This window comes from uncultured Paraglaciecola sp., assembly GCF_913058035.1.
Taxonomy (GTDB): domain Bacteria; phylum Pseudomonadota; class Gammaproteobacteria; order Enterobacterales; family Alteromonadaceae; genus Paraglaciecola.
This window is the reverse complement of sequence record NZ_CAJXPA010000013.1, coordinates 1-45,698: the sequence shown is the minus strand read 5'-3', so window position 1 is coordinate 45,698 and position 45,698 is coordinate 1. Positions and strand designations below refer to the sequence as shown.

The 45,698-nt window shown below is 38.7% G+C and carries 40 protein-coding genes and 1 pseudogene; 12 read left to right on the top strand and 29 right to left on the bottom strand.

Annotation, left to right across the window (positions count from 1 at the left end):
• A pseudogene (locus QZ562_RS03450) lies at positions 1-325 on the bottom strand (serine endoprotease DegQ); the annotation flags it as partial.
• Positions 326-389: 64 nt separating this feature from the next.
• Positions 390-824 carry a DUF1043 family protein gene (locus tag QZ562_RS03445; protein ID WP_293756937.1) on the bottom strand — a complete coding sequence of 145 codons (435 nt, stop codon included), beginning with the start codon at positions 822-824 and terminating at the stop codon, positions 390-392.
• Positions 825-1,008: 184 nt separating this feature from the next.
• On the opposite strand from QZ562_RS03445, the gene zapE reads away from it, so the two are divergent.
• Both zapE and QZ562_RS03435 read left to right on the top strand, forming a co-directional pair.
• Complete coding sequence (gene zapE, locus QZ562_RS03440; RefSeq protein WP_293756935.1) at positions 1,009-2,115, top strand: cell division protein ZapE; 1,107 nt, start codon at positions 1,009-1,011, stop codon at positions 2,113-2,115.
• 111 nt (positions 2,116-2,226) lie between these two features.
• Positions 2,227-2,952, top strand: coding sequence for a YebC/PmpR family DNA-binding transcriptional regulator (locus tag QZ562_RS03435; RefSeq protein ID WP_293756933.1), 726 nt, complete (start codon positions 2,227-2,229; stop codon positions 2,950-2,952).
• A 375-nt stretch (positions 2,953-3,327) separates the two neighbouring features.
• Here the strand turns inward: QZ562_RS03435 and QZ562_RS03430 are convergent, their stop codons facing one another.
• The 4 genes from QZ562_RS03430 to QZ562_RS03415 form a co-directional block, all read right to left on the bottom strand.
• Complete coding sequence (locus QZ562_RS03430; protein WP_293756931.1) at positions 3,328-4,341, bottom strand: 5'-methylthioadenosine/S-adenosylhomocysteine nucleosidase; 1,014 nt, start codon at positions 4,339-4,341, stop codon at positions 3,328-3,330.
• Between the two features lie 182 nt (positions 4,342-4,523).
• Positions 4,524-5,078: a GTP cyclohydrolase I FolE gene (gene folE / locus QZ562_RS03425; protein WP_293756929.1), complete on the bottom strand. Its 555-nt coding sequence runs from the start codon at positions 5,076-5,078 to the stop codon at positions 4,524-4,526.
• A gap of 354 nt (positions 5,079-5,432) precedes the next feature.
• Positions 5,433-5,861, bottom strand: a complete 429-nt coding sequence (locus QZ562_RS03420) for a CopD family protein (RefSeq protein WP_293756927.1) — start codon at positions 5,859-5,861, stop codon at positions 5,433-5,435.
• Between the two features lie 8 nt (positions 5,862-5,869).
• Positions 5,870-7,567 (bottom strand): chloride channel protein, encoded by a 1,698-nt coding sequence (locus QZ562_RS03415; RefSeq protein WP_293756939.1) that lies wholly within the window; start codon positions 7,565-7,567, stop codon positions 5,870-5,872.
• A gap of 185 nt (positions 7,568-7,752) precedes the next feature.
• Here QZ562_RS03415 and QZ562_RS03410 point away from each other — a divergent pair, with 185 nt between their 5' ends.
• Positions 7,753-8,457, top strand: coding sequence for a DUF6776 family protein (locus QZ562_RS03410; RefSeq protein ID WP_293756925.1), 705 nt, complete (start codon positions 7,753-7,755; stop codon positions 8,455-8,457).
• A 111-nt stretch (positions 8,458-8,568) separates the two neighbouring features.
• On the top strand, positions 8,569-8,913 hold the full coding sequence (gene erpA, locus QZ562_RS03405) for an iron-sulfur cluster insertion protein ErpA (protein WP_293756923.1): 345 nt from the start codon (positions 8,569-8,571) through the stop codon (positions 8,911-8,913).
• A gap of 69 nt (positions 8,914-8,982) precedes the next feature.
• On the opposite strand, the gene QZ562_RS03400 is transcribed toward erpA, so the two are convergent.
• The 8 genes from QZ562_RS03400 to rpe all read right to left on the bottom strand — a co-directional run bounded on the left by QZ562_RS03400 (position 8,983) and on the right by rpe (position 17,423).
• Positions 8,983-9,801: a DUF1338 domain-containing protein gene (locus QZ562_RS03400; RefSeq protein WP_293756921.1), complete on the bottom strand. Its 819-nt coding sequence runs from the start codon at positions 9,799-9,801 to the stop codon at positions 8,983-8,985.
• Between the two features lie 24 nt (positions 9,802-9,825).
• Positions 9,826-11,298 carry a succinylglutamate-semialdehyde dehydrogenase gene (gene astD, locus QZ562_RS03395; RefSeq protein WP_293756919.1) on the bottom strand — a complete coding sequence of 491 codons (1,473 nt, stop codon included), beginning with the start codon at positions 11,296-11,298 and terminating at the stop codon, positions 9,826-9,828.
• Positions 11,299-11,300: 2 nt separating this feature from the next.
• Complete coding sequence (gene astA, locus QZ562_RS03390) at positions 11,301-12,329, bottom strand: arginine N-succinyltransferase (RefSeq protein WP_293756917.1); 1,029 nt, start codon at positions 12,327-12,329, stop codon at positions 11,301-11,303.
• Positions 12,330-12,335: 6 nt separating this feature from the next.
• Positions 12,336-13,541: an aspartate aminotransferase family protein gene (locus tag QZ562_RS03385; RefSeq protein WP_293756915.1), complete on the bottom strand. Its 1,206-nt coding sequence runs from the start codon at positions 13,539-13,541 to the stop codon at positions 12,336-12,338.
• Between the two features lie 266 nt (positions 13,542-13,807).
• Positions 13,808-14,971: an HDOD domain-containing protein gene (locus QZ562_RS03380; RefSeq protein WP_293756913.1), complete on the bottom strand. Its 1,164-nt coding sequence runs from the start codon at positions 14,969-14,971 to the stop codon at positions 13,808-13,810.
• A 103-nt stretch (positions 14,972-15,074) separates the two neighbouring features.
• Entirely contained in the window at positions 15,075-15,686 is a 612-nt protein-coding gene (locus QZ562_RS03375) for an aminodeoxychorismate/anthranilate synthase component II (RefSeq protein ID WP_293756911.1), read from the bottom strand.
• A gap of 24 nt (positions 15,687-15,710) precedes the next feature.
• Complete coding sequence (gene trpS / locus QZ562_RS03370) at positions 15,711-16,715, bottom strand: tryptophan--tRNA ligase (RefSeq protein WP_293756909.1); 1,005 nt, start codon at positions 16,713-16,715, stop codon at positions 15,711-15,713.
• Positions 16,716-16,751: 36 nt separating this feature from the next.
• Positions 16,752-17,423, bottom strand: coding sequence for a ribulose-phosphate 3-epimerase (rpe, locus tag QZ562_RS03365; RefSeq protein ID WP_293756907.1), 672 nt, complete (start codon positions 17,421-17,423; stop codon positions 16,752-16,754).
• 339 nt (positions 17,424-17,762) lie between these two features.
• Between rpe and QZ562_RS03360 the strand changes: the two genes are divergently transcribed.
• Positions 17,763-18,404, top strand: a complete 642-nt coding sequence (locus QZ562_RS03360) for a TorF family putative porin (protein ID WP_293756905.1) — start codon at positions 17,763-17,765, stop codon at positions 18,402-18,404.
• Positions 18,405-18,562: 158 nt separating this feature from the next.
• Positions 18,563-18,889, top strand: coding sequence for a hypothetical protein (locus QZ562_RS03355; protein ID WP_293756903.1), 327 nt, complete (start codon positions 18,563-18,565; stop codon positions 18,887-18,889).
• A gap of 22 nt (positions 18,890-18,911) precedes the next feature.
• Here the strand turns inward: QZ562_RS03355 and QZ562_RS03350 are convergent, their stop codons facing one another.
• From QZ562_RS03350 to pilM, 9 genes are all read right to left on the bottom strand, one after another.
• Positions 18,912-19,757 (bottom strand): Dam family site-specific DNA-(adenine-N6)-methyltransferase, encoded by an 846-nt coding sequence (locus tag QZ562_RS03350; RefSeq protein WP_293756900.1) that lies wholly within the window; start codon positions 19,755-19,757, stop codon positions 18,912-18,914.
• A gap of 61 nt (positions 19,758-19,818) precedes the next feature.
• Positions 19,819-21,273, bottom strand: a complete 1,455-nt coding sequence (locus QZ562_RS03345; protein WP_293756897.1) for a DamX protein — start codon at positions 21,271-21,273, stop codon at positions 19,819-19,821.
• Between the two features lie 73 nt (positions 21,274-21,346).
• Positions 21,347-22,414 (bottom strand): 3-dehydroquinate synthase, encoded by a 1,068-nt coding sequence (aroB, locus tag QZ562_RS03340; RefSeq protein ID WP_293756895.1) that lies wholly within the window; start codon positions 22,412-22,414, stop codon positions 21,347-21,349.
• A 39-nt stretch (positions 22,415-22,453) separates the two neighbouring features.
• Entirely contained in the window at positions 22,454-22,969 is a 516-nt protein-coding gene (gene aroK, locus QZ562_RS03335; RefSeq protein ID WP_293756892.1) for a shikimate kinase AroK, read from the bottom strand.
• A gap of 226 nt (positions 22,970-23,195) precedes the next feature.
• Complete coding sequence (locus QZ562_RS03330) at positions 23,196-24,971, bottom strand: type IV pilus secretin PilQ family protein (RefSeq protein WP_293756889.1); 1,776 nt, start codon at positions 24,969-24,971, stop codon at positions 23,196-23,198.
• Positions 24,964-25,503, bottom strand: a complete 540-nt coding sequence (locus QZ562_RS03325) for a pilus assembly protein PilP (RefSeq protein WP_293756887.1) — start codon at positions 25,501-25,503, stop codon at positions 24,964-24,966. The genes QZ562_RS03330 and QZ562_RS03325 overlap by 8 nt, the downstream gene beginning before the upstream one ends.
• Positions 25,500-26,117, bottom strand: coding sequence for a type 4a pilus biogenesis protein PilO (locus QZ562_RS03320; RefSeq protein ID WP_293756884.1), 618 nt, complete (start codon positions 26,115-26,117; stop codon positions 25,500-25,502). Before QZ562_RS03320 ends, QZ562_RS03325 begins: the two co-directional genes overlap by 4 nt.
• Positions 26,114-26,698 carry a PilN domain-containing protein gene (locus QZ562_RS03315; protein WP_293756881.1) on the bottom strand — a complete coding sequence of 195 codons (585 nt, stop codon included), beginning with the start codon at positions 26,696-26,698 and terminating at the stop codon, positions 26,114-26,116. The genes QZ562_RS03320 and QZ562_RS03315 overlap by 4 nt, the downstream gene beginning before the upstream one ends.
• Positions 26,686-27,750 (bottom strand): type IV pilus assembly protein PilM, encoded by a 1,065-nt coding sequence (pilM, locus tag QZ562_RS03310; protein ID WP_293756877.1) that lies wholly within the window; start codon positions 27,748-27,750, stop codon positions 26,686-26,688. Before pilM ends, QZ562_RS03315 begins: the two co-directional genes overlap by 13 nt.
• Positions 27,751-27,887: 137 nt before the next feature.
• Here pilM and QZ562_RS03305 point away from each other — a divergent pair, with 137 nt between their 5' ends.
• From QZ562_RS03305 to QZ562_RS03290, 4 genes are all read left to right on the top strand, one after another.
• Entirely contained in the window at positions 27,888-30,521 is a 2,634-nt protein-coding gene (locus QZ562_RS03305; protein ID WP_293756874.1) for a penicillin-binding protein 1A, read from the top strand.
• Between the two features lie 138 nt (positions 30,522-30,659).
• The gene (locus tag QZ562_RS03300) at positions 30,660-32,354 is read left to right on the top strand and encodes an NAD-dependent malic enzyme (protein ID WP_293756871.1); all 1,695 of its coding nucleotides are present in this window, start codon (positions 30,660-30,662) and stop codon (positions 32,352-32,354) included.
• Between the two features lie 335 nt (positions 32,355-32,689).
• The gene (gene add, locus QZ562_RS03295) at positions 32,690-33,700 is read left to right on the top strand and encodes an adenosine deaminase (protein ID WP_293756869.1); all 1,011 of its coding nucleotides are present in this window, start codon (positions 32,690-32,692) and stop codon (positions 33,698-33,700) included.
• A gap of 792 nt (positions 33,701-34,492) precedes the next feature.
• Positions 34,493-35,110, top strand: a complete 618-nt coding sequence (locus QZ562_RS03290; protein WP_293756867.1) for a LysE family translocator — start codon at positions 34,493-34,495, stop codon at positions 35,108-35,110.
• A 389-nt stretch (positions 35,111-35,499) separates the two neighbouring features.
• On the opposite strand, the gene QZ562_RS03285 is transcribed toward QZ562_RS03290, so the two are convergent.
• A complete protein-coding gene (locus QZ562_RS03285) occupies positions 35,500-35,988 on the bottom strand; it encodes a hypothetical protein (protein ID WP_293756865.1) in 489 nt (162 codons plus the stop codon).
• A gap of 450 nt (positions 35,989-36,438) precedes the next feature.
• Here QZ562_RS03285 and QZ562_RS03280 point away from each other — a divergent pair, with 450 nt between their 5' ends.
• The gene (locus QZ562_RS03280) at positions 36,439-37,671 is read left to right on the top strand and encodes a Xaa-Pro peptidase family protein (protein ID WP_293756863.1); all 1,233 of its coding nucleotides are present in this window, start codon (positions 36,439-36,441) and stop codon (positions 37,669-37,671) included.
• A gap of 272 nt (positions 37,672-37,943) precedes the next feature.
• Here QZ562_RS03280 and QZ562_RS03275 read toward each other — a convergent pair whose 3' ends face one another.
• The 5 genes from QZ562_RS03275 to QZ562_RS03255 are packed head-to-tail and all read right to left on the bottom strand — an operon-like array spanning position 37,944 to position 40,607.
• Complete coding sequence (locus QZ562_RS03275; protein ID WP_293756861.1) at positions 37,944-38,375, bottom strand: hypothetical protein; 432 nt, start codon at positions 38,373-38,375, stop codon at positions 37,944-37,946.
• On the bottom strand, positions 38,365-39,192 hold the full coding sequence (locus tag QZ562_RS03270) for a type II secretion system protein (RefSeq protein WP_293756859.1): 828 nt from the start codon (positions 39,190-39,192) through the stop codon (positions 38,365-38,367). The genes QZ562_RS03275 and QZ562_RS03270 overlap by 11 nt, the downstream gene beginning before the upstream one ends.
• Positions 39,185-39,625 carry a hypothetical protein gene (locus QZ562_RS03265; RefSeq protein WP_293756857.1) on the bottom strand — a complete coding sequence of 147 codons (441 nt, stop codon included), beginning with the start codon at positions 39,623-39,625 and terminating at the stop codon, positions 39,185-39,187. Before QZ562_RS03265 ends, QZ562_RS03270 begins: the two co-directional genes overlap by 8 nt.
• Positions 39,622-40,143: a prepilin-type N-terminal cleavage/methylation domain-containing protein gene (locus tag QZ562_RS03260; protein WP_293756855.1), complete on the bottom strand. Its 522-nt coding sequence runs from the start codon at positions 40,141-40,143 to the stop codon at positions 39,622-39,624. Before QZ562_RS03260 ends, QZ562_RS03265 begins: the two co-directional genes overlap by 4 nt.
• Positions 40,143-40,607: a hypothetical protein gene (locus QZ562_RS03255; RefSeq protein ID WP_293756853.1), complete on the bottom strand. Its 465-nt coding sequence runs from the start codon at positions 40,605-40,607 to the stop codon at positions 40,143-40,145. The genes QZ562_RS03260 and QZ562_RS03255 overlap by 1 nt, the downstream gene beginning before the upstream one ends.
• A 705-nt stretch (positions 40,608-41,312) precedes the next feature.
• On the opposite strand from QZ562_RS03255, the gene QZ562_RS03250 reads away from it, so the two are divergent.
• Entirely contained in the window at positions 41,313-45,626 is a 4,314-nt protein-coding gene (locus tag QZ562_RS03250; protein WP_293756851.1) for a DEAD/DEAH box helicase, read from the top strand.
• Positions 45,627-45,698: the final 72 nt, after the last annotated feature.

Genomic DNA, 45,698 nt, shown 5'->3' with positions numbered 1-45,698 from the left:
GATTATTTGTTACCACGTAGCCTTGTTCGGCATCGATGATGACACCGGAACCTAACCCTTTAAAAGGTCTTTCTTGTAATTGCTCGTCTGAACCACCAAAAAAATGTTTAAACATTTCGGGCACACGTTGCCGAGAAACCTGGGTACCTTCAACGGATATGCTGACAATTGCAGGCGTGGCTTGGTCTAACATGGGGGCGAGACTGGGTATCTCATTTTTATCAGTTGAAAAAAATGGTAATGCACCGTGAGACACTAAATTGACCGACATGCTCGCAGCAATTATACAAAAAGACCCAACAAAACGTTTTACTACTTTATTCATCGATTATCATCTCCAACATCTAAATTAAACAGTATAAGGAGTGTCATTGGCACGAAAAAGTTCCTTATTTGGTTTCTTTAACCGGTGATTTTTCAGTGCCTGAAAACAACCCTGAGCTTTGTGAAGAAAAATCTAGAGGTTGTGTACCTGAACTAGTTTTTTCACGGGTTGGTTTTGTGCTTTTATTTCGTAAATAAGCTGTAGTATGCTCCCCAAAGTAGTTCATAGAAGCTTCTGGTCCAGCCTGTTGGCTGATAAGTAATTGCTCAAAATCTTCAATCCGCTGTTTTAATGAAGCTGATTGGGTGATCAAGTTGTCAGCAATTTGTCTAGTTTCTTGTACATGATTTACAGCTTGCTGGTTCATTAATTCTTGAATAGTTTGCTTACTTGCCGCCTTATCCAATGTGCTGCGTTCTTTACGATTGGAAAATTTGGTAACAAAAAAACCGATAATCCCACCAACAAGCAATAACAATAGTCCTAATAACCAATCCATAATCATCTCCATTTTTCTACTTATTTCAGCTCACATGACTATCTACTATTTAATGAATTGTAGATTAATGTCCATGAGCAGTTACATAATATTTGTTATTATACGCTCAGCATTTTTAATGCGGTCATTTTATTTGTATTCAAGTGTTAAAAACACTCAATAGCGAAAGGAAAAAAACCAAAGAATGATTGAGTTCACGCCATGGCAAAAATATCAGGAAGATCTCCAAGATCCTTTATTCCAATATGATACTTCACAAGAAAATGCAGTAAAAGAACTGCAACGTTTATACGATGAGCTCATTCATCCTGAAAAAAAACGTACTTGGCGAGTGAAGTTACAGAGCAAGTTTGGCAAAGGTATGAGTAAACCTTCAATTCAAGGTTTATATTTTTGGGGAGGTGTAGGACGCGGCAAGACCTATTTGGTTGATACATTTTATGAATGTCTGCCTTTTAAAAGGAAGATGCGCATTCACTTTCATCGTTTTATGCACAGAGTTCATCAAGAGATGAAAACATTAGAAGGTCAGGTGGATCCATTAAAAATAATTGGAAAGACATTCGCCAAAGAAACTAAAGTGATATGTTTTGATGAGTTTTTTGTCTCTGACATAACAGATGCTATGATTTTAGGTACGTTGATGGAAGAGCTTTTTAGCCATGGTATCGTGTTAGTCGCTACCTCGAATATAGTGCCGAACAACTTATATCGAAATGGTCTGCAGCGAGCAAGATTTCTGCCAGCGATTGAATTGATTAACCAAAATACACGTATTGTGAACGTGGATAGTGGGATAGATTATCGACTGCGTACTTTAGAACAGGCAGAAATTTTTCATTATCCATTAGATAAACAAGCTAACCAAAATTTACATAAATATTTTAAACAGTTGGCCCCTGAACTCGGAACTATTGATCAAGAGATTGAAATCGCAGGTCGTACCATTCCGACAATGCATTTTGCCGACGGTGTTGTTATGTTTGATTTTCGAGCCGTTTGTGATGGCCCTCGTAGCCAAACAGATTATATGGAAATAAGCCGCCTGTATCACACCGTATTAATTGCTAACGTAAAACAAATGGGACAAACAACAGACGATATTGCCAGGCGTTTTATCGCTATGGTGGATGAGTTTTATGAGCGTAATGTTAAATTAATTATGTCAGCTGAGGTGTCTATGGAGACACTTTACTCAACAGGCCAACTTAATTTTGAATTTAGACGCTGCTTAAGTAGACTTAATGAGATGCAGTCTCATGCTTATCTTGCATCGCAGCATGTTCCTTAGTAAAAGGATAAGTTGTCGAATGGGTTTTGTTATCTGAATTGAATATCTGTAAAATACTGATATTAATCTAATCGGGCTGTGACTCGACATTATTAGAAAGAGAATAAATAAATGGGTAGAAAATTTGAAGTGCGTAAAATCTCTATGGCTAAGACTGCTGGAGCGAAAACAAAAGTCTATTCCAAGTACGGCAAAGAAATTTATGTTTGTGCTAAAAATGGTGGAATAGATCCTCAGGCAAATTTATCTCTTCGCCGATTAATTGAAAAAGCTAAAAAAGATCAAGTGCCTAGCCATGTTATTGATAAAGCTATGGATAAAGCAGCAGGTGGAGCGGGTGAAGATTATGTCCCTGCTCGTTATGAAGGTTTTGGTCCTGGAGGGTGTATGGTGATTGTTGATTGTTTAACTGACAACAACAATCGAACTATTACTGATGTGCGAAATTGTTTTACTAAAACCGGTGCAAAATTAGGTGTTGAAGGTTCAGTAGGTCATGTGTTTGATCATCAAGCAGTATTTGCCTTCAAAGGTGACGATGAAGATGCAGTACTTGAAACGTTGATGGAAGCGGATGTAGATGTCACAGAAGTAGAATGCGAAGAAGGAGTTGTCACTGTTTATGCGCCTCACACAGAATATAACAATGCACGCACTGCGCTTACCGATGACAGTCCTAATATTGAATTTGAAGCAGAAGAAATAACTTTTATCCCACAAACAGAGTCTGTCGTTAGCGGCGATGATGTTGCCACTTTTGACAAATTTATGGATATGTTAGAAGACTGCGATGATGTGCAACACGTTTATCATAATGCAGTGGTGAATAGAGTCTGACTTTTGAACGGATGTGCCTTCAAATGTATACCCAAAGCCTTCATTTTTGAAGGCTTTGGGTATGAAGAACTGCGATCGAATGAGGTGAAATATTGAACTGAATAAATAAGCGGGTCAGGCTCAATAAATATTAATCATGTCTAAATGAATTTTACAGCCAATCTTGATTCAATAGTGATTCTTTATTTTATCTGCTTTCTTTGACATACTTTTATATTATGTGAACCAGTTTTATAGGTGAAATCTATTAATCAGTCTAAACGTGTTTTGTAGTCAATCTGACTTAGGTTTTTAGGAATATAAACTATTTTTTATCCACCTTAAATTAGAAATTTTATGCTATGTGTGGCAATTATTCTATTGAAGCTGAAACAATTAATCTTCTAATTTAACAATCTGATCAAGTAAACTAATCATTAACTTTGTTCCTGTACCAGATGCAATACCATCAAATACATTTTCAACATTCTTGCCATGTTGCCCGCCCGCTAAATCACTGATCGAACGGATAATCACCCAATCTACATCGTTAACAAAACATATTTGCCCTACAGCAGCAGATTCCATTTCAGTTACTTGGGCGTTGTACACTCGTTGTAACCAATTACGATACTCAGCGTTATCAAGAAACACTGAGCCTGTTACACCATTACCACCAATTTTGATTTGAATCGGTTTACCTGAAGGCATATTAATTGGACTCACCGCTTTCACTGCTTTTTTGGCTAGCTCAATTAATTCTGGTGTGACTGTGAAATAAGGCATATTTCTTGGCTTATCCCAACCCTGTTTAATTATCTCCATTTCTTCTGGATGAATATAACCGAAGTTTTCATAAGCAGGGGCGTGAGGATCTTGTTCGCGCCTTTCTTTGTATCTTTCAAGTGCATTTTCATAATAATCAGGTAAAACAAAACTACCATCTTTTTCTGGATCAGGATTCACATAAACGGATTCATCATGAAAGTACCAACGCTCTGGTACAGAAATATCACCAGGTTGAAAATCAGGATTGACGGCCCCCGCAATACCCATCATCACAACTCGGTCAATGGGAAAATAGTCCAACGCCATCTGCATAGTCATCGCTGCATTAGGTACACTTATACCAGTAGTAAATATCACCACAGGCTCTCCTTTGTAAGAACCCAGTTGATATTTGACTCCTTTGATAGTCAGAGTTTGATCGATTTGAGCATCAGGAAGTTGACCAAATGCTTGATTAATGGCTTTGATTTCTGGGGCATAAGCAGCAACAATCGCAGTCCACTTATTTTTATCTGAAAATGCTTTTGGCCCATAAGCGCTAATATCTTTTGCAAATGAGCTGTTTGCATTTAATAAGAAGCTAGAAATAACAAGAAAATAGATGCTGGTTTTATTTAACATAATAACATTACTCATATATAAAATGTATTTTGCACTATAGAAGTGCAAAATAATTGCGAAAAATGGCCAGTTCGGAATTATTTACCGGAGTTGCACCAACTTAGTGAGACTTTTTATCTCAGGCATCCAGTTATGGGAAATTTATGCCATTAGTTGTATTAGTACACTTACTCGCTAAATAATTATTTACCTATTAAGCGTAGAAACTCGTTTCTGGTTGCATCAGACGTGCGCATAGAGCCCAGCATTACTGAGGTGATCATCGATGCGTTTTGCTTTTGAACACCACGCATCATCATGCACATGTGTTTACCCTCCATTATAACGCCTACACCTGAAGCTCCCGTTACTTTTTGCACTGCATCGGCAATTTGTTTAGTTAAGCCTTCTTGGATTTGTAAACGTCTTGCATACATATCTACAATTCGGGCAAACTTTGATAGTCCCAATACTTTACCATTAGGTAGGTATGCAATATGACAACGACCTATAAAGGGTAAAATGTGATGTTCGCACAACGAATAGAACTCAATGTCCTGGATTATGACCATTTCATCAGTATCTGCTTTGAAAATAGCTCCGTTTACAACACCATCTAAATCTTTTTGATAACCATCAGTTAAAAATTGCATGGCTTTGGCCGCGCGTTTTGGTGTATCGACCAGTCCACCACGACTCACGTCTTCCCCTATGATTGAAAGAATATCTGTGTAGTGACCGGCTAATTTATCTGACATGTATTTTGACTCTTCGAAAAATAGTATGAATTGAATATGAGCATATGAAATTGAGGTAACTCATTATTAATTGTTAATGATAACATTTTCTTAGGATAGGATTAAATACTGCCATCATATTTATGTATGTTGAATAAATAACTGATTTGAAGTTTTTTGTTTTTTATTGTAGCGATAGTCGAATGTCTAGTATGTGGTAACTTAGGGAAGTCTTAGCTTCCTAATAGGCTTGAGCGTAATTTTTAGAGCTTGGTTATTGTTTAAATACTGAATGAGCCTGTTCTGCTAGTAGTTAAGCTTTGTTGGTTGACATCCATGTCGATTTTCTTGAGTTTTATTGAGCATAGTGCCTGCTCAAAAATATTTTACAGTCGCTAAGACAATAATAGCTAAAACAAGAAGAACGGGCGCTTCATTTAAGAAACGGTAGAAGCGTGATGAGTGAGTATTCTGATCTCTAGCAAATTTGCCTACTAGTATAAATAAGTAAAAGTGGTAGACATACAAAATCATGACTAAGGTGAGTTTAATATGCAGCCATTTGGAAGCAACAAACCATTCCATTCCATATAAGCCTATCAACCACACACCGAAAACTAAGGTTAATAAGGCAAAAGGTGTAACAAAGTACCATAACCGCCTCTCCATGATCTTAAACTGATCTTTAACTGCTTGGACATCTGTTTGGGCGTGATAAACCATTATCCTAGGCAAATAAAATAAGCCTGACATCCAAGCAACCATAAAAAAAACATGTAATGCTTTTATCCAAAGTAAGGTCATTGTGTTTCCTAGTAGCTTGCTTTATGCAGGTGATACCTGAGTGTTTTCCAAGTAATAACACCTACGATTTCTTCTGCTGTGGTCGAAAATACATACACAGCACCGTGTCTGTTGACTTCAAGTAAGCTGTACACTTCAGCTAGAGTAGCTTGAAAATTGATCCCTTGCATTGGAATAAAGGTTAAACACATTGCGCCATCGTCTTTTTGTTTTTCATATTCAACTAAGGAATATTCAGAGGCCCCATTTATATCAAGTGAATACCGGACTACAGCAATATCTTGCTCTCTATTTGTGGTACTTATCAATTGTTCGTTATTGTAAAAAAACTCACTATGTTGATTAAGTAGCCTGAATTCTTTGTTCATTACGGCTAGCACGCCAGTTTTTTGCAGTGATTCCATTACAGATGAAATAGTATAGGGTAATTTTTGATAATCTAATTGCTGTGTGAAAATAGAACTGTTGCCTAAAAACTGTGTGGAAGTCACATAAGCAGGCACAATCACTAGAATAGTGGGTAGGATCATCTCCGGGCTATAGGATAATTCCATAACGGCTGATAAGGCCGCTAGTGGTGCATGAATAACTGCGGTCATCAGCCCGGCCATTCCTAACAGCGAAAAACTGCCATTTAAATCACTGACATCGTCTAAAAAGAAACCCAGTGGAAAAGCAAGTACCACACCACTTAGCATCCCAATAACGAATACTGGTCCTATTATACCACCAGGTATACCGAGGCCAATAGCAACAATAGTCAATAAAAATTTTGCTGCTACCACTCCGATAAGTAGCTGGATATTTCCATCTTGTGCGATTAAAACGTGTGCAGAATGAAAGTGTGCACCTAGTGCATCTGGTAATAAATATCCTACTGCGCCGGTAATTAGTCCTGCAATCAATAATCGACGTGCCATATTGATATGGCTAAAACTGCGGATCACCAACATTAAAGTCTTATTAAATAAAGTGGCTAAACACCCGAGTAGGATACCAAATATAATTAAGTATATGTATATCCAGCGGCTAAAATCATGGAATTGAATAAAAGACAGTTCTTGCGTTTCACCAAAAACAATACGTGTCAATACTGTGCCACAAGCAGCAGCAAGCATAACAGGAATAAAAATATGAATTTTGTATTCTCGTAGTACTACTTCCATAACAAAAATTACGGCTGCAAAAGGTGTATTGAATGAAGCAGAAATACCGGCTGCAATACCACATCCAGACAATATACGAATACTATTGTGTGGAAATTTCAACCATTGGCCAAAGAAACTGCTGCCGAATGCCCCTAAGTGCACGGATGGACCTTCTCTGCCTACCGAAAAACCACACACTAGTGCTAAAGTGCCACCAAAAAATTGGTTAATGGCTGTCCTAAACGGAATGTGTCCATAATAATGTTTGATTCTATGGATGACAAAAGGAATGCCCATACGATAATGTTTAAATCCTGTCAGATAAGCGATTAACGCTATCGCTAATGCACCTGCGCAAGGAAGAATAAAACGCTTATAGGGTTCTAGAGCGCCGAATTCATTTATCTTTGGTAAGAATAATCCTTGTAGCCATTCAGCACTTAAGCGAAATAAAATAATTAAGGAAGCAGCACAAATTCCACCCACAATGCCAATGATACACAGCTGAATAGATGTGCGTGGTGTGGCAAGTTCTTGTCTAAAAGCGTTGAGGTTCACAATTAAAAATGGACTGATAACTGGCAATTGCTTCAGTTTATCACAAGCTATTGTATCTTATAGAGTTAATCTTTTTAGAGTATTCAAAAGGCTGAATATTTGATAAATCATACAATTATTTTAAATAACTAAATGATAATATATAACTTTATTGAGAACATTTTGTAGCTTTTAAAGGGCATAAATTGATTATTTCTGATCTAAAAAATAAATTTGGTGCATTTCAGTCTTATATCATTCTAATTGCGATGATTACTGCCATTTTGTATCTAGGCTTTTTTTTGGGTAATTCACATTTCACCCAACAAAAAATGACAATATCAACCCATGAAGAAAGTATTCAAAATCTTAAGTTAGAAAATGAGCAATTGACTAAAAATTTAAATATCTTAGGGGTTGAACTTGAGATTGCAAAACTGACTCAACAGCAACATTTTGTTGAAACTGGCAAAAGTATTGATGTTGAAAAGGGCTTACGTACCCAGCTCGCCTTTTATCAACAAGTGATGGCACCAGAATTGGATGAACAAGGCTTTCTGATTGAGGGTTTTAATCTAAAACCTGCATTGAGTGAGCATTCTTTTCGATTTGAACTTGTTTTGATGCAACAAAATAAGACCAAGAATACTCTTAGAGGGAATTTAAAGGTTAACTTAATAGGTAGTGAAAAAGGTAAAGCTAAGCAATACTCGATCAATGATTTGTTATCTGATCAAGAACAAAAAAGTCTAACCTTTGGTTTTAAATATTTTCAAGTGATTGAGGGTGAAATCAGATTGCCAGAAGATTTTCAGCCAGAAAAAGTATCTGTGCATGCCACTATTTTTCAGTTTAAACGTAAAAAAGGTGAGTTAACCACTGTATTTGATTGGGTGATTAACCATAACTAAGGCAAGTATGACTGAGTCAGCATTAATTAGTCTTAGTGAATACTTGACCATATTAGTCAGGTACTAGATAATCGGTTTCGTTAAAGTTATTACATTTTTACGAGGCAAGTTATGACAGTGCAAATTGCATTACCTATTGAATTTTCTGATGCCGCAGCTAGAAAAGTTAAGACTTTGGTGGATGAAGAAGAAAATCCAAATTTAAAACTACGGGTTTATGTAACCGGTGGTGGCTGTTCTGGTTTCCAATATGGATTTACCTTTGATGAAAAGGTTAATGAAGGCGACGCTACTATAGACAAAAACGAAGTGACGTTGGTAGTCGATCCTATGAGCCTGCAATATTTAGTCGGTGGCGTAGTGGATTATACAGAAGGATTGGAGGGTTCTCGCTTTTTAGTGACTAATCCTAATGCAACCACCACATGCGGTTGTGGTGCTTCATTTACTGTCTAGTTTCGACTTTTATATCATTAACAAAAAAGCCAGCTTCAACAGCTGGCTTTTTTTTGTGAGTATTAAAATTTAATTATGAGTGCTTTCAAATATTTTATTTGCAGAAGCAGCTACAAAACCTTGGTATAGATTTCCAGACCCCATTGGGTATCGTTGTGCAAATTCATAAAAACAGCTAGGTATTGTTTTCTTTCCATTGGTGAATTTAACTTCTATTTTGTCTGCCATAGTCGATGACTGAGCCAATAGTACCTCTGGACCACCCTTAATTTCACCGCCTGAAGAATTTAAAACAAATCCTGACTCTTTGAGTAAGGTATTCATTTGTTCCAGTGAGTTAAAGTGCTGCATGTGATTTAAACTAACTGTGAAGTGATTGGCTCTAAACCCCCAAACTGACATCCAAGCAGCATATTCAGAATGTGCGACTAACGTGTCATATTCCTGGGTATTGATTTGCCAATGTGTTCCTGAATACAAAAAATTGTCTTTTAAAGACTGGTCATCAGCGATGTTATCAACCATTTTTAAGATAATTTTTTGTACATCAACAGGCATTTCTTCAATAAGTAGTTCACTAATGAACACTTTGGGGTGCATATCGCTGGCATGCTCAAAGTGTTTGGCGCGCAGCTTTTTTTCAGTAAAGTCATATTGACCTTGTTCTGTGTAGCCTAACGCTAGAAAGTGTGACGCAAGTTTATCTAAGTTAATTTTTTCTATATTAAAGGTGCGCAATGCAATATGGTCATTGACCAACTTGGTACTTTTATCTGAATGCCCAGACTCAAACTCTTCTAACAAATCGTGTACTTTTTTTGCAGAAGGCGTAATGGCCAAATAGTCTTGCCATAAATGGCTAAACAAGCTATCTATTTTGTTATGCATAGCACTTATACCCTCGTTTTATCATTAAATACTTAATCCTGGGCTCAATGTATCAGGTAATGTCATTTTTTCTAGTTCTACAGAAGCAACAGGGTAAGCACAGTAGTCAGCTGCATAGTAAGCACTTGCTCTGTGATTACCACTATCACCAATTCCACCAAAAGGTGCTGCACCACTGGCGCCAGTAATTGGCCTATTCCAGTTGACTATACCAGCACGAATACGCTGATAAAAGTGTTGGTAATCTGCTGGGTTATCAGCTAATAGACCAGCAGATAAACCGAAACTTGTATTGTTGGCTTCATCTATGGCTTGATCAAAATCAATATAACGAATGACTTTAAGTAAAGGACCAAAATGTTCTTCATCTGGCATATCATTTAGGATGTCAGTTACGTCAATAATACCAGGACTAACAAATCCAGACTCAGTATCTAGGTGTTTAAGCTCGACTAATGGCTTCGCACCCAGTGTGACTAGCTGTTGTTGTGCTTTGACCATCAAAGACGCTGCATGTTGAGAAACCATTGCGCCCATAAAAGGTTGTGCCTCAGCATCGTACATACCAACTTGAATATTATTAGTTGCTTCAATCAATTTGTTAATAATAATATCACCAGCCTCACCTTGTTGAATAAACAAACGGCGGGCGCAAGTGCAGCGTTGACCAGAAGTGACAAATGCAGACTGAATAATATCGTGCACCACTGCTTTGGTATCTGCTGCATCTTTGACTATTAGTGGATTATTCCCCCCCATTTCTAAAGCTAAGATTTTGCCGGGGTGACCAGCAAACTGTTCGTGCAACAATCTTCCAGTACGCGAGCTGCCGGTAAAAAATAAGCCATCTAATCCACTATGAGAAGCAAGTGCTTTACCTGTTTCAACTTCACCTTGAACCATGTTTAATACACCAGCAGGTAAGCCTGCTTGCTGCCATAACTCTAAAGTTTTTTCTGCTACGACCGGCGTAAGATCACTTGGCTTAAATACAATAGTATTTCCGGCTAGTAGCGCAGGAACGATATGTCCGTTTGGTAAGTGTCCAGGAAAGTTGTATGGTCCAAATACTGCCACTACACCATGGGGTTTGTGTCGAATAAATGCTTTGCCTAATGGCATGGGGTTCTCAACTGTCCCCGTTCTTTCATGGTAAGCTTTCTCAGATAAGGTGATTTTACCTATCATAGCGCCCACTTCAGTTGTCGTTTCCCACAAAGGTTTACCAGTTTCTTGTGCGATAGTTAAAGCAAGTGCTTGTTTATTTTGCTCAAGTAACGCTGCAAATTTTTTCACATAAGCCAATCTTTCGTTAAACGTTAGATTACTCCAAGCAACAAAAGCCAAACGGGCGGCGTTGACAGCTGAACTAACTTGTTCTTGAGAGGCTGATTTAGCCTGCCAAATAATACTTTTTTTTGCAGGATCTATTGATTGTATGTCGTGTCCAAGACCCGCAAGCCAGTCGCCTGCAATAAAATGTGTTTGTTTATTCATAGTTATGTCCTGAAATGAGTTGGAGCAAAGCGAATGTTGTCGCCATCGCTCACTCCGAGTGCATCGGCGGCTTGTTGGCCGATAGTCGCGTGCTCAGTATCGATGACGAGTGTTGTGCACACTCCACGAAAGTCGTGTACTTTAGTATTGATGACAAAAAAAGTTGGCTGATCGTCATCTATCTTAGAAGTCACTTTAATCTGCTTTTTTACACTAGCTTGCGCACTACGAATATGTTTTAAATTTGCCTCAACGGTAGGACCCGCATCGAAAATATCCACGTAACCTCTGCAACTAAAGCCTTCTTTTTCGAGGAGTTGCAATGCTGGTCTGGTTTTATCGTGTACCTGACCAATCACTGCCTGGGCTTGTTTGCTTAACAAGCTTACATAAATTGGATATTTTGGCATAAGCTCAGCAATGAACTGCTTTTGACCAATTCCGGTGAGATAGTCAGCCGTAGGGAAATCCATAGAAAAGAAATGTTCTTCTAACCATTGCCAAAAAGGTGATTGACCTTTTTCGTCGTTGATGCCGCGCATTTCAGCGATAATAGTTTCAGCAAAACGCTGCCTATGTTCCATCATAAACAGAAAACGAAATTTGGATAATAACCTTCCGTTTGATCCTTCTCTGGCACCTTGTCGCAAAAATAATGTGCATATCTCAGATACACCCGTGTAATCGTTGCACAAGGTGAGTATATCGACATTGTTGTAAATTTTTAATTCACGAGATGCATGCACCACTTTACTTAAATGATAATGATAAAATGCGTCATCTAGACCAACGCCAGCTACAATACCACTAGTACCGACAACGTCTTGTGTTTCTTGGTCTTGCATTACAAACAGATAGCTCTCATCTGCAGGTTCAGCTACATCTTTTGCGAAGGCTTGTATTGACTTCTCAATTTTACTTTTAAGTAAAACTTCGTTTACTGGTAACGAAGTGAAACCGACCCCAGACTCCTGGGCAATTTCATACAGCGACAAATAATCGTCACGCTGGATTGGTCGAATGATTTTCATATTTGATTACCCGTTGACAACTTTAGCCACTGCTCGTTCAAAACGGGCAAGACCTTCGTGAATATCATCATCAGGAATAATCAAAGACGGAGCAAAACGAACAACATTAGCACCTGCGATTAAACACATAAGATGCTCTTGTGCAGCAGCAACTAAAAATTCACGAGCACGGCCAGCGAAGTCTTCATTTAATGCAGCTCCTAGCAATAGGCCCTTACCGCGGATTTCTGCAAAACAATGGTATTGTTCATTAATTTTTTCTAACCCTTTACGAAAAAGCTGTTCTTTATGCTTAACACCATTCAATACTTCTGGCGTATTAACTATATCCAAAACTTTTTCGGCTACCGCACAGCCCAGTGGATTACCACCATAAGTGCTGCCATGCGTACCAACTTTTAAATGTTCTGCAATTTTAGTCGTTGTTATCATGGCGCCAATTGGGAAGCCGCCACCTAATGCCTTCGCTGTTGTGAGTATATCTGGAACTACGCCAAGCCCCATGTAAGCATAGAGCTCTCCTGTGCGACCGACACCAGATTGTACTTCATCAAAAATAAGTATTGCGTTGTGCTTATCACACAAAGCACGTACACCTTTGACAAATTCAATAGTAGGACTGATTATGCCGCCTTCACCTTGTAGTGGTTCCATCATTACTGCACAGGTGTTATCAGATATTAAGGCTTCGAAACTGGCTAAATCATTATAATCTGCATGTTCGATAGCACCTGGCTTAGGACCAAAACCATCAGAATAAGCTGTTTGTCCACCCACTGTGACGGTAAAAAACGTACGGCCATGAAAGCCTTGCTTGAAAGATATTATCTGGTCTTTCTGCTCGCTATAATGGTCAAGGGCAAAACGACGAGCTAATTTTAATGCAGCTTCGTTGGCTTCAGCACCAGAATTAGCAAAATAAACCTTTTCACCGAATGTGGCATCGGTTAGCTTTTTAGCTAAGCGAAGAGCTGGCTCATTGGTTAATACATTGCTCAAATGCCAAAGTTTTTCGCCTTGTTCTGTTAGGGCAGATACAAGCTCGGGATGACAATGGCCTAGTACGTTAACCGCAATTCCTCCAGCAAAATCGATGTATTCGGTACCTGCTTGATCCCACAATCGAGAGCCTAATCCTTTTACTGGAATTATTGCTGCTGGATTGTAGTTAGGAACCATTACTTCATTGAACAAGTCGCGAGTTACATTCATAATATTGCCTTACTAGTGTCATATTCTGGTTTAAAAAGAGGACTATTATGTCAGAAGGTTTAACACTTGTCTTCATACATGTTGCAGGCAAAGCTACGTTTTTAAAGGGGTTCACTTAGTTTTGCATGAATAGTGAATAACTATCTAGCTGGTAACGAACTAGTTTTTAGCGTTAGTGTCATGTAAGCCAATACTATGAGCTTGTATTCAGAACTTTTTCTATTTTCTACTGTTTTTGAGGTGTTGCATGAATATGCTTAAAAAAATTAATCGTTAATCATTCTTAGGTCAAGTGAGCGTATATCTGTTGCTTTAAGTAACTCTAAAGCTCCTGCAGGCATACCTAATGTACGTATAAATGCCTTAGACTGCTCTACATCGATTAACTTGTACCTTTTTAGTATGCGGTATTGGGCATAAGCTTTGCCTTGCTTTAATACTAAGGCCAGCGGGGATATGTCTGCGGCGGGCTTATTATTGGCCACTTCAAACATTGCATTGGCAATAAAAACCCTCTTCATAGCCATCTTATCAATCAATCTAGCACTGACACCTAATGCGTATTTATCAATCAAGTGGTTGAGAAATGGACCTGATGGTGTAATTCTGGTTAGAGCAGCATGTTCTTCATGCTTTTGTGAATCTTGAGTTTCCACCAAAGCTTCTCGCAACACGGTCTCGAAAAGCCTAAAGTACAATTTTGACACCACCACTTTGCCCATCGCTTGTATCATGCCCAGACAAAATGCGTGATTTTGATTGACGCCTACCAAAGACGCTATTTGTTTGCAGGAAATAGCGACTGCTAAAGCGTCTTCCCAAATCCTTAACTTTATCATTGGGTAAGGTTCGGTGATTTGAGGCAACGAACGTTTGAAAGCTAGGGATGTAAGCACAATAATTAAATTTTCTATGCCAAAAAAATTAAGACCGACTCGCATCGTCTCAACCAATACAACCTTGCCTTTGTTGTCAACACGTTGATACTTAGATTGATTAACAAACTTCATTAAATCACTGAAAAGCCAAGGTAACTCACTGGCAACTGGTTCAATTTTAGAAATAGTGGCTACTTTTAGGCCTACTAAATCAAGTAAATTAGGAAGGGATGAGTCTATTCCCATGATTTTTTTGTACAAGTAATCTGTATCTTTAAGACTCTCCTCAAGTCGTTTTTCGACTTCAGTATCAACCTGTTTGGTTATGGTGTTAAGAAAACTCAGGTCAGATTTACTATTTAAGTCTTTTTCTCGGATTGCTTGTTTTTCAACGTGCAGTAATGATCTTGCTGTTTTGCTTTGTTCAATTTCGATAACGCTCAGTACAGGCTTGCCTTCATTAAACGCGCTTTCTTGTGCTGTTTTTATATCTAAAAATAGTGCTTCATAGCGCTGTTTAATTAGGCCTTCTACGTCTTTGTGCGTATTCATTAATTATTATATTCTTATGTAATTGCTTTTTTGAAAGTAGTTATCTAAGTAAGATAACAATTAATTTAATATAACTATATTTTTTCAACACGACAGGGTGTTTCTAGCTGTTTAGAAAATTATTAAGTATGAGATGACCAAACTCAGTTAATAAGGATTCTGGGTGAAACTGAACGCCGTAAATGGGTAATGTTTTATGTTCAATAGCCATTACCTCAGTTTTATTTGACCTATTTTGGCATAAATCGTTATTTTTGACATTAACACCGTTGCTACACCAAGCTGTTATTTTAAAGTCATCGGGGATACTCATATTATCTATCACTAATGAATGATAACGAGTGGCAGCGAACGGTATAGGAACATTTTTAAACAAAGCGGAGTGAGAATGGAAAATTTGTGAGGTTTTCCCATGTCTTATTTGTTGGGCCTTAACAATCTTTGCTCCAAATACTTGACCTATAGCTTGGTGACCTAGACAAACACCTAATATCGGTATTAGGCCAGCGAATACTTTAATTGCTTCAAGTGTTACCCCCGAACTATCAGGTGTGCAGGGGCCAGGTGAAAAAACCAAATAATCGGGGCAAAAAGTACGTATTCGCACACAATCAATTTCATCATTGCGCACCACAACAACTTCCTGACCAAGCTCTTCAAAATAATGAGCCAAGTTGTGGGTAAATGAATCATAGTTATCTATTAATAAAAGCATCGTTGCGCTTAACCAATGAAAAATTTAAGGGCGTTTAACAAAGCCTACCGCTTCATATGCTTTTGCAAGTGTTACTGAAGCGCGTTGACTGGCTTTTTCTGAGCCTTCATGCATTATTCTGTTCAGCTCGGTTTGGTCATCTCTGAGGGCATGATACTTAACCTGAATGGGCTCAATTAATGCCACTATTGCATCGGCTACATCTGATTTTAAATGACCGTACATTTTATCATCATAACTAGGAACGAGTTTTTCGATCGCGGTTCCCGTTGCACATGACAGTAAGCTCAATAAATTGGATACGCCTGGCTTCTCTGCTGTATCAAAGTAAATACGAGCTTGGTCGTCTGAATCTGTCACTGCGCGCTTAATTTTCTTAGATATTTTTTTGGGATCTTCCAATAGGCCTATAAAATTGTTGACGTTGTCGTCTGACTTAGACATCTTTTTTGTTGGATCTTGCAAACTCATTACCCGGGCACCAAATTCAGGAATATAAGGATCGGGTATGCTAAATATCTCGCCATATACGTTGTTGAAACGTGTTGCAATATCTCGAGCTAGTTCTAAATGCTGCTTTTGGTCTTCACCTACAGGTACTTGGTTAGCTTGATATAATAAAATATCAGCGGCCATTAATACTGGATAAGAATATAAACCTGCATTAATGTTAGATACATTTTTTGCTGACTTATCTTTAAACTGGGTCATGCGATTAAGTTCACCCATTTGGGTGTAACAGTTCATTAACCAAGCTAATTGAGCGTGTTCAGGTACATGAGACTGCATAAAAACTGTGCTTTTAGCTGGGTCAATCCCACAAGCAATGTATAATGCCAATCCATCCAAACAAGCTTGATGCAAAATCTTTGGATTTTGTCTTACAGTGATCGCATGTAAATCAACCAACATGTATAAACAGTCATGATCATCTTGCATATTGACCCACTGACGAAGTGCGCCCATATAATTGCCAATGGTGAGTTGACCCGAAGGTTGGCAACCGCTAAGTACAATTGGTTTTGTCATGTTGATTTGTTCTACTTATATAATGTTAAAAAAGAATTAATTGGCTAAGGCAAGCTCAGAACGCATCTGCTGGATCACATTGTGATAGTTTGCTTGGCCGAATATAGCGGAGCCAGCAACAAACATGTCAGCACCTGCTTCAGCGATGGCGCGAATGTTATCGACTTTTACGCCGCCGTCAATTTCTAATCGAATATCTAAACCAGATTGGTCAATTAATGCACGAATGATTTTTAATTTATCTAAACTTTGTGGAATAAAAGATTGACCACCAAAACCTGGGTTAACAGACATTAGTAAAATATGATGCAATTTATGCATTACGTGGTCGAGATGTTGTAAAGGAGTAGCAGGATTAAACACCAGACCAGGCTTGCAACCAGAATCAATGATGAGCTGTAAACTTCTATCTACATGAAGTGTTGCTTCGGGGTGAAAGCTAATATAGCTTGCGCCAGCGTCAGCGAATTGCTTTATCATATCGTCCACAGGTTGCACCATAAGATGTACATCAATATCAGCCGTTACTCCATGTTTTCGTAATGCGTTACAAATTAGCGGGCCGATTGTCAAATTTGGGACATAGTGATTATCCATTACATCAAAATGTACGACATCTGCGCCAGCAGCCAATATGTTGTCCACTTCCTCACCTAATTTGGTAAAGTTGGCGGATAATATTGAAGGAGCGATTAAGTATGGTTTCATATATTACCTTGCTAGCAAAATCGATACTTTACAGAAAAATCCCAAAAGACAAAAGCGTCCTGTTTGCACTAGTTCATAATAACCTTGCACCAATAATGACAAATTGTACTTTTATGGTGCATATTGTAAACTAAATTTCTTTAAGGGGGTGTTGTTTAAGACGATTTATATTATGAAATATCCAACGAAAACAGAGAGATAAACACTTTTTTAGGAGGGCTATATTGTTAGTTGCATTTAGGCATTAGTTTTGCGTTGCAGAGTCTATTAGAATAAAAACAAATTGTTATAAACAAAATTTAATAACTAAAATTATATAATTACAATCGGAGTAAATACATGAAAACTTTAAAAATTACCGTCTTAGCCGCCGCTATTTTAGCTGCATCTAGTGTTAGTCAAGTGGCAACGGCTGAAGGTAGCGTTAGTTCAAATGTCGGATATGTCTCTGAGTATCACTTTCGTGGTATTCAACAAACGTCTAGTGGTTCTGCAAGTGTAGGCTTAGATTATGGAAATGGCGGTTTTTATGTAGGTACCTGGGCTGCCGATGTAGCTGATGGCTTAGAAATCGACGTTTACGCAGGCTATGGTTTTGAATTTGATAGCGGTTTAGCTTTGAGCGCAGGACTGACTACATACCAATACACAGGAGATTTTGACAGTGCATACAATGAGATAAACTTAAATGCTGGATTCGGTATGTTCAGTCTAGAGTATTCTGTAGGTACGCAGGACGGAGATGATGATTTGGAAATTGTAGAAGCCGATTACACGTTCACCGGCATCTCTATTGAAAGTAATGGTTTTTCAGGCACTGTTGGTCTTTGGGGTGATGAGTTTGACGGTGAATATTTTGAAGTAGCATACGGTACCGAGATTGGTGGTTTCGATGTAGGTGTTGGAGTCATATTTAGTGGTTCTGATCTTGATGACGATGAAGCCATGTATTTTTCTTTTAGCAAATCATTTGATTTATAAAACTAGTTAATTTGAGAAATATAAAAAAGGCACAATTATTGTGCCTTTTTTATATCTAAAGATTAACGACAAAGTCTATAACATATGAGTTGAAGTGCAGTTGTTGCAAACTAAATTAGAGGTATAGTATAAGTAATTACCTCGAAGCTGGAAACACCATGAACAGGAAGTCAAAATTGTTATTTACCCAAACTGGAATAACGTTAGCTTGTATGGCAGCAGTTGTAATATTAAGTTTTCCTCAAATTTCATTAGACGATAAAAGTGCTTTCTGCGGAGATACAGAAACTACAGTCATTGACCATGAATTACCTGTTAGCCATCCTGCAAATAGATGCGCTAATGAAGGTCAAACACAAGGCGTAAGCTGGTCTGAGTGGTTTACCGGAAGATCTAGCTCCTACCAGTTCCACTTTATTGATTTACTTGAATTGTTATCACGCTCAGGAAACAGCGAAGCAGAAAATCCAGCCAAGACAAGATAGTAATTCTACACTTCAAATCAAACTATTGGACCTGAAATAAGGCCAACAGCTCAGCAACTTTTATTCTAGTACTGCCATTTTGGCTGATGAAACGACTAACTTGAAGTTCAGTCATATCAGCACCTTGATAAATATCCCTAGTAAACTCTGTGTCGTGGTTACTAACCAACACTGGAATATTGCGTTTGTAACCAGTGCGACGGGCCAATGATGCTAGTTTAATTTGGTTATCTAACGTAAATCCACCAGCAGCATAGCTATTAAACATAGCGGTTTTGCTGATAGGTGCATACGGAGGGTCACAATAAATCACTGAGTTTTTTCGAGCTCTGGCGAAGACTTTCTCAAAAGAATCGCAGGTAAAAGTGGCTAACTGAGATTTCTCTGCAAAGTACACTAGTTCCTTTTCTGGAAAATAAGGAGCTTTGTACCTGCCAAAAGGCACATTAAATTTTCCACTATTATTATAGCGGCATAACCCATTGTAACCATGCCTGTTTAAGTAAAGGAAGAAAATAGCCCTTTCATAGATATCTTCACTGTCATTAAACTCTTGTCTTATTTGGTAATAACGTTGCTCTTCATTAAAAGCGGGTGTGAAAAACTTAGCACTGTCTGTTATGTAATCGCTAGATTGATGTTTGACAATATTATATAAATTAATCAAGTCAGCGTTTATATCGTTGAGTAGATATTTAGAATAATTGGTATTGAGAAATACTGAACCTGCACCAACAAATGGCTCAATGAGTTTTTTGGCTTGTGGAAGCTTAGCGGTTATGTCTTCAATAAGACTGAATTTACCGCCAGCCCATTTTAAAAAAGCTCTATTTTTTTTATCTTTTGTCACTGCCAATGTTTCAACCAAGTCAAAGCCGCAAATTTGTCTGGCAGGATTGTAACGGCACTAGGTAGAAACAACAAATAGCTTAAGGCACAGAAATGCTTATTTCTTGTTTGACTTGGGAAACACGCTTAACAAAAGGTGTATTTCTTAACATGCTGTCCGCTAGGTTGATTATTTCTGCTCTAGCAAGATCTATTGAAGAAAAATGTTGGTTTTTCAACAACACATACCAATCTCCACCGTAACGTTGAGTTTTATATAACCATAGTTGTTGGCCAAGCTGCTCATCTCTAATGTAATCTTGCAAGATATTCACATTAGCCATTGCAGCTATTTGAATTAGAAAATTTTCAGAAGGTAGTGCCAACAACATTTCAGGCACAGGATAAAGGACATCATCAGTTAAAACTTGTTCAATATTACTCAACTGTAATTCTGTTTTTTTGACTATGGGATCAAACTTAACCTTATCTTCGATTCGATAATCATTAACAGTGTTTGTCTCATCTGCAGACACAACAGCTATAATAGAGGGGTCTGGTTCTGAAGATAGTTTTGTTTGTTCATCATTATTACTGGTTTGTAAAAGAACGTTGTTTGAATACTCTTTAATTTTAGCACTTGCCGTTTTCCAGTCAGTAACCAGTATATCTTTGGTGTTCACTTGTTTAACGATAGGTGAATTAGTCGATGTATCGAGTTTTCTAATAATTTGAGGTTCGGGCTGAGTCATTATTTCGGATGGTAGCTTTTCTAATTCTGTCATATCAGAGAGTTTGACAGGTTGTTCTTGGGTAAAAATCTGGGCGTTAACAAAGGATATGACTACACTAACCTTCTCTGAATATTGCCAGCCTAATATTCCAGTAAAAGTGATTAAAAAAACCAATCCAAATAAAGTCGCTACCCACCATTTTTTATAAATAGGCTGAGAAACAGCAGACTGGTAATGACGATCCTGTATACGTTGAGCAAACTTTTTTCGTTTATCTTGAATTAGTGATTCTAAATCAGAAAATTCATTATCATTGATGTGTTGGATGTCGTTTTGACTATTTAACACTATAGGTTGACCTTTGGATTTAGCTCCTAAGCCTGATTTAGTCATTTGTGCCCAATCAGAAAGCCCCATTAACAATACATTAAGATGCTGTTTGTTGTTGGCAAAGCGGCTTTGTAAGACCAAGTCCCATAATTCTTTAACAAGCTTATTAGGCAACTTTTCAGCTTGAAAAACGCTGATCAAAATTGGACCATTATGCTCGTTTAACTTAGCTAGCAGTTGATTGAGAGGCCGATTAAAATCTGCCTCTTGGTTTTGGCTGATGAGTTGTCGAAATAATTTTTCTCGATAATTAGCCAAAGGAGTTAACTCATTTGCAGTGAGTAAAGCTAAGTCAGCGTGTTCACTTTGCTGAGCAATAAAGCTTTCAATGACTTTGGATTGCAGTTGAATCTTGTCGCTGCAAACAAACACAAGTTGTGAAGAATAACTGATTAAATAGTCTAATCGGTCGTTAAGTTCTGAGACAGCCATTTGCATATACCTAGGTGGAGATACGTATTACATCTGTGCATAAAACATAGATATAACAAGTAAAAATCTAATCCTAAGAAAGAACGGCGCGTAACACCTCTTCAGATACTTCATTTGTGACCACCGCTTTGCCAATTCCCTTCGGTATAACAAAAAACAACTGACCAGCTTGCACTTTTTTATCGTGTCGCATATGTCGAATAAAGCTGTCATATGCCATATCAACAGGTGCAACTGTAGGTAAATCAAATGCTTGTAGCAGGGATTCGATGCGACTGAATTCTGACGCTTCGAGCCAATTCATCTTAGTTGCTACTGCACAAGCAAGAACGATGCCTGCTGAGACGGCTTCGCCGTGTAACCAGTTTCCATAACCTTTTTCAGCTTCAATGGCATGGCCAAATGTGTGACCTAAATTGAGTAATGCTCTCAAGCCAGATTCCCTTTCATCAATAGCCACTATTTCTGCTTTTATTTCACAACAGCGAGCAATCATGTATTGCAGTGCTGTTAGTTCTTGATGCTTGATAGCATGCTGGTTTTCCTCCAACCATCCAAAAAAGTCTGAGTCGTAAATCACACCATATTTAATTACTTCAGCCATTCCCGCTGCAAATTCACGTTTAGGCAAACTGCTTAAACTATTGGTATCGATTAAAACAGCTTTTGGTTGGTAAAACGCACCAATCATATTTTTGCCTAAAGGGTGATTCACTGCTGTTTTTCCACCAACTGATGAATCAACTTGTGACAATAAGCTAGTAGGGATCTGAATGAAGGGCACACCACGCTGAAAACTTGCAGCAACAAAACCAGTTAAGTCACCTATAACTCCACCACCTAATGCAATTAAAGTTGTATCGCGACCAGCAGACATCCCTAACAGCTCTGAAATAACCATTTCAAAGCTCTTCAAATTTTTGTATTGTTCGCCATCAGGCACGATAATTTTATTAACTTCAAAGCCAGCTAAGGCCTCATTGACAATAGAAAAGTAGAGCGGATCGACTACGTCATTGGTTACCACTACTACTTTATTTGTAGTGAGGTGTTTGCTTAGAACTGCAGGATTTTTAAGAAGATTGGCTTGAATCAATATAGGGTAGCTACGCTCACCCAACTCAACTGTTAGTGTCGCCATATTTAGCTAGCCCTATAATTGTTACATAAGAAAAAAGATTTACAAACCTATCTTAACGATGATCTGGTTCGCAACAGCACGGGCACTTTGGTCGTCGGTATCGACAATATAATCAGCTGCATCTTCATATAACGGATTACGTTCATCTGCTAAGTTACGCAACACTGTCTCAGGATCGTCTTTCTGTAACAAGGGACGACGCTTGTCACGCTGAGTTCTAGCGACTTGTTTATCAATAGTAGTTTGTAAATATACCACTATGCCTCGTGCTGATAACCTATTTCTAACATTTTTGCTGACTACAGAACCACCGCCCGTTGCCAAAACAATGCCTTGTTTATCAGTTAAGTCGTTAATGATGTTTTCTTCACGCAGACGGAAGCCTTCTTCTCCTTCAAGATCAAATATCCAAGCGATATCTGCGCCAGAGCGTTTCTCAATCTCTTGATCAGAATCAAAAAATTCTAGATGAAGTTCGTCTGCAAGGTGTCTACCAATAGTGCTTTTACCAGCACCCATCGGGCCTATAAGGAATATATTACGTTTTTCAGCCATTTTTGCTTATTTCACAACTATGTTTAAGGGGTAGAAAGTTCTGTTCGGCTACCCTTTTATGGATTAACCAGACCTCGTCGAAAATTTCGAGATGATGATTATCTCAGTTTTACGGTGAAATTTGCAAGCTTTGTAAAGATTATGCAGCAGGAATAATAAAAAAACAGTCTAAACAAGCGATAAAACTGTTTTTTAAATAGATTTAACGATGAAACATGTCCAAATTTCACTTAGTTCTTAATTCATCTGTCAAAATCTTAGGCGTCACAAAGATTAATAACTCGCGTTTTTCCATTATTTCTGATGAATTTTTGAATAAATAACCTACAAAAGGTAAATCACCTAAAAGTGGTACTTTTCGTACATCGTTTGAAGAGCTCTGCTGGAAAATTCCACCTAATACTATGGTTTCACCATTTTCAACTAACACTTGTGTGCTTATTTCTTGAGTGTCAATTGCAACTGCATCACCAGTAGATGTTGACACCGTATCCCCACGTGTATCTTGGGTCACAACTAAATCCATAATAATCCTATTATCCGGAGTGATATGTGGAGTGACTTTCAAACTTAAAACTGCCTTTTTGAATTCAACCGAAGTAGCGCCACTTGAGGTTGCTTCAACATAAGGAATTTCTGTTCCTTGTTCAATATAAGCCTCATGTTGATTTGCTACAGTAATACGAGGGCTTGCAATGACTTCACCTTTATTTTCAGATTCCAGTGCAGATAACTCTAAGTCGATGATGGTTCCATCCAGCAGTCGTGCGATTTGTATACCAATTCGCCCAGCTGGACTACTCACTGGCAACGCCACATTGAGCCTGTCTGTTATAGAAGGGATCACGCCGCTGGTTAGGGAATCAGCACCCGATAATGAGCCTGATACGGCTCCATTACTAATAGTATTGCTCAACCCCCATTGTACACCTAATGACTCGCTAGCGTTGTCTCTTACAGTCACCATACGTGATTCTATCAATACCTGCTTGATAGGGATATCTAAGGCATCAACTAAAATTCTTGCTTCATCGATTGATGTTTGTGTATCCCTAAGTAAAAGTGTGTTGGTTCTTTCATCAACTGCAACACTACCTCTAGGTGTTAGAATACTGTTATCAGTACCTTTGAGAATGGCGGCCAAGTCTTGCGCTTTAGCATAATTAATTTGCACGTTTGTCGAGATTAAAGGTGCTAGTTCAGCTACTTGTTGCTTAGATTGTAATTGTTGTGTTTCTCGAGCAGTTAGTTCTTCAGTGGGCGCGATAAGTAATATATTTCCTTCGAGTCTTTTGTCCAATCCTTTGATCTTTAAAATCATATCTAAAGCCTGATCCCAAGGAACTCCAGACAAACTGATAGTCACGTTTCCTGTAACCGTGTCAGTCGTAACCAAATTAAAACCGTTAACTTGGGCTATTATTTGCAGGACTTGGCGAACGGGGACGTCTTGAAAATCGAGTGAAATCGGTTCGCCAGCAAAATCGGTTTGTTGACTATCTGGCGGGCTATCTTGCGTTCGCTTTTCGATTTCTATACTTAGACTATTGGCACCTTTTTGATGACGAAAGATGATTCTGTCTTGCAGTAAAAACTCAACTCTGGTTTGTTCTTCATCTTGAAATGTTTCAATGGAATTAACTGGTGTTGCAAAATCCACCACATCAAGCGTAAACAATTGCTCGTCGGCTAATTTTGTTCTGGGCAAAACCAAACTTAATGTTTTATCTGTTTCACTCAACTGCAGCTGAAAATTTCCATTACTAAACGTTATCAAAGCTTTCGCTCCGCCATTGGGCAAACGTGAAAACTGTATGTCTTGCAATTCAGAATGAAAAACTTTGTCAGCTTTAGGTTTAGCATCGAATAATACAACAGCATTTTCTTGGCCAAATGATTCGAATGCAAATAAGCTTGCAGTTACCGCAACTAGTGCAGTTAGCCAAAACCATATTGGATTAGTTCGATTAAGTTTTTTGTTAAAAATAAAACGCTCAGACATCATCTTCTCCTGCCTTCGAAAGCATGGTGAGTGTGGCTTGCTTTTTCTGCCAGCAGCCAGCACCATCGGGCAGCATTTCAGTAAAAGAAACTGTGCCATTTTGAATAGAATCGATTTTCCCGAAAAACAATCCTAGGTAATCGCCAATTGTAGCTTTAAATAAGCTGCCAGTATTAGATTTAATTAGCACCCATTTTTTACCATTAGATTGAAAAACGCCGGTAATAGATAATGCATCGATACCAAATTTTTCCAATGGTTGTTTGCTGTGATTAAAATCGGGTTGTGCGCAATTAGATTGGGATGCTACTTTTGCTTTGACTCTAACACCTGTATTTCTTGGACGTCGAAATGGACTGCGTAAAGTGTTAGCAGAATAAATAAAGGTAGGTTTGCTTTCAAATTCAGGATACAGCTCTATATTAACGCTAGTTGTCTGTTTGACCTCAGCAATAAATATTTGTAAATCGTCAACTTTGGCTTCACAGCCACTTAATAGTGCTGCTACTAACACAATTCTAATATGGTTCATTGTGCTTGCTCTTCCGTTGTAGTGTCTTGCTCATTAGATGTTCTGTACGTTTTTGCCTGTACTTTAAGCTTAAGAGTATTGACTTCTTGGGTGACTTCAAAATCATGTACTGTAACAATTCGAGGCAATCCGGCTATCTCTGAAGCAAATTGTCCAAAGTTGTGATACCCACCAAATACTTCCATTTCAATTGGCAGCTCTGAATAGAATTCTTTTGGAATTTCTCTTTGCCAATTTAACAATCTGAACGTAAGTCCGGCAGATGTGCCCACTAATGTAATGTCATCCAGTAATCCAGGTGTTTCATTGCTAGTCGGAAGTGACTTTAGCATAGATGAAAAATCGTTTTGTAATTGAGTGAGTTGTTCTTCGTAGGCTTGTAAGTTGACGGCAATACGATACTTACCTTGGTAGGTTTGCTTTAACGATAACTCTTTATTCTGAGCCACTTCGAGTAATGGCAGTTTATCTTTTATTAAAAAATAATATCCACCCACTAGGCCAATTACCACAACAAACACTGCAACCAGAGATTTAACTTCAAAAGGCCAAGTAGCCACTTGTTCGAAATCTAAATCGTTAATCTCCTTTAATTTATTAAAATCAAATTTCATTTTTGTGGCTCCTCTTTAATCACTGAAAAATCTGGAGCAACACTCGGATTAATAGTAAAGGTAAGCTTAAAATCACTGACTGCTTCTAGAGCAGATGTATCAGCCTTAATAGAAGATAATTCACCACTACTAAAAATAGTTGAATCTTCTAATTGGCGCATAAAATCTGCCAACCTGTTGTTTGATTCACTTACTCCCAATATTTCAATAAGATTGCCCTGACGAGAAAAACTGCGAAAAGATAAGCCATTGGGTACTAATCTCACCAGCTCATCCAAAACTATTGGTACGGCGTTTCTGCTTGACTCAAGCTGTTCTATTAAGGCCATTCTTTGTTCAATAGCTTCTTTGTCTTTTTTAATATTTTTAATTTTTTTAATCTGTTTGTCTAATATGGCTGTTTGTTGCTCAATAAAATTATTTCGATAATTTTGATTTCCGGTCATTTTATCAAGCACATTGCCAGCAATAAACATTAAGCTGAATGCAATCGTTGTTAGTGCGACTAACAAGGTCAGGTAATTTTTTTTATGTTCAGCTCTTCGACTCTCGCGCCAAGGCAGTAAATTTATATGTGCCATGCTTGAAAACTCCTACTGGCCAATCCCGCAGCGATAATGAGTTGGCCTGTGACTTGTTCTAAGTCATCTTGATTAACATTATCTGCAATCACCATGTTGGTAAATGGGTTAAAACAGATGACTTCTATACCTAAATCTGCAGTTAAATCGTCAGGCAAGGATTTTATGTATCCACCGCCACCGCATATAAGTAATGAACTTGGGCGAGTTTTACCGGACGCGCTAATATACACTTGCAATGCTCGGTTGATATTCTGTTGAAGGTTAGCCAAGAACATCGGATATGCGTCTTGTTTCCATGTTTCTGGTAATGTGCCATCAGTTAATTGTTGTTCAATTTGAGAACGTTCTTGGCTGTAAAGCATGGTCAAGTCTTGGATCAATGCGTCCATACCAAAGTTGTGGTCTTTGGTATATATGACTTGCCCGTCTTTTACTGCGCACATTTGCAAATGACTGGCACCGATATTGATACAACAAACGGTTTCTTCGGCTTCATGTGGGTGAAAAGACGCAACTGCTGCACCTAAGGCATAACTTTCAACATCAACGACTTTGGCTTCGTAGCCTACTTCATCTAGCAATGTGATCCTGCGGTCAATTAATTCTTTGTGAACTGCGCTTAATAATACTTGTACTTTATTATTAATGGTTTGACTGTTCATTATCTCTTCAAAATCAATATACACCTCATTCAATGGGTACGGTATAAGACTATCCGCTTCCAATTCAATCTGGCTTTCAAGTTCATGATCGGTTTGTCCCGGATCCATATACACAATTTTATTAAGTACAGTTGACCCCGATACTGCGATGGCAACTAACTTACCTTTAATTTTTAAGGCAAGTTTCACTTTTTTAAGTGCATGACTAACTGCTTCGAAATCCTTAATTTCACGCTCTGCAAAAGCATTACCCTGAATGGGCTCGCAGGCATAGGCTTGTAAGTTATATTGTGCACCTGATTTTTCGAGAACTACTGCTTTGATAAAGCGAGTACCGATATCAAGACCAATCATCTTTTGTGCTTTTGGGCCAAATAATTTTTTCAATTGTTAGACATCCGTTTGCATTGGAATAGTTCACAGGATCATTATTACGTAATTTTTTGTTATTTATGGTTCTAATAACTGTACATAGGTATAAAATGTAGATCATTTATTAAAAGTTGCCTTGGTATTATCTATCCGTGAAGTTACTTAAACCTGCATTAATTACCATTTCTGTCTCATTTGTTGTCGGTATCACCATATTATTAGGTACCTATTTTTATATCAAATCTGACTTGCCTAGCGTCGACGTCCTGAAAGATGTTCGATTGCAAACGCCCATGCGTATCTTTACCCAAGATGGAAAATTGATCTCTCAATATGGGGTAAAACGTCGTATCCCACTTACTCTTGACCAAATCCCAGAACAGCTAAAACAAGCGATTATCGCCACCGAAGACAGTCGATTCTATGGACATTCTGGTATAGATCCTATCGGCATGATGCGCGCATTAGTTAATTTAGTCGTCACTGGCGAAAAAGGACAGGGTGGAAGTACACTAACGATGCAAATGGCACGAGACTTTTTCTTAACCCGCGAAAAAAAATACATCCGCAAGATTCGTGAAATAATTTTAGCTTGGCATATGGAACAACTACTAAGCAAACAAGAAATATTAGAATTGTATTTAAACAAAGTAGAATTGGGCCACAGAGCTTTTGGTTTTGGTGCCGCAGCACAGGTGTATTATGGAAAGTCACTTAATGAACTGACATTGGCGCAGATAGCTACTATTGCAGGGTTACCTCAAGCTCCATCAGCACTTAACCCTATAAGTAGCCCTGAGCGCTCGTTGCTAAGAAGACGTATCGTTTTGCTGCGCATGTTGGATGAAGAATATATTAATCGAGAGCAATTTGAACAAGCGGTAAATGCTCCTGTTACTGCTAAAAAATATGGTGCAGAAATAGAATTAGATGCACCCTACTTAGCAGATATTATTTATAGCGAAATGATCGAACTGTACGGTAAAGACGAGGCTGAAACCGGCGGGTATCAAATTTACTCTACCGTGTCATCAAACCTACAAGCTGAAGCGCAACAGGCTGTTCGAAAAAACTTACACGATTATGACGAACGTCATGGCTATCACGGAGCGATTAAACAACTTTGGTCAACAGACGTCGCTGACGATAAAGATAAAGCGCTTTCAGAGCCCGAAATATCTGAACTAATCAACTCAGAACCTTGGCCTGAGGAACAAATGCTAAGCTACCTGAAAGACGTACAAACCTTCGAATCCATGCAGCCTGCTATTGTTGTCAAAGTAAATGAAAAAGATATTATCATTTTCAACCAGCAAGGAAAGTTTAGCATCATTGATTGGGACGGTTTAGATTGGGCGAGACCATTTATCAATGACGCAAAACAAGGAATTGAACCTAAAATAGCGAGTGATATAGTGCAAGCAGGGGCACTGATTTTAATTCGTAAAAGAGAGAATGACTCACATTGGCAACTTGCTCAATACCCACAAGCGAGCGGTGCTTTTGTTGCTCTGGATCCGAAAAATGGTTCTGCACAAGCCGTGGTTGGGGGATATAGTTTTTATCAAAGCCAATTTAACCGTGCAACTCAAGCTAAGAGACAAGTTGGCTCTAACATTAAACCTTTTATTTACTCAGCCGCATTAGAAAATGGTTACACTTTAGCAAGCGTGATAAATGACGCTCCCATCACACAATGGCAATCCGGTTCAGGAAATGCTTGGCGTCCTGAGAATTCACCTGCCGAGTATGATGGTCCAATCCGAATGAGAATTGCTCTAACTAAATCAAAAAATGTTGTGTCAGTGCGTCTGCTCAGGGCTGTAGGACTCGACAAGGTTGCTGAACATCTTACCCGTTTTGGTTTTAGTAAAGATGATATTCCCTTAGATGAAACATTGTCATTAGGTTCTGGATCCCATACACCACTGGAAGTAGCGACCGCCATGGCGGTATTTGCCAATGGTGGATTTTTAATCCAACCTCATTTTATTCAGCGCATCGAAAACGAAATGGGCGATATATTATGGAGAGCCAATCCAAAAAATGCCTGTAACCCCTGTGTTGCCGAAGTCCAAACAAATCAAACCAACAGAGAATCCGAAGATATTGAAGCACTGTTAGCTGCAGAGTTTGGCGTAGCACAACAGATTGCTGAGCCCGTCAAAAAAATTCTTTCAGCTCCAAGAGTCATAAGTGCAGAAAATGCATTCTTAGTCGCAGAAATGATGCGTTCTGCAGTGCAAATTAACGGTAGTTGGGATAACCGTGGTACTGGGTGGCGTGCAGCGTTGTTGATGAACCGTCGAAGTGACATTGCAGGTAAAACAGGTACTACCAACGACGTTCGTGATACATGGTTTAGCGGGTTTACACCAGACTTAGTGGCTACTGTATGGGTCGGGTTTGATGATAATAATCGTCGTCTGGGTCGCACCACACGTAATCAAAATTTGGTTAACAAAAATCCTAAAAAGTATAATTATATTGGTAATGCTTTAGTAGGCAGTGAGTCCGGCGCGCATGCGGCACAGCCAGCTTGGATCAGGTTTATGCAATATGCTCTGGCTGGCCAACCTGAGCATTTGTTGCCGATGCCTACAGATTTATTGACTGTACGTATAGATAAGGGGACAGGTAAACTTACTAATAGAACAGACAATACATCTATGTTTGAATACTTTACCCAAGGCACAGAACCTCATGTATTTGTGGCAGATGCACAAATTATCGAAGCTGCTGATCAAGGTGAGCAAAGTAAAAAGCAAATTGAAGACATATTTTAAAAAAGTACTTGAAACAGTACTTGAAACAGTATTTAAAACAGTTCTTGAAACGTCATTTAAAATAACATATCGCATTTCTTGGCATACTTAGTCAAGGATAATTAAAATAACAATACAAAATCACAGGACAATACGTTAATGGCAAATTCAGTTAAAAAGAGTGCGCTTTACATTCCCCATTCTGGACCTTCACTCTTAGAAACGCCTCTACTTAACAAAGGCAGTGCATTTAGTTCTGATGAACGCGTTACGTTTAATTTAACTGGTCTCATTCCTCCAAGATACGAAACTATTGAGGAGCAAGTTGATCGCGCATATATGCAGTATTCAAGTTTTGATGAAACCATAAACAAACATATCTATTTAAGGTCTATTCAGGATAACAATGAAACCTTGTATTACCGGCTAGTCAAAGAACATATTGACGAGATGATGCCCATCATCTATACGCCTACAGTAGGCGATGCCTGCGAGCAATTTTCAGATATTTATCGTAGTTCTCGTGGATTATTCATTTCTTATTCTGAACGTCATCAAATGGATGATATCTTACGCAACGCTACCAAACGTAAGGTAAAAGTCATTGTTGTAACCGATGGTGAACGTATCTTAGGACTGGGTGACCAAGGTATTGGTGGCATGGGTATTCCTATCGGTAAATTATCTTTGTATACCGCTTGTGGCGGCATAAGCCCAGCATATACCTTGCCTGTAATGTTAGATGTTGGCACTAACAACGAAAAACTGTTGGCTGATCCTATGTATATGGGCGCGCGTCACAAACGTATTGGTCAAGTAGAGTATGATGAGTTTGTTGATATGTTTATCAAGGCTATTCATCGTCGCTGGCCAGAGGCCATGCTACAGTTTGAAGATTTTGCTCAGCCGAATGCTACACCTCTGTTGGAGCGTTACAGAGATAAAATTTGCTGTTTTAACGACGACATACAAGGTACAGCTGCAGTGGCAGTTGGTACTATATTGGCTGCTTGTAAAAGTAAAAATACTAAACTGTCGGAACAAAAAGTGGTGTTTGTAGGTGCTGGTTCTGCTGGTTGCGGCATAGCTGAACAAATTGTTCAACAAATGTGCAGAGAAGGTATTTCAGATATACAAGCTCGCGGTCAAGTATTTATGGTTGACCGCTTTGGTTTACTTACCGAAGGCATGCAAGGTTTACGAGACTTCCAACAACGTTTGGTTCAGCCAGTAGAAGCAATCCAAGAGTGGTCTTTTAGTGGAGAATTTGCTTCATTGTTGGATGTGGTAAATTGCACTCAACCTGATATTTTGATTGGTGTATCTGGTCAAGCGGGTTTATTCACTGAGCAAGTTATCCGCAGTATGAAAAAGAATTGTAAGCTACCCATTATTTTTCCTCTGAGTAATCCTTCTCGCCACGTTGAAGCAACGCCACAGCAGGTCATTGAGTGGACTGATGGTCAGGTCATTGTTGCTACAGGTAGTCCATTCAAACCTGTTGAATATAAAGGCAAAACCTACCCAATAGCACAATGTAATAATAGCTATATTTTCCCCGGTATTGGTTTGGGTGTCATTGTCGCTAAAGCCAGTTTGATCAGTGATGAAATGTTGCTTGCGAGCAGCGCAGCTTTGGCAGAAGCATCACCTCTTGCCGCAACTGGGCAAGGTGAGTTACTGCCCGCATTAGGCGAAATAGCCAAGTTGAGTAGAAAAATTGCCTTTGATGTAGCAAAAATAGCCATGCAGCAAAATCTGGCCTTAGAAGTGTCAGATGAAATCTTAAAAGAGCGGATTGAACAGAATTTTTGGATGCCAGAATATCGTCCTTACAAGCGAGTCAGCATTTAATCTGATTTTTTAAAGAAACATCCTATGTGGATGTTTCTTTAGTCTTATGTCTGACCTAAAGCTGATTGATATTTATTCCTAAATTAAGCATAAATATTGCCACTTTTCTCTATAAGTCTGAGCGTAGTAACTCTGCGACAGTGCGAACTTGAGCATCTAGTCGCTTACTCCAATTTATATTTTCGCACGTAAATAGTGCATCTCATCTATTTTTTGGGAACCCGATTTTTAAAAAACAATGACGAAGCCCATCAGCATCGGCAAAAAGAGGTGTGTGCATGTAGGTATTAAAATTGCTTAGAATATTTTAAATATAAATACTGAGTGAATTTAACATGCAAAGCTTCATCAAAAACATGCCGAAGGCAGAACTACATGTGCATCTTGAGGGAACCCTCGAACCAGAATTGAGTTTTGCACTTGCTAAGAAAAATTCCGTTGAGTTACCTTACAAAACCCCAGAGGAATTAGTCGCGGCATATGATTTTCACGACTTACCTTCTTTCTTAAGTATTTATTATGCAGGCATGGATGTGCTGATTGATGAGGATGATTTTTACCAATTGACCTATGCTTATTTAACCAAAGCGCGGAGCCAAGAAACCTTATATTCAGAGCTGTTTTTCGACCCACAAGCTCATACGACAAGAGGAATTAGTTTTGATACTGTCATAGTGGGTATTCACAAGGCGCAAGTCGATGCAGAACAAGCGTTAGGTATTAAGAGCCAACTAATCATGTGTTTTTTACGTGATATGAGCGCTGAGTCTGCCATGCAGCATTTGGACTTAGCAAAACCGTATCTAGGATGGTTAGTGGGTGTAGGACTTGATTCTGATGAGAGGCACAATCCTCCAATTAAATTTATTAAAGTGTTCAGCGAAGCAAAAAAAATGGGTTTAAAGCTCACTATGCATTGTGATGTTAATCAGCAAAATACACTAATACATATTGAACAATGTATTAGTGATATTCAGATTGATCGTATCGATCATGGTATTAACTCATTAGAGAGCGAGGTATTGTGTGAGCTTATCAAAGACAAAAAAATTGGGCTTACGGTATGCCCAATATCTAATCGGTTTGTGGTGCAGTCGCTTACCTCTGATGAAATCCACAGAATGCTTAATAAAGACATGCTAGTTACGATCAATTCGGACGATCCTGCTTATTTTAGGGCGTATTTAAATGAAAATCTGATTGAGTTACAAAATGAAGGTAAGTTTGATCAGAACCAGATCGTGACCTTAGTCAGCAATGCCTTTAAAATCGCTTGGTTAGATGATGCGACTCAAGACAGTTATTTGCAGAAATTACAAAGGTATGTAAGCCAACACTGCGAATAAAACCGGCCTTCGAGCAGCAAGTAAAATTTGTCTTAATTGGCACAGTAATACTATCCTTACTGACCCAATTCAAGATGTTGTGTGCTCTTTGCTCAAAAATAAGTTTACAAACGATAGACGTTGAAGACAAATGTATTGCAACTTCCAATCAGTTACCTCGAATCGAATTATTAAAAATTCTAACCCGGGACTGCATGTTGGATGAGTTTAATGAATAAAATTGGCTGCCTACCAATAGGGCAATTCAGGTATCAACTTGCAAATCCTTATTTTTAGCCTCAATGATAAATTAGGTAATGTATTGTATTGTTAATTGATGGTCCAAGTTGGTTCAGCACAGCAGTAAGGTCTCTCACTCAATTCATATGTTCTAGTACCACTGTGTAACGCCAATAATAGCGATAGTACATGCCCAAATAGTGATGTAAAGTCCTGAGTAGATGCCTACTGCCCCGATGTTAGACGTAACCAAGCAGCGAGTCAGACCCTGCATAACTTAATCGCACACACTTAATCACACACACTTAATCGCACACACTTACACACTAATATATGTCGCACGTTAGGACAGAGTTCTCTTTTCTAAAGAACCTAATATATCGGCGTGTTTTTATTTTATCAAACCTACCTTCAGCAAAATATTTTCCCACACATTATATGTATCGAGTGAGTATCAACAAACGTAGTCAAAGATTTATTATTGTAATTTAATCCACGTTAATACTTTATAAAATTCCAATAATATCTTTAGGGCCGTAAGATGCGAGCCTGTTTTTATTTTAATGATCTCATATGCCAACTTTTGCCACGCTCGCCGTATTTATTCCTACAATATTTTTCATTTCGATTACGCCAGGCATGTGCATGACATTGGCTATGACATTGGGGTTAAAGGTGGGTTTACGCCGCACTTTATGGATGATGTTAGGCGAAGTTTGTGGCGTGGCTTTAGTTGCTGTGTCGGCGGTGATGGGTGCTGCCGCAATTATGCTAAATTATCCCACATTGTTTATCTGGTTTAAGTGGATAGGCGGGCTGTATCTGATTTATTTAGGATGTAAAATGTATTGGTCAGGTACACAATTGTCTCTCAGCACAGAGATGGACTTAGCACTTAATCGTTATGCTTTGATATCACAAGGTTTTGTAACAGCCATTGCTAACCCCAAAGGTTGGGCGTTTATGCTGTCTATTTTACCGCCATTTATAGATGCTACTCAACCTATTACATTTCAACTTTTTGCCCTTGTGAGCATTATTATGTTCAGTGAGTTTATCTGTATGCTGATTTATGCCACAGGGGGGAAAGGATTAAAAACTTTGCTTAATAAAGGTAATAATATTAGATGGATGAACGGTATTTCTGGCACCTTATTGATTGGCGTAGGTGTATGGCTAGCGCTAAGTTGACTTGAATTGAATATTCTGAGTGGCTTAGTTGCTCCTCGCTTTGATAGCAAAGAGTTGGGGAAGAAACGTTAATACTTTTATCAAAGGGCTTCCTTTGAAACCTCTTAGTATTGCCAGAGTGAAGAGCCTCTGTTGTTGTTTTTGTTTCTGTCCCAGTTGTCAGAAATACTTGACCTAGGTACTCTTTAATATTGAGCTGGCTGATAAACTAAAATAGATTCGATTAATGTGCTTTTGTTTGCAAAACAGTTGATGCCTGACCAAGCACATGTGCATCTTAAAAGTGCTTAAACTCTGCAGTAGGGTAACCAAGTACTCTGGCACTTTATACACGTCCTTGGTCAAAGCAAGGCTTTAAGGTTTTGTAATACGAGCATTTATGCTCAGTTTCATTCAAAGTTATTTATTGACGTGTCTTTTGAAATTAGTATCAGTAAAGAATCTTTGTTCATGAATATTATAGCCAAGGACATTATCCATATGCCGCACGCCGAAGAAAATAGTAATCCGCCGTCGTCTAAAACGTTTATGCCCAGTGGCGTAAACAAGTGAAAAAATATAGCCCCTGAGATTATACCTAATGACATTAATGCGCCAATGGGGATCAAGAATTTACGAGAACTGAATAAGCCAATTAACATCACTATTGAGGCAATGAACTCAGAAATTCCGACAACATAGGCATTAAAAATTCCAGGAGGTAGAAAGAGCCCTTCAATACCAAATGTATCGAAAGCCCATATGTTTAGCGTACTAAATATGTGCAGCGTTTCCACCGAATCAAAAAACTTAAATCGTAACGCTTGGATAAAAACAATACTGATATAGAGCACCATTACGGTGGTAAGAGCTTTCTTTGTAAAATATTTTGACATCATTTTCATATTTCCTTGAACTATTTTTTGATCACTGTCCTGCTAATCTTATTAAAGCAACACAACCCTTGAAAAAAAGTGCTGTGTAATACTCATCTCAGCTTAAGGGACCAGACAACATTTCATTTTATTTCACGCCGTCTTATTTATATATATATGCTTGCTGCTGTCTGACCACATCTATCAGACTGAAGTAATCAAAACGCTGAGGTCACCATGATTAAACTAAATTATGCATTGTTTGTGGTTAAAAATGATGAGGACCTTGGTAAGCTAACCTCATATGAAATTTATGGCAGTTGAACAACGTGGCTCTGTCATTCAAGACATCGTGCTGCGCCCTAGTTTATCGATACTTTGATTTTTAGTTTTTTTCGATAACTTAAGCTTCCAAATAAATTAAGAAATAATAAAGTTTGTACTATAAAGGTACCTAAACACTAAGGAGAAAAAATGACAACTATTGGTATTGGTACTCAAACACCAGAGCAAGCATTAGCCACATTAAAAGATATGACAAAGACAGTTATGCCAATCCAACCCAAAGAACATCTAGCACGTATTGCGAAAGCTCAAGCCTATATGCAAGCAAATAATATTGATGCTATTTACCTAAATGCGGGCACAAATCTTACGTATTTTACTGGTATGAAATGGTACGCGAGTGAGCGTATGGTCGGCGCAATATTACCTGCAGTTGGTGTTGTGCAATATATCGCGCCCTATTTTGAAATAGGCACGTTAAATGGTTTTAAGGTCATAGATGGACCAATCCATGGCTGGCAAGAACACCAAAGCCCCTACGTTTTATTTATAGATGTATTAGAGCAGTTACATATAAGTGATACCGCGACAATAGGCATTGATGAAAATGCGCAGTTCTTTATATTTGATGGTATCAATAAAGTACAAAATGGCTTAGATCTAATTAACGCACAGTCAGTGACTGCCCATTGCAGAATGCACAAATCTGATAATGAAATTGTCTTAATGCAAGCGGCAATGAACATGACACTTGCTGTACATCAAGCTACGGCAAGTATGCTTTATGTAGGCATAAGTACCACAGAAGTAGAGGCCTTTATTAAATGTGCACACCAAAAGGTGGGTGCGCCGGGTAGCTATTTTTGTATTGTACTTTTTGGGGTCGCCACGTCTTTCCCTCATGGTGTTAAAGATGCACAAGTGCTGCAGGCTGGCGACATGGTACTAATAGATACCGGCTGTAAAGTACACGATTATTTATCAGATATTACCCGTACTTATGTATTTGGTGAACCTACAGATGAGCAGCGGGAGTTTTGGAATATGGAAAAAACCGCACAACTTGCCGCCTTCAATGCCGCAAAAATAGGTGTGCCTTGTGAAGCTGTAGACGATGCAGCTCGTGGTTACTTAGCATCACAAGGATTAGGGCCAGAATATCAAACGCCTGGCTGTCCACACCGAACTGGTCATGGTATTGGTTTAGATATCCATGAGTGGCCATATTTAGTTGGTGGCAATAAAACACAGTTAGCAACAGGTATGTGTTTCAGCAACGAACCTATGTTGGTTATACCTGACAAGTTTGGTATTCGTTTAGAGGACCATTTTTATATGACTGACCAAGGAGCAAGATGGTTTACTGAACCAAGCAGCAGTATAGATGACCCATTTGGCTTGATTAATTCGGACAACTTATAAAATAAGGTCTTCCATTGATTGGATGATCAGTTCTGATACATTGCTAAATATAATGTAACGCAATGACTGATGGTGGGTAGTATGCCCATCATTTAACTGTCATATGTTCATTATATGTCTACTTTATGACTTTTATCACGAATTAGGCTTGTGGGTCTGGTTTACCTACCATCAAAAGAGTCTGATCCGTGGATCTGATAAAGTAGTCTTTGTTGATCAGAACACGATATGAGTCACGAAAACCAGTAACGTAGATTAGGTTCTTTAATCCGTTACTGTGTTGTATCTGCTAGCACAGTGAACCTGCGTTCAACGTAATCAGGATTTGACACGACCCCCGGGCAAGTGTCGCTATCGGGAATGTTGCAAGCAGTTGCTGTGATGGAATAAATCACGCCTATACCTGCTTCTGTTATATTGACTGTTGGAGCAATAACACTACATGTCATCGTTACTCTCATGTCATTTATCACCCCTATATCAGTCGACGATATACAAGATGGAGGCGTGTTTAGCACCTTATAAAGCCCCCATTCAGTGCCTGATCGTGCTGCTTGAAAAGCTTTTGCACCCATAAAGTCAAGTGTCGAGCCAATTTGCTGATTGAGCGAAATAGTGGTCATAAATGCACCTAGTCCTGCCAGTACCACCAGTAGAAATATAGCGGTGACAAGGGTAAACCCTTGTTGCGATTTAGGGAACATTATTAACATGCACCTCTTGATATAGTTGAATTGATTCACCCGATTTTTCTAAACCTAAGCGCATAGTAAGCAATCCATTTCTTTGAGAAACTGCGGGCGTATAGGTAAAACTGCAGGCACTGATATTACTCATTAGTACGTCACCCACATCTGATCCTGGGCAACTTGACAGTTGTTCAGAGGTTATGGCTCTCGTAGATCGGATTAGCTCACGGTTCACCATGTCACATGAATACACCACAGAGTAATTTGATATCACGTGAAAACGTTTACCGGGTGATTCAAAGGGAAACTGATTGGCTACATCCAATTCAATATTGCTTGCAGAAGTGCTACTTTTGATGGCTGCGCGAATAGGTTTAAACCCAGAAGTATCATAAGCATCTGCACCAAAAATACCGAGGTTGTATATCACTGCATGGTATGAGGCACCTGAAGAAAAATCAGGTAGATTGGTGGCTGCAATAACGTCAAACGAACTATCAACTGCTGAAAAATCTAGGATGTCACCTGAACCATTAATACTCGGTGCGACTCGATAGCGTCCTCCACCCACCACGGGCAAAAACTCAACACAGTTATTGCTGGCTGGACTTGTGCTACGCAAACTATTGGGCAAGGCTGCATGTATATCACGGGCAATACGTCGTAAGGCACCATCTGCTGCATCGGTTAAATTTGCACGGCGAACTGTATCAGTGTAACTGTCCACGGGCGCTTTAATAAACACCGCCACCATACCTGCAAGAATACCAGTAATAACGATGGTGAGGACCGCCTCGAGTAGTGTAAAACCGCGGTTTAATGACTTATTCATAGTTTGTTCGATAACCAATCAAAGTAATAGTATCGACACCCAAAGTCACTGCAGCTGTCACTCTCTTGATACCGCCATCAGGCAATCCTAAAGCCGCGGCGTCATCGATACTAATTGTTATTTCATAATTTTCTAAGCCATCAATCGCCGAACCATCAATCGCTTCGATACCATTTTTGTTATAGTCAGCATAATCGCTGACATCATCAAATTGCGCACGATTACTTCCTGAATACCCTCCCACAATAAAGTCTTTAGCAAGAATTTCGTCTAGCATTGCCTCAGCAATAGCAGTCGATTGTTTGTTAACAAGAGGATCTGTATTCGCCTTCAGTGTGACATTAAAGATTGACAGGACCCCTATCACACCAATCGAGACTACAACGATAAAAGTCACCAATTCAACCATACTTAAACCTCGTTGAAATATCATTCTACGTAACCTGTTTCTGGTGCAACCGTAATGTTGGGTTGATTAGTAATCGTAATACTTGCCGCTGGTGCCATAGAATATGGGGCGTTGACCAAACGCCCAAGTGGATCAAAAATCAGACTCGACGTGCCACCAATAAACACTCCTCTTGGGGCACATATCTGATTAGTTGATGCGCAGTTTGGCTCTGGTATAAGAAGGGCGAGTGCTGAATTACATGTGATTAATGTTTTTCCATCAGGTAAAGCTTCATCACGCGTCAGAGAAATAGTGCCATCCCCAACATTAACATCAACACAGACAAAACGCCGACTAGCTACAGCAACATGTCGCGCATGCTGAAATACAGACTTGACTGAATCATGAAAACCACGCTCATGAAACGTATTATTTGCGATGCGCGGTAAAGCAACCACTGACAGAATGCCTAAAATTATAATAACGATTACTAATTCAATGAGCGTGAATCCGCTGACATAAGAAACTGATTTTTGGAAATAATTTGGAGGTTCTGACATTAAAATCCCCCCCGAAGATGAACTATTTTATTAGAGTCTGATATGCGAAGAGAAAGGTTTGCGAGACGTTTGGGATTGACTATCAACTCAGTCCAATAGCATCTCAACCACACAGATACCGTTGTTGAAGTAACTGTTGACCCTGAATTATCCAAGTTTGATGCTTTAAGCTGAAGCTCAAGTTTTCTCATGAAATTATTTACGCTCACTTCTTTGTATTTTTTCACAGGAAGCTCTGCAGAAAATGACAAGGTGGTAGCGGTGTAGCCATCAATCATATTAGTCTGCCAGATGTTTGTCGTATCTTGCCAGTATTCTTCGCGCATAAGCATGGGCGAGTCTAAATGCTCTGAGTTATAAGCATCAAGTGAACGTACTCGATCACTACGTAAAATGTTTGTTGCTTTTGGCTCATAACTAGATGAAATCACATCGTCGGTATCAACCCCTTCTAGTGTAATCATGGCTGCGGTAACTACCTTATTAAAGGTGAATGCTGGTGTTGGGTTGGCTACACCGACCAAAAATGCACTAGAGATTTAATAGTAGGCGATAGAAAACCTTCTGCAACATTATTAACATTACAAAGTATGGTTGCTTGATTGCAATTGGTTAGGGCTAGACCACTATAACTAAACGTTTTTGCCACAAGGACATGTAATACATAGCGACAACAACTATAAAAAAACTATGATAATAAAATGGTCTGTTTAAAACTGACCTTTGCAATAAGCTGGCATTGAGATGAGTCGTTGTACGCCAGTTGAGTAAAAAAAAAGTTTAAAGTACTGTGAGTCAGAATTTTTTTAGCGATTTCAGCTAACTGTTTTCGCCTAGTAAAACTAATCAGTATGTTATTGCTCACACTACCTAAATTTTCAATATATTGAGATTAAACGGACATACTGGTGTACGGCAATTTTTATCAAGTTAGTTGCCGCATCAATCTAAGTAAATATTCTTAGTCAAAAACTTTCCAGACCTTTAGCAAAAATACCGACCTTACACAATTTGCGATGGATAGTTTTTACATAAAACATCAAAAAAGTACCTAAACATAAATGTTTACCAAAAGACGTCATTGTATTTTTGAGATTAATTGTTTAGCTGCGTTATTTTTGTTAATTTCAGTTCATCAACAACAGATATATATTAAGAACCACACAACTATGAAGCTTGCTGCTTTAATCCAGCCAACAATCCACGAACAAATAAAATCATTATATCAAGCCTTTTTAAAACTTGATGAACACAAACAAAGCGTACTGATGATTTTGGCTGTGGTGTACAAACCGATTGATGTTAAAAAGCTAGAAGATGTGATTGATATATTAATAACTAAAGGATTTTTAGTAAAAACAAAGAAAGAGTATCTGTTATCAAAGCCATGTAGAGATCTGCTGACTGAACAAATGTTATTGACCCCAAATAAAGAGGGGTTACAACTAAACAGATTGCTTGCCAATCGTTTGACGTCTGAAATTGATCAATTCCACACCTTATTCGTTTTTACAGCAGATGACCTTCCACACACAAATCTACTTGAGATAATAATGGCCGCCGAACAGGTTGTGCCAGTCCTAAACATTTACAGTTGGCAGAAAAAAGATATTGACGGACATAGAGTTATTCGTGACCTTTATTATCTGAATAAAATTGGGGGCATCGTAAGCGCCTTAAAGTTTAATAAAAACCCACAAATTATTGATCACTCACAAAATAGTATTTTACTTGAAATTCTTTTTTTACCATTCAGCTTGGAAGCTTTTTTACAACTACCTAACGTGTTGCAATATCAAGCGTTTGCGACTCTGATTAGGACATTTCAAATACAAGGGCAAAGTTGTGAATACCCTATTCAATTATTGGAACACGTTTGCTCTGCGAACATCGATAGAACAGATCCTGCATACAATATCGACTGTCATCATCTACTTGCAGAACAGTATTTATATCAAATGCGTTTTGACGATTTCGAGCGTATACAAGTTTTACAAGACCTGAGTAGCTATGGATTGCAGTTGCAAGGAGCTTACTGCTTCTTAAGGGGCGAAAACCAGCAAGCTATTGATTATTTTGAGCAAGCATTGCTGGCTAAAAACAAACTGACTAAACGCAAAAAACAATATTTAAATGACGTCTTAGGGTATTTTTATAAATTAACGTTAATGGTTTACGCCAACCAACACGATGTCAATTATTTTTCAATTGCCCTACAACAAGTCGAGTTTGAAGAAAGTGATCGTAAATCCAATAACGATTTTTATTACATTGGACAAGGTGTTGTTAAACCAATTTTAAGCTTATCTTCGAGCGAAAAATATAATGTTAATATTGAGTATAATAGTGTTGATGATGAGATTGACTATTTCTCTCATCAGCTCAGTTATTTCAATTATTTATTGGCGCAGGTTTGGTGTAACCAGACAAAAGATCCAATATTTGTAAAGTTAGCTTTAAAATATCATACAAATTTTAATCAACTTGGTTATCCTTTATTTGCGCAAATATGTCGACAAATGGCTACGAGTTTCAGTAGTAAAAAACCAGAGTTAGAGTGGGTAGTAGAATCTGAATCTGAATCGAAATTGACTGATGTTACCAACCTAATAGAAATTAAATCAGAGTGGGATTTAGCCCTAGATAAATTAATTGCATTGAACCCAAATACTGCAAAAAACTTGACCTCAGTGATAGAAAAAGTTGTCAAACCAGTGCGTTTAATTTGGGAATTTGAACACAGTTATGGTCACACTTTAAGTGCTCGGGAGCAAAAGTTTAATAAATCAGGTTGGAGTAGAGGACGAACAGTATCCTTAAAACGTTTGAAACAAGAAACGTCTCTTTTTGGCTATTTAAGTGATAGCGACAAAAGAATTTGTCATGCAATTGATGCTCATCAAAGCTGGGGGTATTATTCAAAACTTGAATACACATTACAAGGATTGCCAGCACTGGAAGCGGCAGTGGGAATAGACAACTTGTACCAATCAGAAGACCTAAGTCAAGTTATTGAGATCATCAAGCGTGAGCCTGAATTATTAGTTAGCCAGCATGGTGACCAGCTTTGTTTAAGTATTGCGGATTTACCCGATGGTATTAGCAATTATGAAGGGCAATCCACTTACGATTTAAAGTCTATTACCGATACACAATATCAGCTCACAGTGTTTTCGCCTGAGCATCTCAAAGTAGCTGACATCATCGGTGAGGCAGGCTTGTTAATTCCAATCAGTGCAAAACAAAAAGCACTAAAGGGTATATCAGCGATTGCGCCGTTTTTAAATATTCAATCTGATATCACAGAACTTGATACGGGGTTAGAAAACCATGAATGCGATCCTAATTTAGTCGTCAATATTCAACCCACTCAAAACGGGCTCACATTTACCTGTGTGGTGATGCCATTTGGCGAAAAAGGACCCGCATTTAAACCCGCCACTGGCAATGCCAGTTTAACCACCGATTTAAGCGGTAAGCGTATTGCAACTCAACGCGATTTAATGCGTGAAGAAACGTTACTCGACCAACTTGACCAAGCTTGTCCTGCTTTTTTAGGTATGCCAGATAACATCTTACTACTAGACGATTTACAAACTGCGTTAGTAGCTCTAGAGCAGCTAGAAGTAGCCATTACCCAAGCAACATTTGATTTAGTACTTCGCTGGCCGAAGGGTAAAAAAGTGAGTTTAACGGAGAAGATGGATAGCTCACACCTGCAGCTTTCATTTAGTAAAAAAGGTGAGTGGTTTGATATTACCGGTGAGTTACAAGTAAACAACGAACAAGTGATTGAGCTGCAAAAGTTACTAGAACTGGTTAAAACCAGCAATGGTCGCTTTATTGAGCTTGGTGCTGATCAGATACTCGCGTTGTCTGACGATTTGCGGCATAAACTTGAGTTAATTAATCAAGTGACTGACGACGGTAAATTTCATCCCTTAGCCAGTTTGCAAATGGAGGAAGCGACAACAGGTATGCGCATGAAAACGATTGATGCGTGGGATCAACAGACCCAAAAGATGCATCAAGCGAATACCATTAAACCGCAAATACCCTCAACGTTTCAAGCGCAATTGCGTGACTACCAGCTAGTGGGGTTTGACTGGGCATCACGTCTCGCACACTGGGGTGCAGGTGCCTGTTTAGCTGATGATATGGGCTTAGGTAAAACCTTACAAGCACTTGCTCTTTTGCTGTCACGGGCTAAGCAAGGTCCCAGTTTAGTCATAGCACCCACATCGGTTTGTTTTAATTGGCAACAAGAAGCGCTCAAATTTGCACCCACATTAAACATCAAGATATTTGCTGACTCAGTTAATACTATTCAGCGTCAAAAATTGTTAAACGAGTTAAACCCTTTTGACTGTGTGATCATCAGTTATGGATTGTTACAAAGGGAAAGTGACATACTCAAAGACGTGCATTGGCACAGCATAGTGGCTGACGAAGCCCAAGCGTTGAAAAACCCATTGGCAAAACGTACTAAAGCCGCTTTCGCATTAAAAAGCGACTTTAAAATAATCACTACAGGCACACCTATTGAAAACAATTTAACTGAGCTGTGGAGCTTATTTCGTTTTATTAATCCTGGTTTGCTTGGCAATATAAAACGTTTTGGGGAACGGTTTTTACTGCCAATTGAGAATGCAAATGAAGATCCTCAAGCTGCTCGCAAAGCTAGCCAGAGATTAAGAACTTTGATCCAACCGTTTATTTTACGGCGTATGAAAAACCAAGTGTTAACCGAACTACCATCACGTACAGAAATTAATATTCGAGTAGAAATGAGTCCAAAAGAGCGTGATTTTTACGAAGCACTGAGACTTAATGCAATAGATAATATTAGCCAAAATGACCAGCAAGCTAATGCAGGTGAGCAGCGAATTAAAATGCTTGCCGAGCTAGTGAAACTTCGTCAAGCCTGCTGCCATCCTAGATTAGTTGTGGCAGAGACCGATATTCCCAGCGCCAAACTCGCAGCCCTCGATGAATTACTGGAAGAGTTAAAACTCAACAATCACAAAGCACTCATCTTTAGTCAGTTTGTTGGGCACCTACAATTGATAAAACACCACATCGAAGCCAAAGGGTTTAGTTACCAATACTTGGACGGCTCAACACCACAAAAGCAGCGACAAAAACGTGTAAACGCGTTTCAAAGTGGCGAAGGTGATATATTTCTAATTAGTTTAAAAGCGGGTGGTTCAGGCTTAAACTTAACCGCAGCAGATTATGTGATCCATATGGACCCTTGGTGGAATCCCGCCGTGGAAGATCAAGCTTCTGACCGCGCCCATCGTATGGGTCAAACACGCCCAGTGACAATTTATAGATTAATTACCCAGGACACAATAGAACAAAAAATAGTCGCTCTGCACCAGCATAAACGAGACTTGGCAGACAAATTGTTATCGGGCAACGAGGCCGTTACTAAATTGTCGGTAGATGACATGCTAAAACTATTAAAAGAGACATTTTAGGCTGCATAAAATAACCACTATCTGTGGTGCCGATGAAAGTAAAAAACGGTAATAAATAATTGATATTATGCA

What these genes read in the sequence shown, in the direction of transcription:
- QZ562_RS03250 (WP_293756851.1), top strand. Translation starts at nt 41,313, where the DNA reads ATGAAGCTTGCTGCTTTAATCCAGCCAACAATCCACGAACAAATAAAA.
- trpS (WP_293756909.1), bottom strand. Translation starts at nt 16,715, where the DNA reads ATGACAAAACCAATTGTACTTAGCGGTTGCCAACCTTCGGGTCAACTC.
- folE (WP_293756929.1), bottom strand. Translation starts at nt 5,078, where the DNA reads ATGTCAGATAAATTAGCCGGTCACTACACAGATATTCTTTCAATCATA.
- QZ562_RS03375 (WP_293756911.1), bottom strand. Translation starts at nt 15,686, where the DNA reads ATGCTTTTATTAATAGATAACTATGATTCATTTACCCACAACTTGGCT.
- aroK (WP_293756892.1), bottom strand. Translation starts at nt 22,969, where the DNA reads ATGGCTGAAAAACGTAATATATTCCTTATAGGCCCGATGGGTGCTGGT.
- QZ562_RS03420 (WP_293756927.1), bottom strand. Translation starts at nt 5,861, where the DNA reads ATGACCTTACTTTGGATAAAAGCATTACATGTTTTTTTTATGGTTGCT.
- QZ562_RS03360 (WP_293756905.1), top strand. Translation starts at nt 17,763, where the DNA reads ATGAAAACTTTAAAAATTACCGTCTTAGCCGCCGCTATTTTAGCTGCA.
- QZ562_RS03270 (WP_293756859.1), bottom strand. Translation starts at nt 39,192, where the DNA reads ATGAATAAGTCATTAAACCGCGGTTTTACACTACTCGAGGCGGTCCTC.
- QZ562_RS03385 (WP_293756915.1), bottom strand. Translation starts at nt 13,541, where the DNA reads ATGAATGTAACTCGCGACTTGTTCAATGAAGTAATGGTTCCTAACTAC.
- QZ562_RS03300 (WP_293756871.1), top strand. Translation starts at nt 30,660, where the DNA reads ATGGCAAATTCAGTTAAAAAGAGTGCGCTTTACATTCCCCATTCTGGA.
- QZ562_RS03325 (WP_293756887.1), bottom strand. Translation starts at nt 25,503, where the DNA reads ATGAACCATATTAGAATTGTGTTAGTAGCAGCACTATTAAGTGGCTGT.
- QZ562_RS03345 (WP_293756897.1), bottom strand. Translation starts at nt 21,273, where the DNA reads ATGGCTGTCTCAGAACTTAACGACCGATTAGACTATTTAATCAGTTAT.
- QZ562_RS03275 (WP_293756861.1), bottom strand. Translation starts at nt 38,375, where the DNA reads ATGTTCCCTAAATCGCAACAAGGGTTTACCCTTGTCACCGCTATATTT.
- QZ562_RS03290 (WP_293756867.1), top strand. Translation starts at nt 34,493, where the DNA reads ATGCCAACTTTTGCCACGCTCGCCGTATTTATTCCTACAATATTTTTC.
- QZ562_RS03265 (WP_293756857.1), bottom strand. Translation starts at nt 39,625, where the DNA reads ATGATATTTCAACGAGGTTTAAGTATGGTTGAATTGGTGACTTTTATC.
- QZ562_RS03400 (WP_293756921.1), bottom strand. Translation starts at nt 9,801, where the DNA reads ATGCATAACAAAATAGATAGCTTGTTTAGCCATTTATGGCAAGACTAT.
- QZ562_RS03320 (WP_293756884.1), bottom strand. Translation starts at nt 26,117, where the DNA reads ATGAAATTTGATTTTAATAAATTAAAGGAGATTAACGATTTAGATTTC.
- QZ562_RS03255 (WP_293756853.1), bottom strand. Translation starts at nt 40,607, where the DNA reads ATGATTACACTAGAAGGGGTTGATACCGACGATGTGATTTCATCTAGT.
- zapE (WP_293756935.1), top strand. Translation starts at nt 1,009, where the DNA reads ATGATTGAGTTCACGCCATGGCAAAAATATCAGGAAGATCTCCAAGAT.
- QZ562_RS03330 (WP_293756889.1), bottom strand. Translation starts at nt 24,971, where the DNA reads ATGTCTGAGCGTTTTATTTTTAACAAAAAACTTAATCGAACTAATCCA.
- erpA (WP_293756923.1), top strand. Translation starts at nt 8,569, where the DNA reads ATGACAGTGCAAATTGCATTACCTATTGAATTTTCTGATGCCGCAGCT.
- QZ562_RS03380 (WP_293756913.1), bottom strand. Translation starts at nt 14,971, where the DNA reads ATGAATACGCACAAAGACGTAGAAGGCCTAATTAAACAGCGCTATGAA.
- QZ562_RS03430 (WP_293756931.1), bottom strand. Translation starts at nt 4,341, where the DNA reads ATGTTAAATAAAACCAGCATCTATTTTCTTGTTATTTCTAGCTTCTTA.
- QZ562_RS03435 (WP_293756933.1), top strand. Translation starts at nt 2,227, where the DNA reads ATGGGTAGAAAATTTGAAGTGCGTAAAATCTCTATGGCTAAGACTGCT.
- QZ562_RS03260 (WP_293756855.1), bottom strand. Translation starts at nt 40,143, where the DNA reads ATGTCAGAACCTCCAAATTATTTCCAAAAATCAGTTTCTTATGTCAGC.
- QZ562_RS03445 (WP_293756937.1), bottom strand. Translation starts at nt 824, where the DNA reads ATGGATTGGTTATTAGGACTATTGTTATTGCTTGTTGGTGGGATTATC.
- add (WP_293756869.1), top strand. Translation starts at nt 32,690, where the DNA reads ATGCAAAGCTTCATCAAAAACATGCCGAAGGCAGAACTACATGTGCAT.
- QZ562_RS03315 (WP_293756881.1), bottom strand. Translation starts at nt 26,698, where the DNA reads ATGGCACATATAAATTTACTGCCTTGGCGCGAGAGTCGAAGAGCTGAA.
- QZ562_RS03355 (WP_293756903.1), top strand. Translation starts at nt 18,563, where the DNA reads ATGAACAGGAAGTCAAAATTGTTATTTACCCAAACTGGAATAACGTTA.
- QZ562_RS03280 (WP_293756863.1), top strand. Translation starts at nt 36,439, where the DNA reads ATGACAACTATTGGTATTGGTACTCAAACACCAGAGCAAGCATTAGCC.
- aroB (WP_293756895.1), bottom strand. Translation starts at nt 22,414, where the DNA reads ATGGCGACACTAACAGTTGAGTTGGGTGAGCGTAGCTACCCTATATTG.
- QZ562_RS03285 (WP_293756865.1), bottom strand. Translation starts at nt 35,988, where the DNA reads ATGATGTCAAAATATTTTACAAAGAAAGCTCTTACCACCGTAATGGTG.
- astD (WP_293756919.1), bottom strand. Translation starts at nt 11,298, where the DNA reads ATGAATAAACAAACACATTTTATTGCAGGCGACTGGCTTGCGGGTCTT.
- astA (WP_293756917.1), bottom strand. Translation starts at nt 12,329, where the DNA reads ATGAAAATCATTCGACCAATCCAGCGTGACGATTATTTGTCGCTGTAT.
- rpe (WP_293756907.1), bottom strand. Translation starts at nt 17,423, where the DNA reads ATGAAACCATACTTAATCGCTCCTTCAATATTATCCGCCAACTTTACC.